Consider the following 57300-nt stretch of genomic DNA (forward strand, 5'->3'; position numbering starts at 1 on the left):
GGGGCGCGCGTGCTGGCGGTGGTGAGCGACGAGCGCAAGCAGGAGGTGGCGAAGCGCGCGGGCGCGGACGTCGTCCTTCTATTGAAGGACTTCCAGAACGGCGTGCGCGAGGCCACGGACGGCCGGGGCGCGGACGTGGTGCTGGACCCCGTGGGCGGCGACGTCTTCGACAAGAGCCTCAAGGTGCTGGCGCCGGAGGGGCGGCTCCTGGTGGTGGGCTTCGCCAGCGGCCAGATTCCCTCCGTCACGGTGAACCGGCTGCTCCTGCGCAACATCAGCGTGGTGGGCGTGGCGTGGGGCGCCTTCCTGATGCAGGCGCCGGAGCTGCCGGGCGAGATCGCCAGGGATTTGGAGGCGCTCGCGGCGAAGGGCTTCGTCAACCCGGTGGTGGGCCGCGTCTTCTCCTTTGAAGAGGGCGCGAACGCGCTGCGCGAGCTGGAGTCCCGCCAGGCCGTGGGCAAGGTCGTCCTGAAGGTGAAGGCCGGCTGACGTCACTCCTCGAGATGAGGCAGGGGCGTGGGCGTCCCCGCCTCGCGCTCCAGGACGTCCGCGGCGCGGGCGTCCCGGGGCAGGCCGAAGCGGGCGCGCGAGCACATGAGGAGCTGGCCCGCGAAGACGCTGTCCGCCAGCGCGTCCGAATAGAGGCCATGGGCCTCGCACAGGCGGGCCCGCTCATCCACCAGCCGGGCGAGGATGCGCGCCTGCTCCGGGTGGGCGAAGAGCCCGACGACGGAGCGCGCGTCGAAGCGGGTGAGCGTGTCGTACTCCATGCCCAGCGTCGTGACGCACACCTCGCGGATCCGCTCCAGGCACGCATCCCAGGAGTCGCGCGATCGGGCGATGTCGGGCACCGAGCGGCCAAGCTCGCGGACGGCGTTGAGCAGGAAGGCGTGTCGTAGCGAAGGCATCCGGTCCTTCACTACAGCCCAGCCTTCTTGAATCATCCAGCGCGTCAGGGGGTGCAGGCCCACCCCGATGGATCAGGCCGCACCCACCTATCGAGGGCTCGCGCGCGGCGGTGGCACACCCCCACGGGAAAAAGACAGACATCGTCACCCTGATGTGGACTGACGCGCCCGCGGCATTCCAAAGATATATCCAGACAGGAATGGCATACACCGCGTGCAGGCGTCCTCCGTCGGAGACGGGGGCACGGATGACCCGAGCGTGTGTGTCGCAATCAAGACTCCGCGTGTATCACCACGCGGTTCCTACTTATTGCGCGGACGCTGACAGTCTTTAGACTTTTCAGACGCGAAACACCCCCGCGTGAGTCACCACATCCAAGGAATGCACCATGGCCCCCCCGTCCACGCTGCGTCTTCCCCCGACCGCGGAAATCTCCTTCGGGTCCACGGTGCTGAGGCAGCCGGAGCTGTTGCGCCGGGCGGCCCGGGTGGCGCGGCGGCTGCGGGACGAGTGGGACGTGCGGCCGGGAGACCGCGTGGGGTTGATGGTGGTGCCCGGGCCGGAGGTCATCCCGGCCATCCTGGGCATCTGGATGGCGGGCGCGGCCTACGTGCCGTTGGATCCCTTCCTCCCTGACGAGCGGCTCCTGCGCATCCTGCGCGACGCGGACCTGCGCGGCGTCGTCACGCAGCGCATGCACCGCGTCTCCGTGGGGCTCCTGGAGACGTGGCTGGGGACTCCCCTGCCCTTCCTGGAGGCGGATGCGGCGGTGGTGGATGACGTGGAGGACGGCGAGGTCCCGGACACCATCGACGCGCCGCCGGACCGGCCCGCCTACCTCATCTACACCTCTGGCAGCACGGGTGAGCCCAAGGGCGTGGTGTGCACGTTCCGGGGGCTGGTGAACCTGGTGCACGGCGTGGGGCCGCTGTTGGGCCTGGGGCCGGACACGCGGCACCTCCAGTTCGCCAGCATCAACTTCGACGCGTCCGTCTGGGAGGTGTTCCCCACGCTGTTCGCGGGCGGCGCCGTGGTGCAGGGCACGCGCGAGGACCTGCTGCCCGGCCGGCGCATGGCGGACTACCTGCGCCAGCAGCGCGTGACACACCTGTGCCTGCCGCCGTCCGTGCTGGGGCAGTTGGGGCCGCACGTGGACACGCTGCCAGACGTGGCGTGCGTGGTGATGGCGGGCGAGCGCTGCCCGGCGCCGCTCGCGGAGCGGTGGCATGCGTCCGGCCGCCGCGTCTTCAACGCGTATGGCCCCACGGAGGGGACGGTCTGCGCGACCGCGTACCGGGTGAAGGGCGGCGAGTCGCCCGTGCCCATCGGCCAGGCGCTGCCGGGCGTGCGCCTGCGCGTGGTGGGGCCGGACGGCCAGGACGCCGCGGTGGGCGCGACGGGCGAGGTGTGGATTGGCGGCGAGGGCGTGGCGGAGGGCTACCGCAACCAGCCCGAGCGCACGCGGGAGCGCTTCCCCACGGACGCCCAGGGCGCCCGGTGGTACCGCACCGGGGACGAGGCCGTGCGCCGCGCGGATGGGGCCCTGGTGTTCCTGGGCCGGATGGATCAGCAGGTGAAGCTGCGCGGCTTCCGCATCGAGTTGGAGGCCATCGAGCAGGCGCTGTACGCGTACCCGGGCGTCGCGCAGGCGGCGGTGACGGTGTTCGAGCACACGGACGCGCAGGGCCAGACGACGGGCCTGCTGGTGGCGTACCACAGCGTGCAGGAGGGCCACACGGTGTCGCTGGACGCGCTGCGCGCGCACCTGGGCGTCGTGCTGCCGGACTACATGGTGCCGCACCGCTTCGTGGAGCTGCCGCGCCTGCCGCTCATGCCCCACCTGGGCAAGGTGGACCGCGCGGCGCTGCCGCCCCCGGCGGACTGGGTGGGCGCCACCGCGTCCGACTCCCGTGCCGCTCCCGCGACACCCGCCACGCCCATCGAAAGACTGTGCCGCGCCTTCGAGCGGGGCCTGCGCGCGGCCCCGGGCACCGTCACGGCGAACACGCACTTCTTCCAGGCGGGCGGCGACTCGCTGGGCGTGGCGCACGTGCTGGCGCAGGTGGAGGAGGACTTCGGCGTGTCGCTGCCGTCGCGCCGCGTGTACTCGCACCCCACGCCCCAGTTGCTCCTGCCCTTCTGCGAGGCAGGCGCGGCCCCGGCCGAGGCGGACCCCAGGGTGTGCGCGCCACGCTGCTGACCGACGCGCGCTCCGCTGGACTGCCCCGCCTCACGGCCCCCGTGCCCGTCACGCAGCCGCCGCGCACGCTGCTGCTCACGGGAGCAACGGGGTTCCTGGGCATCCACCTGCTGGCCGCGCTGGCGTCCCGCGTGGAGCGCATCCACTGCCTCGTGCGGGCTCGCGACGACGCGGAGGCGGGCGCGCGGCTTCGCGCCACCGCTCGCAAGTACGGCGTGCACCTGCCCTGGCGCGATGGGCGCATCCAGGCGGTGGCGGGCGACATCACCCGGACGCGGCTGGGGCTGGAGGCGTCCGTGTATGACGCCCTGGCGCTCCAGTGCGACGCGGTGGTGCACTCGGCCGCGAGCATCAGCTACATCCTGCCGTACGCGGACGCAGGCCGGCCCAACGTCGCCGGCACGCAGCAGGTGCTGGCCTTCTGCGCGCACGGCCGAGCCAAGCCCCTGCACCACGTGTCCTCGCTCAGCGTCCACGGCGCGGTGGGCACGCTCCTGGGCCTGGAGGAGGTGGACGAGGACTTCGCGCTGGAGCGCTCGCTGGACCTGATGGTCTACGAGAACGGCTACACGCGGGCCAAGTGGGTGGCGGAGCGGCTCGCCGTGGACGCGCGCGACAGCGGTCTGCCGGTCAGCGTCTACCGGCCGGGCTTCATCCAGGGCCACAGCCGCACGGGCATCGGCAACGCGGACGACATGCTGTGCCGGCTCCTGGTGGGCAACGCGCAGCTGGGCATGTCGCCGGACCTGCCGGACAAGTACTGGCTGCCGGTGCCGGTGGACTACGTGGCCAGCGCCACCGCGCACCTGGTGCTCACCCAGGCGCCGGGCGGCACGTACAACCTGGCGCCGGAGCGCGAACAGGAGCCGTCCCACAACGCCCTCTTCGACATGCTGGGCGAGCACGGGCACCCGGTGCGCCGCGTGGCGCCGGCGGTGTGGCTGCGCGAGCTGGGACGCGTGGGGCCGGACAACGCCCTCTTCCCGCTGGTCGCGTTCCTGCGGGAGAAGGTCTACCACGGCACCCGCACGGTGCTGGAGCTGCACCACCGCACGCCGCGCGTGCGCACGGACCACGCCCGCGCCGCGCTGGCGGGCACGGACATCCAGTGCCCGGACATCGACTCGGCCCTGCTGCGCCGCTACGTGAAGGACCTCTTCGCGCGCCACCGCTCCGCGGCCCTCGCCGCGTAGCGAGGGCCGGGACGTCAGTGGTGCGGCGGGAACTTCGCCTGTCCGTCACCGAAGCGGTAGTGGGCCACCACCGGCTGGTGGTCCGAGGACTCGGTGGAGCGGTCCACCTCGAAGAGGACCGGAATCAGCGAGCGCGTCGCATAGAAGTTGTCGAAGCGCTTGCCGGTGGCGTGCACCACGCCGTGGCTGTCCGGGTGCGAGGTGAGCGTGGCGCAGTCCGCGATGTCCTGCAGGCGCCACCACGCGGGGCTGTGCTTGGGAATCTGGCCGGAGCTCAGCTCCTGACGGGCATGGTGCGGCGTCGTCAGCGAGTGGTCCGCCAGCCGCACGCGCACCGTCGTCGCGTGGCACACCGTCTCCGGTAGCTCCTGCTCCAGCATGTGCAGCTCGTGGCGCAGGCGCGGATCCGCGATGTTGCCCACGCCGCGGTCTCCCACCGTGACGTTGTGCATGTCGTCGCCGTAGCGCTGACGGAACTCCTCGATGGTGTCCGTGTCGTTGTCCTGCTTCGGGTGCAGCAGGTGCGCCACCAGCCAGGAGCCGCCCCGCTTGATGGCGGTGTTGGCGTTGAAGTCGCCCAGCACGACGGCGGGGACGTCCTCGCGGCGGCGCAGCAGCGCGTTGAGCTGGCGCAGGTTGAGGGCGTTGATGGCCGAGTCGCCCAGCGCGTGGTGCAGGTTGTAGAGGTAGAGCGGGCGACCCTCCACCTGGAGCTTCAGCCACAGCACGCCCCGGTCCTCCACCAGCTCTCCCGCGTAGCCCTGGCGCGCGATGGCGTCATTGCGCTCGGCGTCGGTGAGGACGTAGGTGAAGTGCGCGGCGTCCACGATGGGGTGGCGGCTCAACCAGGCCTTGCCGTTCACCAGCCGGGTGCCGTCGTCGCCGTCGCTGCCCTGGTACGCCAGGTGGAAGCCGAAGCGGGACGCGAGCAGCACCGACATGGGCACGCCCGCCTCCTGCAGGCCGATGACATCCGGCATGCGGTCCTGGGCCTCCAACTGGGTGAAGTACTCCAGCAGCGCCTCCTGGCGCTCGCCGCCCATGAGGATGTTGTAGCTCATCACCGTGAGGCCCGGCCCGCGGGGCGCGCGCGGCGAGGGGTGGTGCACGATGAAGGTGCGGCCGTCTCCCAGCCGGCGCTCGCTCGAAGGCAGCGGCACGGCCTGGAAGTCCGGCAGGGTCAGGGTGGGGTCACGCTTCGGCAAGATGTCCTCCTGCCCGCCCGGCTTGCGTCCGAGCAGGTGTCCGACGGCGGGCAGGTGCTCCAGCACTTCGGGCATCTTCATGCCGCCCTCCCCTTGCTGGAGCGCCAGGCCCGCGGGGTGCCATGAGCAAAGGGGAAGCGATGTCGGGCGTCATGCCGTCGCGCTGTGGATTCCACCGAGCCTCCATCCAGAAGTCCTCCGCTCAAGTTCGTGTTGGCAGGCCTTGTCCGCCAGCGTCATGCAGGGGACGGGCGGTCGGCCGGACGGTTGCCCTGCGTGCGCCGGGCATGAAACGGGGCGTCGGACGGTGCACATCCGTCCGTGGCGGAATCGGCCCGGGCATGGGGCGCGGATGGTTAGATGGGTGGGCGATGAAGGAACTCGATGACCTGCTGCGGGCATGCGGACGTGCCTCCGGTCCGGTGGTGTTGGCGACGGTGGTGGCGGTGTCCGGTTCGTCGTACCGGCGCCCGGGCGCGCGCATGTTGATGGGCGCGGATGGCTGGCTCGCGGGCGGGGTGAGCGGCGGGTGTCTGGAGGGGGACCTCGTGCGCAAGGCCTTCTTCTGGACGTCGGACGGGCCGCGTGTGCTGCGCTACGACACCACCGGCGACGCAGCGGAGGACGAGGGCGGCCTGTCGTTCGCGCTCGGGTGCAACGGCGTGGTGGACATCCTGCTGGAGCGCTGGGCGCCCGGCCCGGGTGACGCGCTCGGCTTCGCGGCCGAGGCGCGCAAGCAGTCGCTGCGCGCGGTGGTGGCCACCGTGTACCGGGGTCCCGCGGACGCGGTGGGTGCGCGGCTGATGCTGCGCGAGGACGGCGTGTCCGAAGGGAACCTCACGGGCGCATTGCTCGATCCGGTGCGCGCGGCGGCGACGGAGGCACTGGTGCGCGGCGTGCCCTGGAGTGGAGCGTGCGGAGGCGCGGAGGTGCTGGTGGAGGTGGTGGAGCCGGCGCCGCCGGTGGTGGTGTTCGGCAGCGGCTTCGACGTCGCGCCGGTGGTGGCGCGTGCGCAGGGGTTGGGGTGGCACCTCACGGTGGTGGCGGACCGGCCCGTGGAGATGCTGCGCCGCAGGTTCCCGGGGGCCCAGGCGCATGTCGCGTCGCGGGCGAGCGAGGTGCTGGAGAAGGTGCCGCTGTCCGCGCGCAGCGTGGTGCTGGTGATGACGCACAGCCTGCCGCAGGACCGGGAGCTGCTGGAGCGGCTGGTGCCGCTGCCGGTGCGTTACCTGGGAGTGCTCGGGCCTCGAGCGAGGACGGAGCGCATCCTGAAGGAGCTGGCGCGTCCGCCCACCGCCTCGCAATTGGAGAAGCTGCACGCCCCCATGGGACTGGACCTGGGCGCGGAGGGCGCGGACGAGATTGCCCTCTCCATCATCGCGGAGGTGCAGGCGGTGCTGGCCGGACGCGACGGAGGACGGCTGCGCGAGCGGCAGGCCCCCATCCACGCGGATGCCATCGCGCCGGAGCGCAAGTCGGCGTGATGACCGTCGCCATCGTGCTGCTCGCCGCGGGTGGCTCTTCGCGGCTGGGGCAACCCAAGCAGCTCCTTCACCACGAAGGCATGTCGCTGGTGCGGCGCGCGGCGGAGCGGGCCCTGGCCGCGAGCCCGGTGGTGGCCGTGGTGCTTGGCGCGCGGCGTGACGACGTCGCAGCGGAGCTGGACGGGCTCTCCGTGCGGTGCGTGGACAATCCGGACTGGGCGCTGGGTCAGGGCTCGTCTCTGCACGCGGGTCTGCGGGCGCTTCCTCCAGACGTGGACGGCGCCCTCTTGATGCTGTGCGACCAGCTTCGCGTGGATGCGGCCCACCTGCGCTCGCTCATCGCCACCTTCGAGCGCACGCGCGCGCCCATCGTCGCATCCGCCTACGCAGGCACCCGGGGCGTGCCCGCACTCTTCTCCCGCGCCCTCTTCCCCGAACTGGAGGCCCTTCCCCCCACGGGCGGCGCGCGTGGGCTCATCGCCCGCGACCCTTCGCGCGTCGTGGAGGTGCCTCTGCCCGGCGGGGAGGAAGACGTAGACACCGCCGAGGACGCCCTGCGCCTTACGCGCCCCGGACGCGGTGGGTGATTCCCTCCGACCCGGCCACCAGCAGGTCGGTGGTCAGGTTCAGGAACAGGCCGTGCGCCATCACCCCGGCGCGTGACTCCAGCTTCGCGGCCAGTGCCGCCGGGTCGCTGATGGGACCGAAGTCACAGTCCAGCACCACGTTGCCCTGATCCGTGTGGAACGGCGCCCCGTCCAGCGCGAGCCGCGCCACCACGCGCGCTCCCAGCGACTCCAGGAACAGCGCCTGCGAGCGCCAACCGAAGGGCAGCACCTCCACCGGCACCGGCCACTTCGTGCCCAGCCGGGGTGACAGCTTGGCCGCGTCCACCACGATGATTTCCCGGCGGCTGGCCTGCGCCACCACCTTCTCGCGCAGGAGCGCCCCACCCCCGCCCTTGATGAGCGACAGGTCCGGCGCCACCTCGTCCGCGCCGTCGATGGTGAGGTCCACCACCGGATGCACGTCCAGCGTGGTGAGCGGCACGCCCAGCGACACGGCCAGGGCCTCGGTCGCGTGCGACGTGGGGATGCCCACCACGTCCTTCAACGTCCCGGCGGAGAGCAGCGCGCCCAGCCGCCGCACCGCGTACGCGGCCGTGCTGCCCGTGCCCAGCCCCACCACCATTCCCGGCTGGATGAAGTCCACCGCGCGCTCCGCCGCCGCGCGCTTGAAGGAAGCCGAAACACTCTCATCGGAAGTCATCGCGGGCTCTGGGAAGGAGACGGCTTCAGTGCGGCGTCCCAGGATGCCCGGAGTCGGCCGGGGGTGCACGCCGCGCTTCACTTCGCGGCGGCGCGAGTGGACCCGCCAACAGTGCCTCGTCCGCGTTCCCCAGCCCGGAGGGCAGGGCCGCCGCCTGGCGCCGTTCACGCTTCCACATCTTGCGCCGCTCGCGCTGCACCTCCGTGAGCAACACCTGCCCCGCCGCCGCCGCCGGCACCGCGAGGATGACGCCCAGCAGCCCCGCGACGGAGCCGCCCACCAGCGCCACCAGCGAGATGAGCAGCGGGTTCATCTTGATGGCGCGCCGCTGCACCAGGGGGCTGAGCAGGTGGGCCTCGAACTGCTGGTAGATCATGAACAGCGCCAGCGCGAGCAGCGCCCGCTTCGAGCCCACCGACGCCAGTGTGGTCACGCTCACCAGCAGCGCGGTGATGACGCTGCCGATATACGGGATGAGCCCCAACACCATCGCCACCAGGCCGAGCGGCAGGAAGAACGGCACGCCCAGCGCCAGGGCCATGCCCGCCGTGAAGGCGCCGCCTACGCTGACGATGAGCAGCGTGCCGACGAGGTAGTTGCCCACCGCCTCGCGCATCCGGCCCACCACGCGGCGCACGCGGGGACGGCTGCGCGGGCGCACCCAGCCCAGGATGCTCGCGTAGAGGTCGTGTCCGAAGAGCAGGCCGAACACGGCCAGCGCCAGCACGGTGATGCCCGCACCCAGCAACTCCACCGTGGACGACAGCACGGTGATGAGCGGCTTGGCCAGGATGCCGGGCTCCACGTTGAACGCGTCCTGTGGACGCGACAGCACGCCGAAGTGCTCGTCCAGCTTCCGCACCCACGGGGTCTGGGTCAGCTCCGCGAAGAAGACCGGCGCCGCCTCCACCAGGTGCTGGAGCTGATCCACGAGCAGCGGCACCAACGTGAGGATGAGCAGGCCGATGATTCCCAACAGCGTCAGCGCGATGAGCGCCACGCCCAGCCCCCGGCGCAGGCCCCACGACTGCAACCGGCGGACGACAGGCTCCGCCGCCAGTCCCAGCAGCAGCGCCGCCGCCAGCAGCGTGAGCACGGGCCCCAGGCTCTGCATCGCCGTGCCCAGCAACACGAGCAGCACCACCTGGGCACCGACCGACCACACCGTCCGGGGCGGCACGTAGACCGGGAGCCCCTTGCGCGAAGACCTCATGCCCCCAAGGTAGGGAGTGCACCCAAGGCAGGCGACGGGCCTTCGCATGCCCTTCCGGGTCGACTCAACGTGAGGATGGCCCCCGGTTGCCGGGCAGGCAGGCAGCCAGCCAGTGGCTACCAGGAGTCGCTGCCGCCGCCTCCACCAGAGTCTCCGCCGCCTCCGCCCCAGTCCGAGGACGCGCTGGACGAGTCGCTGCTGGAGGACGATGAGGAGTCGTAGCTCGAAGACCCGGCGCCAACACTCCAGTCCGACGACGCGCCACCGCCTCCCGAACCGGAGGCGCCCCAGATCCCGTGGCTACCCGGGTACCACATCCGCCGGAAGAGAAGGACCGCCAGGATGCTGACCATCACGGCCACGGGAAACGCGAAGAGGGAGCCGAACACCATCCAGAAGAGGAAGCCCGTCAGGTCGAGGAGGTCGTCGTGCTTCATCCATTGGCTCTGGGCGAGCAGCAACATGGGCGAGAGGAGCAGCACCAGCCCCCAGACCGAGGTCTTGAACCGCTGGAACAGCCTCCATCCCCAGAAGAACATCCCCATCAGCACGCCATACGCGACGACGATGAACAGCGGGGACCTGGGCCCGGACCACCCGACGGAGACGAGCGCCGCCGCCGGCAGCACCACCAGCAGCGCCGCCATCGTGAGCATCCTCGAGCCCCGGAAGCCCGCGATGTGGACCTGGAGCAGCAGTCGCGCCATCACGCACGCCGTGAGGAACAGCGCCACGAGGAACCCGGCCGACTCCCCGGACGTCCAGGGCGGTGCCGTGGCGCTGCCTCCCTCGAAGGTCCCCGCCAGCACCTGCGCGTCCACGCCCGCGATGATGGCGAGCAGCGCGGACTCGAACCGGCCTTCGCGCAGGAGCGGCCCCTGCGTGTGCAGCAGGGCCGTCGCCTCGCCATCCGTCAGCGATGCCTCCAGGCCGTAGCCCACCTCCAACCGCGAGCGGCGGTCCGCGCGCGCGATGACGAGCAGCAGGCCATTGTTTCGTGCCGCCTCACCGCCCTTCCATCGCCGGAAGACCGAGGCCGAATAGTCCTCGATGGGCTGCCCCTCCGTGGTGTCCACGAGCAGCACCGCCATGTGGACCTGCTTCGCGGCGCGCAGGTCCACCAGGGCCTTGGAGACCGTCTCCGTCTCGCGCGAGGTCAGAATGCCCTGTGGATCCGTCACCGGCCGCAGGATGGCGGGGACCTCGGCCAGGGCCAGCACGGGCAACAGCAACGTCAGCAGGACGGTCTTCACCATGAGGAGACCTCCGAGGACAGCGGCAGCGAGGAGGGCAGCCCGCTCAGGCGGACCACCCAGCTCGTGGGAAAGGAGGCGGCGGAGGCGTTGTACGCGGCGGCGCGTTCGTCATAGCGGCGCTGCTCCACCGCCACGCGGTTGTCCGCGCCCGCCACCTCCGCGTCGCGGTTCAAACCAGGCGTGAGCTGCTCCAGGCGCGCATGCAGGGCCTCTCGGCGCTCCAACACGTTGCGCACCTGGGCCCGCTTCTGCGCCACCTCCGCCAGCGTGGTGGTGAGCCCATTGCGCACCACGAGCCCCGACACGGCCAGCACGCCCGCGAGCGCCACTGCCACCCACGCTCCCTGCTTGAGCCTCGCGCGGCGCAGTCGCGACAGACGCTCACGGGCCTGGGCCTCGCGGGCCTGCTCCTCGCGGCGCCGGGCCAGCGCCTCCAGCGCCTGGTCCACGTAGCGCGAGGGGATGTCCAGCTCCTCGCCGATGCGCCGCAGGTCGTCCGGGGTGAGCGTGTCCGGCGCGGCGTCCTTCTGCATCAGCCGGGTGGCGGTGGCGATGAGCTCGTTGACGTCGTCATGGGCCACGGCTCCGGGAGCCGGCCGCGTCTGAGTCCCGTCACCCATGACACTGTCCCCTTGTCGCTTCGGCCCGGTCCCACCCGGATCCGTGCCCGACGATACGTCAGTTCCGTCCCGGGTCCGATAATGGCCCTGCGTGTGCGTGGCGCCCGTCCATCGCTCCGGGCAGACTGCCGCGCCCATGGACAAGCCCCAGACAATGCGGTCGTTCGTGAAGCTGCTGGTGTCGGATGCGCAAGCGTCCGTGCGCTTCTATGAGGGCCTCGGCTTCGAACGCATCGCGTCGGACCCTCCCATCCTCCGCCTCCAGTGGGGCGGCGAGTCGGACGTGTACCTCGTGAGCCCTCCTTCAAGCCTGAAGCTGGAGGGACGAAAGGGCATGGGCGTGCTCGTGGGCTTCCGCGCGGGCTCGGACGGCGTGGACGCGGTGGCCACGAAGGCGGCGGCGCTGGGCGCGCACGTGGAGGGCCCCACGGTGCAGCCCTGGTACACCCGCGAAGTCGTCGTCACGGACCCGGACGGCTACCGGCTCAACTTCATCGAACCGGCCTGAGGCTTGGGCCTCCACTTTCGCTCCGCGCCCCGTCCCCTTAAGGGGCGTGGAACGAACGATGGAATCCACGCCGTTGCGCGGACCCGGGGACGCCGCCCCGACACTTGATTGCCCCAGCGGCTTGCGCCAGCCTGTCACGGCCTCCGTGAGCCTGCCCCGCTACTTCGTTCCCCACGCCGCCAGCCCGGTCGAACCGGTGCCGTGCGATGCCTCGGAGGTCGTCCACGTCCTGGACGCCTTCCGGCTGGAGCCCGCGTACCTGGGCGAGCCCGAGTGGTTCGTCTGCACCGACGTCGTGGGCCAGCTCCAGCTCATCCCCGGCAGCGAGCGCGCGCGGCTGCCCGCGTCCGTGCAGGCGCAGCTCGCGCACCATGAGGTCGCCTCCGGCAAGCCTCCGCGCCGCCTGGCCGCGACGGAGCTGTTCTTCTTCGCCCCGGAGGTGGTGGAGCACCCCTCCAACACGGACGGCTTCAACGACCCCGTCTATCTCTACGGCACGCTCACGGGCCCGTGGCCGGGCAACGCCGTCACGCGCGTGAACGGGCAGCTCACCGTCACCCGGGGCGACGTGCTCGCGGGCTTCGCGCACGGCGCGCAGGACGCCTTCCACTACGTGAAGGACGCGGAGAGCCGCGACGTGCCCCGCGCCTACCACGCGCTGTTGCCGGGCGACCGCGCGGATCAGCTCGCGCAGGGGCGCGGGCTCGTCCTCACCTACCCAGCGGTGCCCGCGGAGTTGCAGACCCACCACGCCGCCAACGGCGCGCAGGTCGCGAACGTGCTGCACGCGGTGCTCTCCCAGCTCCAGGACGACGCGCACACGAACCAGGGCCCCCAGGCCATCGCTTCGCTGGAGCTGCCCGTGCCGAGCCGCGCGATGGCCATCGCGGACCTGGAGCTGCGCGGCTACGAGGTGAAGGGCGACATCGCGACGCCGCGTCCTACGAAGGGCGGGCTGGTGGGGAAGCTCGCCGGCTGGCTCCAGGACGAGACCGTGCGCGTGCCTCGCGAAGCCCCGCCGCCGGAGTTCCTGGAGCTTGCGCGCCGCGTGCTGCCGCTCCTGCCGGGCTGGCCCACGGAGACGGAGCGCACGCTGCGCGCCCACGTGCACGCGGGCACGCTGTCCCCGGGCACGCCGATGATGCGCCCCTCGGTGCCTCGCGCGCCCACGCCGCCCGCGTCCATCCCGCCGCGCCTGCCCACGCCTCCGGTGCGCTCCAGCGAGTGGATGCAGGACTTCATCGGCGCGCACAACAAGCCGGACGGCGCGAAGCCGCGCCTCACGCAGCTGCAACCGAAGCCCGCGCCCCGGCCACCTCCCGCGAAGCCTTCATCCCCGGCCTCATGGCAGGCGGACTTCGCTCCGGCTCCGGCTCCGGCCGCGCCCGCCCGTCCGGCCAGCAAGCAGCAGGAGAAGGCGCCCGCCCCGCCCGGCAAGAAGCCGGACTGGATGAGCGACTTTGATGAATGACCCCGTCCGTTTGCGGTGCTCGCACTCCGGGCGATAGCGTTTTCAACCTCCAGAAAGGCAGACCATGGGACACGAGAAGCCGATCGAGCCGTTTTCGGACCTGCACCGCGAAGGGGACCACGTGCGCGCGGTGCTGCTGCACGACCCCACGGTGGAGGGCCTGGACATGGCCATCTACATGGACGCGTCCGGCAGCATGCGCGAGGAGTACGCCTACAAGGCGCAGCAGCGCACCTTCCTGGAGTGGCTGCGCGGCGCTCCGATGAAGGAAGCCTCCAACGACGTGGAGCCGCAGGTCCGGTGGATGCTGGAGTATCTGGCCACCAAGGACCGCAACGGTCTGCTCCGCGTGGCCTACTGGGCCTGTGGCACCAACGGCCGCCAGGTGGAGCCCGTGGGTGAGCTCAAGGGCACCGACGTGAAGCAGTACAAGTTCCCCGGCGCCAAGCAGCTGGGCGGCTACACGTACCTGGAGCCCGCGCTGCGCGACTACGTGAAGTACCTGGAGGAGCAGGTGAAGGTGGGCGCCAAGCGCGGCTGCGCCATCATCGTCACCGACGGCCGCCTCCATGACGCCGAAGCGGTGGAGAAGTTCTCCGCGGAGGTGGCGAAGAAGATCGCCTCCGGCCGCCTGCCGCGCATCAACTTCGTGCTGGTGGGCGTGGGCGACGACATCGACGAGGAGCAGCTGGAGCACATCGCCCACGCGGAGTTCCCGGGCGTGGGACACCTCTGGTGCCACCGCATCGCGAAGGAGATCACCCAGGTCGCGGAGCTGGTCGCCGTGCTGGTGGACGAGACCATGACGGTCGCCGCCGGCGGCACCATCTACGACGACAAGGGCAAGATCCTGAAGACGTACGAAGGCCGCCTGCCCGCGGTGCTGGAGTTCGAGGTGCCCGAGGACGCCAAGAGCTTCACGCTGGAGGTGAACGGCCAGCGCTACACGCAGCCGCTGCCTGACGAAGACCACGAAGAGGACGAGGACCACCACTGATGGCCGGCCACGAAGTCATCAACCGCCCCTTCTCCGACGTCCACCGGATGGGCAACAAGGTCGTCGCGACGCTGCTGCACGACCCCACCGTGGAGGGCCTGGACGTGGCCCTCTACATGGACGGCTCCGCGAGCATGGAGAACGCGTACGGGCCGCGCGGCATCCTGGCGAAGCTCGCCCCGGTGAAGAACCAGGTCGAGCCGCAGATGCAGTGGATGCTGGAGTACCTGGCCAACAAGGACCGGGACGGCAAGGTGCGCGTCACCTACTGGGCCTGCGGCGACGGCACCCAGCTGGAGATGGTGGGCGACCTCACGGGCCCGCAGGCCAAGGGCTACCGCTTCCCCGGGCCGAAGTCCTACGGCAAGGCCACGGTGATGCTGCCGGTGCTGCGCGACTTCGTGGCGCACATCAAGCAGCAGGTGGGCGAAGGCGCCAAGCGGGGCCTGGCGGTCATCATCACGGACTCGCAGATCAACGACGCCCATGACGTGACGGCCTACGCCACGCAGGTGGCCAAGGAGATCGCCTCCGGCCGCCTGCCGCGCATCAACTTCGTCTTCATGGGCGTGGGCGAGCACGTGGACGAGGAGCAGATGGAGGAGATCTCCCATACGACCTACCCGGGCGTGGGACACCTCTGGTGCCACCGCCACGCGGACCGCATGGAGGAGATGGCGGAGCTCGTGGCCGTGCTCGTGGACGAGACGATGACCGTCGCCGCGGGCGGCACCGTCTACGACGAGCAGGGCAAGGTGCTGAAGACGTACGAGGGCCGCCTGCCCGCGGTGCTGGAGTTCGACATTCCCCCGACGTGCAAGCAGTTCACGCTGGAGGTCGCCGGCCAGCGCTTCGACCAGCCCGTCCCGGAAGAGCACGAGGACGAGGACCACCACGACGAGGATGAGGACGAGAAGCCCCAGGCGGCACCGCCTCCGGCCGCCGCGCCCTCGCACTCACGCCGCGGACACCGCCACTAGGGCGACAGGAAGAGCCAAGCCATGTCGGAGCAGAAGAAGAGCGGTTCGCGGTTCGGTTCGTTGAACATCAAGGGCCTCAAGGAAGCACAGCCCGGCGGCAACGCCGTGCAGCGCCACGTCCACGGCCCTGGGTGCAACCACGACCACGGTCATGAAGGCCATGATCACCACGGTCATGCGCATCACGACCCCGACGAAGCGGACGGCTTGACCCACGTCCACTCGGCTTCCTGCTCCCATGGCCACGACCACGGGCATGACCACCACGGGCATGCCCACTCCCAGCGCGTCATCCGTCCGCCGGCCCACCGTCCGGCGGAAGGAGGAGGCTCGGCGCTCCAGTTGGATCTGGAGGGCACGCTGCCGGGAGAGACGGACGACCAGGGCCGCTTCGCGCGGCTGGAGGCGGCCCTGGAGTCGCAGCACGGCATCACCGACGTGCACCTGCGCCGCGACGCGGGCCACGCGGAGGTGTGCATCCACTACCAGCCGTCGCTGGTCAGTGTGTCCAAGCTGGTGACGCTCGCGCAGAAGACGGGCGCGCAGGTGGCCGCGCGGTATCTGCATCACACCTGGTTCGTGCGCGGGATGGACTCCGCGGACGCGGCCCAGGTCATCGAGCACGCGGTCTCCAGGATGAAGGGCGTGCTCACCGCCAGCGTCGCGTACGCCAGCGAGCGCCTGGTCATCGAATACGACAAGGAGGAATTGAAGCTTCCGGACGTGGAGGCCCGGGTGAAGTCGCTCGGGTACGGGCTGGAAGTGCCCATGGCGGGCCACGCCTGTTCGCACCACGCGCACGGTGGCGGCCTGGCGCCGCTCCTGGAGCTGCCCCTGGTGGTCATCTCCGGCGTGCTGCTCGCCGCGGGCTTCGTGGTGGACCACTTCGCGCTGGCGCCGCCCCTGGTGGCCACGGTGCTCTGGGCGCTGTCCATGGCGAGCGGCGGCTTCTTCGCCATTCGCGGCTCGGTGCAGTCCATCGCGCAGCTGCGCATCGACATCGAAACGATGATGGTGGTGGCGGCGCTGGGCGCGGCGGTGCTCGGCGCGTGGTTCGAGGGCGCGTTCCTGCTCTTCCTCTTCAGCGCGGGCCACGCGCTGGAGCACCGGGCCATGGAGAAGGCACGCCGCTCCATCGAAGCGCTGGGCCAGCTGCGTCCGGAGGTGGCGCGCGTGCGCCGGGGCTCCGACGTCGTGGAGGTCCCGGTGGCGGACGTGAAGCGCGGTGAGCGCATCGTCGTGCGCCCGGGCGACCGCGTCCCGCTGGACGGCGTCATCCTGGAGGGCAAGAGCTCCCTGGACCAGGCGGCCATCACCGGCGAGTCCATGCCGGTGGCGCGCAAGCCGGGCGACGAGGTGTTCTCCGGCACCATCAACTGCGAGGCGGCGCTGGAGGTGGAGGTCACGCGCCTGTCGTCGGAGTCCGTGCTGGCGCGCGTGGTGGACATGGTGGCGCAGGCGGAGGCGCAGAAGGGCAAGCGGCAGCGCTTCGCCCAGCGCCTGGAGCGCACGGTGGCGCCGCTCGTGATGGCGTCCGCGATTGTGTTCCCGGTGGTGCTGGTGCTGACGGGCACGCCGATGAAGGAGGCAGTGCTGCGCGCGGTGGGGCTGCTGGTGGCCGCGTCTCCGTGCGCGCTCGCCATCTCCACGCCGTCCGCAGTGCTCTCCGCGGTGGCTTCGGCCGCGCGCGGCGGCGTGCTGATCAAGGGCGGCATCTACCTGGAGCTGTTGAGCGGCATCCGCGCCATCGCCTTCGACAAGACGGGCACGCTCACCGTGGGCCGCCCCCGGCTGCTCACCACGTGGGCCGCGCCGGGCGTGACGCGGGAGGAGCTCCTGGGTACCGCCGCGGGCGTGGAGGCACTGTCCGCGCACCCGCTGGCCAAGGCGGTGGTGGACGGCGCCGCCGAGGCGCGCATCGCCGTGCCCGCGGGCCGCGACCTGGAGGCCATCCACGGCCAGGGCATCCGCGCGAAGGTGGGCGACGACGCGGTGGAGGTGGGCAGCACGGCCCTCTTCGCGGGCGAGGCGATTCCCCCCGAGGTCACCGCAGAGGTGGCGCGGCTGGAGGCGGCGGGCCAGACGACCATGGTGGTGCGCCGCGCGGGCCGCTACCTGGGCGTGCTGGGCGTGGCGGACACGCTGCGCGGCGGAGCCCGGCAGGTGGTGCAGGCGCTGAAGGCGGGCGGCATCGAGCGCACGGTGATGCTGTCCGGCGACAACGCGCTCGTGGCGCGCTCCATCGCGCAGCAGGTGGACCTGGACGAGGCGAAGGCGCCGCTGATGCCCGTGGACAAGGTGACGGCGGTGAAGGAGCTGGGCCGCACGCACGCGGTGGCCATGGTGGGCGATGGCGTCAACGACGCGCCCGCGCTCGCCGCCGCGGCGGTCGGCGTGGCCATGGGCGGCGCCGGCAGCGACGCGGCGCTGGAGACGGCGGACGTGGTGCTGATGAGCGACGACCTGGCGAAGCTGCCCTTCGCGCTGGAGCTGTCCAAGCGCGCCACGGCCGTGATGAAGCAGAACCTGGTCATCGCGCTGGGCGTGAGCGCGGTGCTCGTGGTGGCCGCCGTGCTGGGCATTACGCGCATCAGCCAGGCCGTGGTGCTCCACGAGGGCAGCACGCTGCTCGTCGTCTTCAACGGCTTGCGCCTGCTCGCCTTCCGGCCGAAGGCGCCCGCCTCGCCGCCGCAGCCCGCCACGGGCCCGCAGCCCGCCGCCGGTTAGCCCGTACGCGTCATGCTTGGCATGGCAACTTCCCCTACGCCCGGAGGAGCGGGCGCACGCGGGACGTGTTGCCTTCCAGGCTGCATGACTTGAAGTGGATGCATGCAGCGCGTCGTGAGCGGGGTGTCACAGGCGGCGCGTGTTGAACGTGGCATGGTGGGAATCGCCATGCCTGTCAGCGTCTTCGACCTCTTCAAGATTGGAATTGGACCCTCCAGCTCGCACACCGTGGGGCCCATGCGCGCGGCCCGCACGTTCGTGGTGGGGCTGTCGGACGCGGGGCTCCTGGAGCGCGTGACGCGGCTCAAGGTGGAGCTGTTCGGTTCGCTGGGAGCGACGGGCAAGGGGCACGGCAGCGACAAGGCGGTGCTCCTGGGCCTGCGCGGCGACACGCCCGAGGACGTGGACGTGGAGCTGGTGCCGTCCATCGTCGCGCACTGGCGCGCGGAGGGGCGCGTGTCGCTGCTCCAGCGGCTGGTGCTCCCCTTCCGCGACGGCGAGCACCTGGTGATGCACAAGCGCAAGGTGCTGCCCTACCACCCCAACGGCATGCGCTTCACCGCGTTCGGCGAGGGTGGGGAGACGCTGGCCTGCCGCATCTACTACTCGGTGGGCGGAGGCTTCGTGGTGGATGAGCACGCGGCGGCGGGCGCGGATCCGCTGCGCGCGGAGCAAGCGTCGGTGCCGCTGCCGTTCAAGTCCGCGGAGGAGCTGCTCCGGCACTGTGAGCGGGAGAAGCTGCCCATCAGCTCGGTGATGCTGCGCAACGAGCTGACGTCGCGGAGCGAGGAGGACATCCGCGCGGGGCTGCTGCGCATCTGGGCGGTGATGCAGGCGTGCGTGACGCGAGGGTGCACCACGGGGGGCATTCTACCCGGCGGGTTGAAGGTGGAGCGGCGCGCGGCGGCGATGTACCAGCGGCTCATCAGCCGGCCGGAGGCGGGGCTCACCAATCCATTGACGGTGCTGGACTGGGTGAACCTGTACGCGCTCGCGGTGAACGAGGAGAACGCGGCGGGCGGGCGCGTCGTCACGGCGCCCACCAACGGCGCGGCGGGCATCATCCCGGCGGTGCTGCACTACTACTGGCGCTTCGTGCCAGGGGCGAACGCGGACGGCGTGGTGCGCTTCCTCCTCACGGCGGGGGCCATTGGAGCGCTCTACAAGGAAAACGCATCCATCAGCGGCGCGGAGGTGGGCTGCCAGGGTGAGGTGGGCAGCGCGTGCTCCATGGCGGCGGGAGGGCTCGCGGAGGTGCTGGGCGGCACGCCGCTGCAGGTGGAGAACGCGGCGGAGATCGCCATGGAGCACAACCTGGGGCTCACCTGCGACCCGATTGGCGGACTGGTACAGGTGCCCTGCATCGAGCGCAACGCGATGGCCTCCGTGAAGGCCATCAACGCGGTGCGCATGGCGCTGTCCGGCGACGGGAAGCACTTCGTCAGCCTGGACAAGGTCATCAAGACGATGCGCGACACCGGCCGCGACATGAAGGACAAGTACAAGGAGACCGCGCGCGGAGGCCTCGCGGTCAATGTCCTGGAAGTCGCGAACCTCAGCGTCGGCCTGCCGGAGTGCTGAGTCCTCTGGCGGCTTGAAGTCCAACCGTCCAGCAAGGCCCACCTCCCTGCCCGACGTGGCCTGAACCTGTCCGACAGTCGGACAGGTTTCCCGGCCCCCGGCCTCCAAACCTGTCCGACCGCGGAACTGGATTCCGCGTCGCCGACGGAGCAGCAGCCCTCGACCACGGCGGTCTGAACCTGTCCGACTGTCGGACAAGTTCGCGAGCCGCACCGCCGGAGGCGAAGGCCCCACTGGGCCCCCTCCTCGGACTCACCTCGGCCCAAAGGCCTACCGCCGACGCTTGCCGCCGCGCCCGGCGGACACGGGCACCGCCTTCGCCACTGGCGCGGGACGGGCGGAGAGCCACGCTTCGACCTCCTTCGACTGCGCGGTGCGCCCCGCGGACCTGAAGCGCGCGAGCGCCTGTGTCGCCGCGTCTCGCGCCTCCGGCTCCTCGCCCTCCTTCCACAGCGCCTGCGCCAGCGCGAAGCCGGACTCGCCCAGCGAGTCCTCCTGCACGTCCTTGAAGGTCAGCGCCTGCTTCAGCGAGGCAATCGCGTCGCGCGTGCGGCCCAGGCCCAGCTGCGCCTGCCCCACGCCGTCCAGCGAGTAGTAGACCAGCTCGTCCTCTGGCCCCAGCTTCGACTCCTTCACCTTCCGCGCTTCCTCGTAGTCCCGCAGCGCGTCCTCGTAGCGTTTGAGCGCGAGCAGGCTCATGCCCTCCTCGTCCAGCGCCTCCGCCAGCTTCACGCTCTCGTTGCCCAGCAGCGTGCGGTGCAACGCCACCGACACCCGCGCGTGCTCCAGCGCCCCGGTGAAGTCCCGCTGCTCGCGCAGCGCCATGGACAGCGCCTGGTGCCGGCGCGCCGTGTCCAGGTGGACGGGCCCCATCGCCTTCTCCGTCTGCGCCAGCGCGTCCTTCAGCACCTTCACCGCCTGCGCGCTCTTGCCCGTCTCCAGCAGCGTGCGCCCCAGCGTGAACGCCACCCGCGCCCGCTTGGGGTGCCCCTCCGGCAATGCCGTCGCCAGCAGCCCCGACGCCTGCTCCAGCAGCTTCAGCGCGTCGTCCGGGTGGTCCTGCATCAGCGCGAGGTTGGCCGCGTTCACCTTCAGGTCGCTCTCCAGCACCGCGTCGCCACCCACGCGCTTGAGCGTTGCCTCCCCCAGCCGGCCCCAGCGCTGCGCGAGCGCGAACTGCTCCTGCTCGCCGTCCACGAAGAGCAGCTTGTTCATCACCGCCACCGCGAGCCGGTCCGCCCTGCCGGCTTCCGCGTCGTAGACGGCCTGCTCCAGCACCGCGCCACCCGCGGCCTTGTCACCCAGCACCGCCTGCGCCCAGCCCAGGTGGAACCGCAGCTCCGCCATCAGCGGCAGATAGCCCGTGGCCATCACGCGCGCCTCCGCGGCCTTCGCCAGCTCCAGCGCCTTGGGCATCCGGCTCAGGTCCACGCGGGCCTTCACGTCCGCCAGCGTCCCCTCCAGCGCCTCCAGCTCCGCGCGCTTCGCGGGATCCGCCGGCCGGGGCTGCAGCTCCGTCAGCGACTCCACGTCCGCGCAGTCACCCGGCGAGGGCAGCGCGTACGCCGCGTCCAGCGACTTGTCCACCAGCGCCACGTCCGCCGTCTGCAGCGTGGCCACCAGCGCACCCAGGTCCTTGCGCCGCCGCTCCAGGCACACGAAGCGCTGGGACAGCAGCTCCTCCGTCTGCACCTCGCGCACGCGCGTGTCCTCGCACGCCGCCGTGTGCTGCTTCGCCCACTCCGCGCCGTAGCCGTCCAGCACCGCGCCCACCCGGCGCGCCATGTCCTGCGCCACCGGGCTCTTCGTCGCGAGGAACGACTGCGTCACCTTCTCGCGCGCGTCCGGCCCCCAGCGCTCCGCCACCAGGGCCGGCGCCCCCTCGCACACCTGGGAGCGAGACCACGCCACCCCGCCCGCCACGCCCAGCACCACCGTGGCCGCCACCGCCGCTCCCGCGCGGCGCTGGAGCAGGGCCCGCCGCTCCCGCTGGCCCAGCACCGTCAACAGCTCCGCCATGGAGCGGAACCGGTCGCGAGGCTCCAGCGACAACCCCTTCATCAGCGCGCGGCGCACCCACGCCGGCACCTTCGAGTCGCGCGGCGGCTCCAGGATGGGCGACGGCGGCAGCACCTGCACCGCCGCGGCCCTTGTCACGCCGGGCTCGTCCTCCGCGCCGCCCTGGGGCCGCAGCTGGGACGCCACCCGCGACAGCTCGTCCGGGTCGAACGGGCGGATGCCATACAGCGCGCGGTACAGCGCCGCGCAGAAGCTGAACTGATCCGACCGCGAGTCCAAGAGCTCCCCCCGGAACTGCTCCGGGGACATGTACGCGGGCGTGCCCATCACCAGGCCCGCCTGCGTGAGCTGCGAGTTCAACGGCGAGTCGTCCCCCACCGGACGCGTGCGCTCGCCGTCCTCGTCGTCGTCCTCCGCCTCGCCCATGGGCCGCGCCAGCCCGAAGTCCGTGACGTAGACGCGCCCGTCCTTGCCCACCAGCACGTTGGCCGGCTTGAAGTCCCGGTGCACCAGCCCCGCCGCGTGCGCCGCCTCCAGGCCCCGCCCCGCCGCCAGGTACTTGTCCAACAGCTCCTGCCACGTCCGGGGCTTCGCCTTCGTCCAGTCGCGCAGCGTGCCGCCGTCCACCAGCGCCATCGCCACGTAGACCTGCGAATCCCACTGCCCCACCTCGAAGACGGGGATGACGTTGGGATGGGAGATGCGCGCCATGGCCTGGGCCTCGCGCAGCAGCCGCGCCCGCCCCTGCTCCAGGTCCTCGTGGCCGCCCTTCACCCGCAGGAGCTTCAGCGCCACCTTGCGGTCCAGGTCCGGATCATAGGCGGCGTACACCACCCCCATGCCCCCCTGCCCCAGCACCTTCAGCGGGACGAACCGGCCCACCTGCCGCGAGGACAGCCGCTGCGACTCACCGCCCGCGGTCCCCCGCGAGGGCACCGAGGCCTCCGCCCCACCCCGCCCCGTCGCGGGCGCGCTGGCTCTACCCGTACCGTAGGTTTCTCGCGACGTCGAAACGCGCGGCGCGGAGCCAGGCGCGGAAGGTCCGTCGTCCCTGTCATGCCGGTTCGCCATGGGTCCAGTGTACCCCTCATTCCAGGATTCCATGGTTCTTCGGCCCGGACGCCTGCCCGGTTGCGTCTGAAATCGCGCGCTTCCGTCAAAAGCCGTGATCCGGAAGCAACCTCCAAAGTCCTACGCGGATAATGGGGGAGGAAAAAGACCCGGTAGCGACAGGAGACGCCTTATGGCCCTCGGTATTGGCTCCAAGCTCGATTCGGTCATGGCCCGCATCCGCCAGGCCGCGGCGGAACGCGCGGCGGCCGCCCAGTCCGTGAAGGAGCCCCTGCCGGACGCCCCTGACGCCAAGGCGCTGAACCCCGCGGAAGGCCGCTACCTGGACTCCTTCGAGGAGGAGCGCGCCAAGAAGATGGGCCTGCCCTCCCTGGCCGCCCCCCCGCCCCCGGGCACGGACCCGGCGACGGTCAGCGCGGTCCCCACCAACGAGGCGACGCAGGCCCAGAAGGAGCAGGGCTGGAACGCGCCCCAGACGACCGTCGCGCAGACGAGCAAGAAGGGCTGCGCGGAGGCCACCCTCACCTACCTGGAGCAGTCCAGCGCCGAGGAGGCCGTCCCGCTGACGCAGCAGGAGGCCCGCGAGAAGGTGCGCAACAAGGCGGACACGCTGAGCACGTCCGTGCGCGACCGCGTGAACGTGAACCTGGATGACGGCGCGACCCCGGACGAGATGGGCGCCATGCTCGGCTCCATGGGCATCAAGGTCACCAACGGCTTCGACGAGTGCAACACGGACGCGCTGAGCGGCGCGCTGAAGCACGGGCAGATGGCCCTGGCGATGGTGGACTCCAACGCGCTGCTCAACATGACGTTGGCGGAGGATGAGCAGCTGCCGGAGACCGGCGAGCTGCACTGGCTCACCATCGACGGCGTGAACCCGGGCCTGAGCAAGAGCACGGACGACGACCTCTACCGCGTGCGCGACCCCATCAACGGCGCCTACTGGGTGCCGGCCAGCGACCTGAAGAAGAGCATCGAACAGGCCCAGGCGAAGCACGGCAGCGGCGGCGTGATGACGGTGCAGAAGGACGGCACCGCGAAGACGAAGGAGCAGCGCGAGGCCCTGGCCCAGTCCAACCTGGAGCGCACTCAGCCCCTGGGCAAGGGCAACGGCGGCGCCAGCCGGCGCATGAGCGTGGGCGAGTCCAGCTAGGCCCCGCGCATCTCCCCGTGTCGTCCCAACGCCTTCCCCAGCCTGTGAGCAGGGGAAGGCGTTTTTGCGGGCACCTCATCGAGGAGATCCGCCGGAGGCGCAGTGGTAGCGGCTGAATCCATGCTTCCAAAAAAGCCGTCCGCGGATGACATCGCCTGGGGACTGAGCATGGAGCCGCTAGCGCGGCATGGATGAGCACCTGCGCATCGCGAGAGTGACGCTCCCGGATCCAAAGAAGTAGAGCGTCAGGGGCAACACCGAGACCCGTTTACGGCTTCCGAAGGGCCCGTAACTCGCGCATCAGTCGGCGATAGTCATGGGGATCGTTGCGGTTACGTACTTCGCGAGCAAGCTCACGCCGGGTCCAGTGGAAGTGGTCCCAATCCCAGGATGTCGGACCAAGACCTTCGTAGCGCGTTGGTTGGAAGAGGCACTTCCCATCGGAATGGTCGGCTGCTCGCTTCCCGCAGTTGAAGCACCTCAAGAAGTCCTGCAGCCGACGCGGTGTAGACATGAGCGGCCTTTGAGGAAGGGGGCAACGGTGGAGAGGCACCAGTATGGCGCTCAGTATCCAAGGGATGTGGCGCCTGAGAATGGGCGAGTCCAGCGAGGACCCGCGCGCATCCCCTGCTTCACCCCAACGCCTTCCCCCGCCTCGCGCAGGGGAAGGCGTTTCCATATCCGGAGGACTACAGCGGCTCGCCCACCACCAGCGTGACGGGACCGATGCTCTGGACGATGTACTGGTTGCGCGTGCCCACCTGGATGACGCTCTTCAGCCGCGCCTCCGGCCACTGCGCGTATCCCAGCTCGTACAGCCACCGGTAGTCCTTCGGCGGACCCTCGGAGGCCTGGGGCGAGGCGCGCTCGCCCAGGATGAAGGCCGCGTAGCGCGTGTATGCCTTGTGGATGCTGCCGCCGCCCGTGCCCGCGTAGTCCCAGAAGCCCGGCCGCGCGTAGTTCACCTCCGCATTGCGCGCGACGAGCGACATGGCCCACAGGTGGAACAGCGAGTAGCCGATGGGCGGGTCGCGGAGGATCTTCTCCTCGTAGACGCGGCCCTCGTTGGCGGTGCCCGTGCCGGACTCGATGGCGCGGTTGATGACGTCCTTGATGAAGGACGGGTTCGCGTACGCGCCGTTGCGGCGGTCCGTCCACGACGTGCCATCCAGCACGTAGCCCGCGAGCGCGCTGTCTCCCAGCGCCACGGACGCGGCCAGCAGGCCCGCCAGTCCCCAGGAGAGGTGGTTGTCCGAGCGGTAGCGGGTGAAGGCGCTGGAGCTGGGGTGCGTGTCCGCCCAGCGCGTCCAGGCCTGGAAGCTGGAGTTGACCGCCTCCGCCGACTTGCGCAGCCACTCGCGCACGGCGGCGTCATCCGCGGCCGGGAGCGGATAGCCGTTGCGCTTGAGCAGCACGTACGCGTCGCTGGCGTTGATCAGGCCATACGCCTGGAACAGGCCGTCCAGCGCGAAGTTCCACGGGCGGTCGGAGCAGTAGTCCGTCGTCTGGCCATCCAGCTTCGCCGCCGCGTAGTCCACGTGCAGGTCATGCATGTTCACGGGCGTGTGCTGCGAAGCCCACGTCTTCAGGAACAGCGCCGCGCGAGCCGCGTACTTCGTGTCCCCGCCGACGGCGTACTGGAGCGCCAGCGTGCGCATCTTGTCCCCGTCGTCCGTGAACTTGCTCGTCGCGTCCGCCAGCGAGTTGTCCACGCCGTCCGTGTCCGGCGAGCACCAGTGGTAGGTGATGGTGGAGATGTTCGTCATCCGGAACGGCCTGGGCGTCGCGGTCAGCGCCCCATCCGCGCGGCCCTTCAGGATGCGCGCGTTCTCCGCGTAGGGCTCCGTCGTGGCGGTGGCCCGCGTCCGTGCGCGGGTGAGCTCCGCCGCCGTGATGAAGATGCCGCCGCCCGCCGTGGGCAGCGCCGTGGCCCCGGCCTCCGCCTGAGCCAGCTCCATCGCGTCTTCCGGTCCGCAGGCCATGCCGCTCATCACCACGCCCACCACCAGCGTCCGCAGCCACCGTGTATTCAAGATCATGTCGTCGTTCCTTTCGGTCGCGGGTGCGAGGGGCTCAGGTGCCGTCGATGAGGCGGTTCGCCAGGTCCGGGCTGAACTGTCCGGCGGGCGTGCCCGGGGCGATGCCGCACTGTCCATCCGAGTCCCCCGGCGTCTTCACCCACAGGAGCAGCTCCGCGCCGCCGCCCGTCTGCGACGTCACGCCCAGCTTGCGGCCCGCGGGGTTGCACCACTCGCCGTTGGAGCCGTTGCCGTTGCGGCTGGTGTCGATGACGTACTGCCGCGTGTAGCCGTAGCGGCTGTTGAGCGCGGCGTTCACCGCGTTGCCGTACGTGGTGGACTGAGCGGTGGGGTAGAAGTTGGAGACGTTGAGGGAGAAGCCGCGCACGTTGCGCACGCCCGCAGACTCCAGGCGCTGCGCCATGGTGTCGGCGGCGATCCAGCTCGCGTTACCGCCGTCCAGGTACGTCCAGGTGTTGGGCGCGCGGTCGCGCAGCTGCTCGGAGGCGTAGCGGATGAGGCTCAGCCGCGTGGCGCGCTCCGTGTCGTTGGGGAGGCAGTCGAGCTGCGCGACGCCATCCGGCTCCACGATGACCACCGCCGGCCGGTTGCCGATGGCCGTCGCGAAGGCGGAGATCCAGGTGCGGTACGCGTCCGCGCTGCCCGCCCCTCCGCCGGAGTGGCTGCCGCAGTCACGGCCGGGGATGTTGTAGGCCACCAGCACGGGCAGCTTGTCCGCCGCGTCCGCCGCGGCCACGAAGTTGGACACATCCTGGGAGATGTTGCTGTTCCAGTTGCCGAACCAGCGCGCCATCGGCTTCGAGGCAATGGACGCGTTGATGCGCGACGCGCGGCCATCCCCGCCGTTGTTGCGCACCCACACCGCGGGGTTGGAGTTGGGGTCCACGTAGAAGCCGCTGGTCATCTCCACCGGGCCGGAGCCGGTGCCGCTCTCCGTGGTGAGCGAGATGTCATCCAGCCGCACGGTGACGGCGTTCGCGCGGCCACCCAGTTGGAACGTCACCTGCCCCTGGCCGGACGAGAACGACGACGTGAAGGGGAACGAGAACCGGCGCGACGTGCCATCCAGCGTGAAGGACCGCGTGAGCGTGGACGTGTACGGCGCCACCTCCTGCTGCACGGTGGTCTGCGCGGTGATGGTCGCCGTGGCGGTGGCGGTGAACGCGAGCGTGTACGTCTTCCCGGCGGTGAGCGTCAGGCCGCTCTGTCCCACGATGGCGTCCCAAGGGTTCGCCGTGTTCGCCGCCACGTCCACGCGCCAACGGCCGCTCTCCACATAAGACGCAGTGGCGGTGTTGTTCCACCACGGAGCCACCGTGCCGGAGCTGAAGGAGCCATTGGTGAGCATCTCGGTGAGCGCGGCCTCCTGAGCCGTCAGCGCCGGAGCTTCAGGAGCAACAGGCTCGGCCGGACCACAGGCCGCGAGCGCGAACAGCGGCACGAACGACAGCGACAACCGACGCACGGAACGAGGGGTACGCATGAAGGGAACTCCTCACCACGGGGGAGCTCCCTTCTTGCGGCGGCCTGGTCCTGAATACAAGACTAACAGCTCCTAACAAATGCCAGGACAGAGGCGGCGGAGGAGCATGACGCAGCAGCCGAGGACGAGAAAACCAAAGTGGACGTCGTCTCTGCGCTCGTCACGGACGCGAAGCCGGCGCAGCTGGTTCTTCCAGGCCAGCGTGCGCTCCACGACCCAGCGGTAGCGCCCCAGGCGCTCTTTGGATTCCACGCCTGGACGGGCGATGCGCGGAGCAATGCCGCGCAGACGCAGGCCGAGGCGGTTCTTCCTGGAGGCATAGGCTTTGTCGCCGTGGACCTTCGCAGGACGGAAGCGTCGCTGCCCTGAAGGCATCCTCACCGCAGGCACGGAATCGACGAGGGGGAAGAGCTCGTGCGTGTCGTGCACGTTGGCTGCCGTCACCGACTCCGTGAGAGGCAGCCCATGGGCCTCTACGAGAAGATGATGCTTGCTACCCGCCTTCGCTCTATCCGTCGGGCTTGGGCCCGTGAGGGCCCCCTTTTTGACGCCCGTACGGACGAGGAATCGATGGAGGCGCGCGAGAAGTCCACCTTGCCTCGCAGTCCCAACTCGTCCAGCAGCTGCGCCTGAAGCTGCTCCCACACGCCTGCGCGGGTCCATTCCTCCAACCTGCGCCAGGCCGTCATGCCCGACAGGCCGAACTGCTTGCGAGGCAGCATCTCCCACGGGATGCCGCTTCGAAGCACGAAGACGATGGCCTCCAGTGCCGCCCGGTCATCCGCCCGAGGACGCCCCAGCTTCTTCTTGGGCCGAGGCGGAGGCAGCAGCGGCGCCACGCGCTGCCAGAAGGCGTCAGGGACGAGTTCGCGGACCATGTCCCTCAAGCTGAGGATGCCCCTTGCCAACGGCCACCCCAGCCCTGACTTTCGTTAGGTGCTGTAAGCAGCTATTTCAGCTCTTGGCGGAATATTGCTGAACCATTCACGCCAAGGAGCCAGTCACGGTCCCTGCGGGCCGGGGCTGGCGTTGCCGCCGTCCGTGACGTAGCGCCACTGACCGTCGGCCTGCCGACGCCAGACGGTGAGGTACTTCACGTGGTCCACTTCGGGCTGGCCCTTATCGTCCTTGCCCGTGGCGATGGCGCGGCCCACCGTGTACGCGAGGTCGCCGGAGCCCGCCGCGTCGCCCAGCACGGGCTCCCAGCGCAGATCGATGGCCTCCAGCGTGAACGGCGCATACGCCTTCGCGACGGCCTCATGGCCGAAGATGCCTGCGGATCCGAGCGGCATCACCGCGTCCTCCGCGGCCCAGGCGGTGAACGCCTTGCCCATGCCCTCGGTGGTGGACATGGCGGAGAACGCGCTGTCCGCCGCCTTCGCCTCCTCCAGCACCTTCGCGGGCGCCAGCGCGCGCGGCTCCGGCGCCGGCAGCGTGGAGGAAGGCGCGAAGCCCGCGGGCGGCGTCATCGGCGTCTTGGCGGCGTTGAGCACCGCCACCGCCACGCGCCACTGCCCGTCCGGCTGGCGCTTCCACGCGGTGATGTAGCGCGCGGTCGGCCGCACCGACGTGCCCCCCGACTCCACGGACACGTTGCCCACCGCGTACCCCAGCGTCCCGTCCGCGCTGACGTCCCAGCGCACGGGCGCCCAGCGCACCTTGCCCTCCGCCTCCAGCGGATGCGCGGCCAGCCACGCGCGGATGGCCTCCTTGCCCTTCTGCGCGTAGACGCCGTCCACCAGCAGCACCGCGTCGTCCGCGACGAAGTCCGAGAACGCCTGCGCCGAACCGGCCTTCTGCGCCGCGTCCGACATCGCCTGGTCCGCCGCACGCAACCCCGCGCGTTGGTCCTCCAACGACTGCCGCGCCGCCACGGCCTCCGCCCCCGGCCCGGAGGCCTTCGCCCCACCACACCCCAGGGTCCCCAACGCCGCGACGACGAGCGCGCCCGCGAACATCCGTTTCATGTGCTGGTTTCCTTTCGTGAAACACCGGGCCCGCGCGCCTTGTCCGGCACCCCGGGCTCCCAGGCCGCAGCCATACACCCGAACACGCCCCGCCGCTCGCCCCGCGTCCCGGTCCTCCCTCACTCCCCGTCCGGAACGCCGCCAGCGGATGTCGACTGAAACATCCTCGCGGGTTCCCTCCCCAGCGCGTCCTGTCGAGCCGGGGCGATCCAGGAATGATGCGTTTCTACAATTAGAAGGGAATTTCTCCTCACCGTGAAAGGAATCCCTCGAATGGATGGACGTAACGGAAGGACCGGCGGCGCCCGGCTGCTGCCGCTGACGGCGCTGTTGCTTGCCACCGGGTGTGAGCCGCGCACCGCGACGCCTCCGGCGCCGGAAGGCCCCACCCCGTCGGTGAAGAAGCTGGGGGCGGGCAGCCTCTCCGCCACCGTGCGCAGGACGGCGCACGGCATCCCCCACGTGCTGGCGGACGACTTCGCCGGCGTGGGCTACGGCTACGGCTACGCGTTCGCGCAGGACAACTTCTGCGCGCTGATGGACGCGCTGGTGACGGTGAACGCGGAACGCTCGCGCTACTTCGGGCCGGACGGCACGTACCTGGCCGCGCTGGGCAGCCAGTACAACAACCTGAAGAGCGACTTCTTCTACCAGGCCATCAACGACGACGGCACGGTGGAGGCGCTGCTGGCGAAGCCGCCGCCCCTGGGCCCGTCCCAGGACGTGCGCGAGCTGGTGCGCGGCTACACGGCGGGCATCAACCGCTACCTGGCGGACACCGGCGTGGACGGGCTGACGGACCCGCGCTGCAAGGGCGCGGCCTGGGTGCGCCCCATCACCGAGCGCGACCTGTACCGGCGCTACTACCAGCTCAGCCTCTTCGCCAGCTCGCTGTTCTTCCTGGACGCGCTGGTGGACGCGAAGCCCCCGTCCCTGCTGCCGGACGGCACGCTGCCCCTGCCGCTGCCCGCGCCCGCCACGCTGGACCGCAAGGTGTTCCCCAGCTCGGAGACGCTGGGCCTGGGCAGCAACGCCTTCGGCCTGGGCTCCGAGGCCACGCGCAACGGCAAGGGCATGCTGCTGGCCAACCCGCACTTCCCCTGGGAGGGCTCGGAGCGCTTCTACGAGGCCCACCTCACGGTGCCGGGCAAGCTCAACGTCTCCGGCGTGAGCCTCTTGGGCGTGCCCGCCATCCTCATCGGCCACAACGAGACGCTGGCCTGGAGCCACACCGTCTCCACCGCGTACCGCTTCACCCCCTTCGAGCTGAAGCTCATCCCGGGCTTCCCCACGAAGTACCTGTACGACGGCCAGATTCGCGACATGACCACCCGCACCGTCACGGTGCAGGCGAAGGCGGCGGACGGGTCGCTCACGGCGCGCCAGCACACCTTCTACCGTTCACACCTGGGCCCGATGCTGGAGTACCCGTCAGGCCTGATGACGTGGAACGGCCTCACCGCCTACGCGTTCCATGACGCCAACGCGTCCAACCTGCGCCTCCTGGACGCCTTCTTCGCCATGGACCGCGCGGCGAACGTGGACGAGCTGCGCACGGCGCAGAACACCTGGCAGGGCATCCCGTGGGTGAACACCATCGCCACGGACGCGCAGGGCCGCGCGTACTACGCGGACATGAGCGTGGTGCCGCACGTCACCGACGCGAAGCTCGCGCGCTGCGTGCTGTCCCCCATCCCGCTGCTGGTGCTCGCGAGCGCGGGGCTGCCGGTGCTGGACGGCTCGCGCTCCGACTGCGCGCTGGGCAGCGACGCGGACGCGGTGGAGCCGGGCATCTTCGGCCCGGGCAGCCTGCCGCGCCTCACCCGCGCCGACTACGTCACCAACTCCAACGACAGCTACTGGCTGCCCAACCCCGCCCAGCCGCTCACCGGCTTCCCGCGCATCCTCGGCGGTGAGAAGAACGTGCGCAGCCTGCGCACGCGCCTGGGCCTGAAGATGGTGCAGGGCCGCATCGCCGGCACGGACGGCCTGGAGGGCCAGGGCTTCACGCTGGACCAACTCCAGACGGTGATGTTCAACAACCGCAACTACTCCGGCGAGCTGCTGCGCGACGCCGCGGTGGCGCTGTGCCGCCGCACGCCCTTCGTGCTGATGCCGGACCTCACCTTCGAGGACCTGCGCCCCGCCTGCCCCGTGCTGGCCGCGTGGGACCTGAAGGGCGACCTGGACAGCCGGGGCGAGCTGCTCTGGCGCGTGTTCCTCTTCACCGCGGTGGGGGTCACGGGCGGGCCGTACGTGGTGCCCTTCAACGCGAATGACCCCGTCAACACGCCGCGCACGCTCAACACGCTGAACCCGCAGGTGGCCCAGGCGCTGGGCACCGCCATCCGCACGCTGCGCGAGCGCGGCATCGCCCTGGATGCGACGACGGGCTCCGTGCAGGGCAAGCGCAAGAACGGCATCTTCTACCCGGTGCACGGCTGCGCCCACGACGAGGGCTGCTTCAACCAAATCGCCAACCAGTTGGCGCCGGACGGCACGTATGAGCCCGTCCTGGGCTCCAGCTTCGTCATGGCCGTGTCCTTCACGGACGCGGGCCCCGTGGCGAAGTCCGTGCTCACCTACTCCCAGTCCACCAACCCGGCCTCGCCCTGGTTCGCGGACCAGACGGCCATGTTCTCCCAGAAGCAGTGGGTGGACCGCCGCTACACGGAGGCGGAGATCGCCGCCGACCCGGCGCTGACCGTCACGGAGCTCCACGAGTAGGCAAAGCCAGACAGCATTTCCCGGCGGCCCGGTGTCCCTCACGCAGAGGGGCGCCGGGCCGCGGTGTTTGGGGCTCTGCCTTTGATAACGTTTGTCAGGCCAACCCCCGGGAGGCAGACTTCACTGCGGGTGAAAGGAGCCCCCATGAAGATGCTTCGTTGGAGTGCGGCGGCGCTGGCGCTGTTCGTCGTGGGTTGCGGGAGCGTGGAAGAGGCGGCGCTGGAGCCGCTGGCGGCGCTGGAGTCGGAGCTGCGGGCCTGTTCGACGTTTCTCGACTGCGTGTCGGGATGTACCTGCAGTGGCGGGCTGTGTATTCCTGGCCCCGGGCCGACGCCTCCCGCGGGCTACTGCGATCAGGCGCCCGTGCGCGCCTGCACCACTGCGTCGGACTGCGCCTCCGGCTGCAACTGCACGAGCAACGTCTGCGTCGCCAGCGCGTCCAGCCCTACCGCCAACTGCCTGGTGGCGCCCCTGGACGGGTACGAGAGCGACAACACGCACACCTCCGCTTCGTCGTACATGGGCACGCCGCAAACCAACCACACGTTCCACAACCGGCTCGACATCGACTGGGTGCTCGTCGCCACGCCGGCGAACCAGGTGCTGACGGTGGAGGCGTACAACCTGCGAAACAACGTCATCGCCCAGTTGGACATCTACGCGTACGACTACGCCACGCGCACGCGGGGCGCCCTGCTGGACACCACCCAGTCCAAGGTCTGCACGGATTTCACCTCCGCGTGCCAGCGGTACCGGGTGACGGCCAACGTGGTGGCGGGCGGCGTCTACGCGGTGCGACTGGTGGACCGCGCCGACACCCCGGCGGGCAGCGACTGGCGCCCCACGCCGACGTACGACCTGAAGATGTACTGAGCCCCAGGGCCTTCAGTCGCGGGACGGCAGGTCGTCCGCCGTCCCGTCGATGACGCGCTTCGCGATGGCGAAGGAGAAGCCCGCGCGGGCGAGCGCCGCCAGGTCCTTCTTGCGGTTCTCCTCGCGCGTGCTCGGGTCGCGCCGGAAGGGACCCAGCCGCTTCTTGCGCGCCCAGATGCGGGCGGCGGCGTCCTCCGGCACGTCCTGGGTGGCCTCCGCCAGCTTCTCCTGCACCAGCTCCGGCGCCACGCCCTTCATGCGCAGCTTCTGGGTGATGACGCGCGCGCTGCGGCCGGACGCGCGCAGCGAGTGCACGCGTGTCTCCGCGTAGGTCCGGTCATTGATGAGGCCGTTGCGGATGAGCTTCTCCGCCAGCGCGTCCACCCAGCCCACGGCCTCCGCGCGGTCAGTGCCATGGAACTTCACGGAGCGGTCCACCCGGCGCATCAGCACGCGCTTGAGCTGGCTCACCGTGGCAGCGTACCGCTTGAGGTAGTGCAGCGCCGCGTTCTCCAGGTAGCGCGGCGAGACCTTGCGGGGCGGCTTCGGCTTGCGAGGTTCCCGGCGGCGCTCCGGGTCCCTGTCGGTGGGATCATCCATGGCGGGACAGCTCTACCACCGGGGTCCGACTCGTGGGGACGCGTCCGCCACGCCTCCGGGGAGAGCGCCCGGGGCCCGTCCGTCCGGCTGGCCTCCATGAAGGCCTGTCATGACACCGCCTGCTCCCGCGCGTAGTGCGTGGGGGGCAGTCCGACGTGGCGGGTGAAGGCCACGCTGAAGGTGCTCGCGGAGCTGTAGCCGACTTGCTCCGCGACCTCGGCGACGGTGACCTCCTTCTTGCGCAGCAGCAGGTCCTTCGCCTTGGCCATGCGCCAGCCGAGCAGGTACTCCATCGGGGCCATGCCCACCGCGCGGCTGAAGCGCTCGAAGAACGCGGAGCGGGACAGCGCGGCCTCCTTCGCCAGCTGCGCCACGGTCCACGCCTGGGTCGGATGCTCGTGCATCCGGCGGATGGCCACGGACAGGCGCTCATCGGAGAGCCCACGCAGGAGGCCCGGTGACGCCGCGAGGCCCGCGGTGGAGCGGAGCGCCTCGATGAGGAGCACCTCCATGAGACGGGCGAGGATGACCTCGCGCGCGGGCCGCCGTTCACGCGACTCCTCCCTCAACAGCTCCACCAGGGTGGTGAGCCGCTGCTCGCCGCGGACGTGCACGAACTGGGGAAGGAGCGAGACGAGCAGGCTCGCGTCCGGGGAGGCGAAGGTGCAGTACCCCACCATCATCCGGACATCGGGCGGGCCATGGTGGACGCCGTTCCGGATTTCCCCATCGGGCAACACGATGCGCGGCGTCTCATGCTTTCCCTTGGGCGGCTCGATGCTCGTCGTCGTGAAGTCGAACGCCGCGGGAATCAGGACGAAGTCCCCCTTCTCGAGGATGACCGGCTCGCGCCCGTCGATGGCGAGGCGGCTCTTCCCCATGAGGACCGCGCAATAGAAGGGCCGCCCATTCTCCGCGCGCCGGACCCGCCACTTGCCCGCGCCACTGACGAGCTTCGAGAACGGGGCGCCTGGCTGGAGCAGCGAGACCACCTCCGCGAGTGGATCGACCATGGCTGGACTCCCGCGAATGAAATCTGGACTCCCTGTTGTAGCAGGTCCGGTTCCGGCTCCGTATATCCGTCACCGAAGCCACCCTGCCAGGAGACGCCATGAAGACGATTTTGATCACCGGATGCTCGTCCGGATTCGGCCTCGACACCGCCCGCCACTTCCTCGAACACGGCTGGAAGGTCATCGCCACGATGCGCAAGCCCCGCGAGGACGTGCTGCCCCGCTCCGAGCACCTGCGCGTGCTCCCGCTCGACGTCACCGACCCGGCGAGCATCCGCGAGCTGGCGCAGGCCGCGGGGCCCATCGACGTGCTGGTCAACAACGCGGGCGTAGGCCTCATGGGTGTCTTCGAGGGCACGTCCATGGAGACGGTCCGCAACACCTTCGAGACGAACACCTTCGGAGCGATGACCGTGACCCAGGCGTTCCTGCCTCACTTCAGGCAGCAGAAGTCGGGGGTCATCGTGAACGTCTCGTCGGGAACGACGCTGAAGCCACTTCCACTGCTCGCCGTCTACAGCGCGAGCAAGGCGGCGCTCAACGCGTTCACCGAATCGCTCGCGCTGGAGCTCCAGCCCTTCGGCGTGCGGGTGAGCCTGGTGATTCCGGGTCGCTCGCCGGAGACGCCCTTCGCCCAGAACGCCCAGTCCCGAGGGCAAGACCAGGGCGTCACCGTCCCCGAGGCCTACGCCGGCTTCGTGCGGAGCATCTTCGAGCAGCGGACGGCGCACGCCTCGGGACCGGTCACCCGGTCGATTGACGTGGTGGAGGCCATCTGGCGCGCGGTGAACGACCCCTCGAGCCCGGTCCGCCTGCCCGCGGGTGCGGACGCCGTGGAGATGGCCAGGACACGCCCCTAGGATGGGGGCATGCGCTCTTTGCTCTGCGGTCTCACGATGATGCTCCTGGGCGGGTCTTCCGCCTGGGCCAAGGACGACCTGCGTCCCGCCCACCAGCGGTTCACCAAACCGGAGCAGGTGCGCGAGTGGCAGCAGTTCTGCCGCAAGACGTCGGACTTCGACCTCAAGGCCGGCCCCGACGCGCTCAACAACTACCTGGTCTCCCTGGGCAAGGAAGGCTGGGAGCTGGTGCTGGTGGACACCCAGGTGGGCATGGTGTGCTTCAAGCGCCCCGCCTCCTGAGGTCCCCATGCCCATGACGGTCCTGAGCCCACGCGCCCTGCTTCTTGGAACCACGCTGCTGCTCTCGCTGAGCGCCGTGGGCCGCGTCCAGGCCCAGCCTGCGCCGGAGTCCACCCGGACGACCGTCGCGCAAGGCAAGCAGGTCCCCGCTGTCCTCCAGGAGTGGCGGAAGTACAAGGCCTGGCTGCGGCGCAACGTTCCGGCGTACCACGCGCAGCTCAACGGCCCCGCCACCCTCGCGCAGATCCAGGCACTGGAGGCCGAGCTGGGCGTCAAGCTGCCCGAGGACTTCAAGCAGCTCTACCTGGAGAACAACGGTCAGCAGGACCCCTTCGGCGACGAAGGAAGCATGCTGGGACACTCCTTCCTCTCCCTCCAGCAGATCTCCTTCTTCTGGAAGCGGGACGTGCTCCCCGGAATCGAGGGGCTCGCGGACGCGGACTCGCAGACCCGTTCCTTCAAACCGGGAACGGTCCAGGACCACTTCCTCGTCCGCCAGTGGATTCCCCTCTTCACCGACACCCAGGGGGACTACCTCGGCTACGACTTCGCGCCCGGGCCGAAGGGACAGAAGGGGCAGATCATCAACTTCGGCACCCGCGAATACGTGCACCATGTCATCGCCAGGGACCTGACGGACTTCCTCCGGCGCATCAACGCGCAGCTGGCGAAGACGGACGTCAAGAAGGCCGTCTTCACGGACGAGAAGGGCACCCGGCTCATCTCCGGCTTCAGCTTTGAAGGACACCTGACGGATGACCTGGTGGCGCTGCAGACCCGGGGAGTTACCCGCGATGTGATCGACGGGCCGGCCCAGTTCATCGTCCTGCCCACGAAGCAACCCGGCGCCCCCGCCGTGAAACAACAACTGCCCCAGGGCCTGCCCCCGCCGCAGTCGGAAATCCACGTCCGCTACCCCAAGCAGTGACCCTTCGCCGGTCAGCCGGGCGGATGCAGGAGTCCTGAAGTCCCGTGTCGATCCGCCGCACGACCGTTCGTCCTGGGGATGTAGGTCACATCGGCCATTCCCACGTCAGGAGTCCCCCGCATGCGCTTCATGCTCATCCCCCGCCCGTCCACCATCGAGCCCACGCACTCGGACGCGCCCTTCGACGAGGCCGTCTTCATCGCGCAGATGAAGTTCAACGAGGAGATGCACAAGGCCGGCGTGCTCGTCGCCTCCGAGGGCCTCAGCCCTTCCCCGGGCGCGCACGTCGTCTTCAAGGACGGCAAGTCCACCGTGAAGGATGGCCCCTACGCGGAGACGAAGGAGCTCATCGGCGGCTTCTACGTGCTGGAGGTGAAGTCGAAGGAGGAGGCCATCGAGTGGGCCCGCCGCTATCCGGGCGGCATGGGCAACGACGACGTGATGGAGGTCCGCCCCCTCACCGGCACCGGAGACATCCCGCCGGAGCTGGTGAAGCTCATCGAGAAGGTGGCGCCCACCTGGAGCCAGACCTTCAAGTCGCGGTGATGAACGGCGACTAGAGTCCGCTCCATGACCTCCGCCACGCCGTCACTGGCCTCGTCCGCCCCGTGGGTCCAACGTGCGCTGAGGCTCTTCGTTCCGGTGGTGGGGATCCTCGGGCTGCTGTCGCTGGTCACCTACTACCGGATGCACCCGGACCTGCCGTTCATCCGGTCAGACGGCTACGGCTACCACCTCTACCTCACGGCCGCCTTCGTCCAGCACGACCTGTCCTTCCGCACCGAGGCCGCCGAGTGGGGCGCGGACCTGGACTACAACATGGGTCTCACGCGGGACGAGACCACCGGCCGCTACCTGAACCGCTTCCCTCCGGGTCAGGCCCTGCTGATGCTGCCCGCCTTCCTGGCCGCGCACTTCAGCGCGCCGCTCCTGGGGTTCCGCCAGGACGGCTTCTCGCTGCCCTACCACTTCGCGGCGGCGCTCAGCGGACTGTGCGCGCTGCTCATCGGGCTGACGCTGCTGAAGCGGGCCCTGGAAGCGCTCTTCCCCGCGGGGGTGGTGCTGGCGACGCTGACCGTCGTCACCTTCGGCACCAACCTGTTCCACTACGGCACCGCGGACGCCATCTTCAGCCACGTCTACTCCTTCGCCCTCTACGCCGCACTGCTCCTCCTGGTGCCCGCGTGGTACCGGGCGCCCACGGTGCGCACGTCGCTGCTCTTGGGCGCGGTGGCGGGCTACATCGTGCTGGTGCGTCCCCCCAACGGTCTGGCGCTCGTGCTGGTGCCGCTGTACGGCGTCCGTGACGGCCTGACGCAGCGGGAGCGGCTGGCGTTCGTCTGGAAGCACAAGGGCCGCGTCGCGCTGGCGCTGCTGGCGATGGGCGCGGTGCTGAGCATCCTGTTCGGCTACTGGCACTACGCCACCGGCAGATGGGTGATGTACTCCTACCGGGGCCAGGGCTTCGAGTTCACCCAACCCCAGCTCGCCGCCGTCCTCTTCAGCCTCCGCAAGGGGCTCTTCTTCTGGACGCCGGTGTGGCTCTTCGCGGTGGTGGGCTTCGCGCGCGACCGGGAGCACCTGCGCGACTACCTGCTGCCGGTGCTGCTCTTCTTCATCTTCCAGGTCTACCTCACCGCCGCCTGGTGGCACTGGCCCTATGGCCTGAGCTTCGGCCACCGCGCCTTCACGGAAGGCAGCGCCTTCTTCGCGCTGGGGCTCGCGGGCTTCCTCGCGCACCTGGAGCGCCCCACGGTCCGCAAGGCCGTGGGCGCGGTGCTGGCGTTGCTCGTCGCGTATGAGAGCTTCCTGATGGCGCGCTACTGGCAGGGCCGGCTGCCGGGAGACCGGACCACGTGGGCCCAGTACCGCAGCCTCTTCACGCTCCCGTAGCAAGCCTCCCCGCCCGCCCTGCATGGGAGGAGGTGGCCCACCGGACCCTCCCCGTCCCACACACGTCTATACTGCGGCGCGCATGTCCACCCTGCCCGCCCCCGCCCTCGAAGCGTCCGCAGCCCCGGCGTCCGTGCGCTTCCAGGGGCTGTGGCTCTTCTCGCCCCGGGCGGACCTGAGCATCCTGCTGCTGCCCACGCTGGTGATGCTCACCTCCATGTGGCTCGCGAGCCTCACCGGCGAGGACTCGCAGGGGTTCGCCCAGACCATTGGCCGGTGGACGTCGCAGTACGTCTTCTTCAACGGCACGCACGTCATCCTCACCTTCCTGCTGGTGGGCACGCGGCGCGAACTGCTGCACACCACGCCCAACCAATCCCGGCTGCTCGTGGGCGGCGCGTCGGCGGTGTTCGTGCTCACCACCGGGCTGCTCTGGTACGGGGACGCGCACGCGCCGCTCCTCGCGCTGCTGCTGGGCGGGAGCATCCACGTCCTCGCCGCGCATCACACGCTGTCGCAGGTGAAGGGGCTGTGGGCCCTGCACGGCCTCCGGGCCCGCGCCGCGGGCGCCCCGCCCCTCTCCGAAGCCGAGCGCACGCTCCAGCGCCAGTTCGTCCCCATCGCGCTGACCTTGATGATGATCCGCTCGCTGGCCCTGCCCCTCACCAGCACCCTGGGCTCGCGGCCGATGATCAACATCGGCCAGGCGGAGAGTGGCTCGCTGCCGCACGGCCTCACCTGGATGCTGCTCGCGGTCTGGGGCGTCTTCGCCGTGAAGCTGCTGCTCGCGCTGCGCGGCCCTTCAGGACAGAGCGGGCCCCGGTGCGTGTACATCCTGGCGCACGTGGCGGTGGTGGCGGTGTACCTCGTGTGGCCGCGGTGGGGCTCCATCCTGACCGCGGGCATCCACGGCCTGGAGTACTTCTTCCTCACCGGCCGCATGCTTCAGCCCACGGCCTCGGAGACCACGACCGGCCTGCGCGGCCCGCGCGTGTGGGCGGCGATGCTGGCCGTGATGACCCCCAGCATCCTGGTGGGCGTGGCCAACAGCCCCTTCGTCACCCTGGTGGACGGCGTCACGCAGGGCGCGGCCACGGCCTTCTTCCTGAGCCAGCAGCCGCTGTGGTCGCTGGGGCTCATCGCCACCAACGGGGTGGTGCTGGCGCACTACTTCGCGGACGCGTTCCTCTACCGCTTCCGCATCCCCCGCGTGCGCGAGGTGACGCTCCCCCGCCTGGGCCTGGGCTGAAGCCTCCCCGCCCGCCCTCCAGGCATCGCGTGAGCCGCGCCTTTCCCCCAGCCGCCCGGGAGGGTAAGCACCAGGGCGTGAAGAATCCGGCCGTCGAGAACCTCCCGCCCCCGTCCGACACCGACACGGCCCCGCCGCCCGACGTCTCCGTGGAGGACGTGCGCCGCGCCACGGCGCTCCTGAGCACGCTCGCCGAGCACCGCGTGCTCCTGCACCACCTGCCCCAGGAGGACCACCACGCGCTGATGGCCGCCGCGGGCCGGCTCATCCACCCGGACAAGGCCACGAAGTCGCGGATGGTGAACGCGCTCCGCAAGGAGAAGAAGGACGTGCTGCGCGCCAACGACCGCGCCGTGCGCTCCAGCACGGAGATCCGCGTGCTGCGCAAGGCGCCGGTGCTCTCCCTGCCCGCGCTGCCCCCGCCGCCTCCGGAGGCCACGCCGGAGCGCCTGCTGGAGGTGCCGCGCAAGTGCTACGTGTGCAAGGTGGAGTTCCGCAAGGTCCACTTCTTCTACGACGCCATGTGCATCCCGTGCGGGGACCTGAACTACGCCCGGCGCACGCAGCGCGCGGACCTCACCGGCCACGTGGCGCTCATCACCGGCGCGCGGGTGAAGATTGGCTTCCAGGCGTCGCTGATGCTGCTGCGCTCGGGCGCGACCGTCATCGCCACCACGCGCTTCCCCCAGGACGCGGTGCACCGCTACGCGCGCGAGCCGGACTTCGCGGACTGGGCCCACCGGCTCCAGGTGCACGGCCTGGACCTGCGGCACGCGCCCAGCGTGGAGCTGTTCGCGCGCCACATCGAACAGACGCACGAGCGGCTGGACATCCTCATCAACAACGCCGCGCAGACCGTGCGCCGGCCGCCGGGCTTCTACCAGCACCTGCTGGACGGCGAGCTGCGAGACGTGGACCCACGGCTGCGCCCGCTGCTCGCGGGCCACGAGGCCTGCGTCGCCGCGCTCCGTCCCGCGCTGGGCCCCGGTGACCTGGGCAACACGTCACTGCCCGTGGCCAACTGGCGCAGCAGCGACCCGGCGCTGGGCATCCACTCGTCCGCCGCGCTGTCACTGCTCCCCTACGCCATGGAGCAGGAGGGCGACACGCAAGCCCTCTTCCCGCAGGGAAGGCTGGACGCGGACCTCCAGCAGGTGGACCTGCGGGCCACGAACTCCTGGCGCCTGAAGCTGTCGGAGGTGCGCACCGCGGAGATGCTGGAGGTGCACCTGGTGAACGCGGTGGCCCCCTTCATCCTGTGCGGCAAGCTGAAGCCGCTGATGCTCAAGGACCGCTCGCGGCCGGGCCACATCGTCAACGTGTCGGCCATGGAGGGCAGCTTCTCCCGCTGGACGAAGACGGACCGGCACCCGCACACCAACATGGCCAAGGCCGCGCTGAACATGATGACGCTGACCTCCGCGCCGGACTACGCGCGGGACAACATCTTCATGAACGCGGCGGACACCGGCTGGGTGACGGATGAAGACCCCGCCCGCTTCGCCGAGCGCAAGACGCAGGAGCTGGACTTCCAGCCCCCGCTGGACATCGTGGACGGGGCCGCGCGCGTGGTGGACCCCATCATCACCGCCGTGAACACCGGCGAATACGTCTGGGGCAACTTCTTCAAGGACTACCGCCCCACGGACTGGTGACGCGGCTTCAGCGCAGCGCGCCCCAGTTGTAGGTCGCGTTGCTCCCGCCGGTCAGCACGCGCCAGTACGTGCTGTAATACCCATACGTGTCCTTGATGGCCTTGTAGCCGCTGGACACGTTCCAGTCGTTGGGGCTCGTGGTGCCCAGGTTGTAGACGAGCGAGTCGCCCCAGATGGAGTAGATGGCCCACGGCCGCGCGTCCAACTCGGACACCGTGCCGTAACGGCTGTCACCCCAGCGCACCGGCAGCTTGTCCGTCTCCGCCAGCATGCGCGGTTTGTTGTAGCCCCCAAGCCCCGTATAGAACTGCGCCGGGAAGTACGGATTGCCGTGGTAGATGTCCACGGCCACCACGTCCACGCGGTCGTTGCCCGGGTAGTAGTTCCACGGGTCCCCGCCGTAGGTGCCGTCCCACTCGTACGGCGACCAGACGAAGATGAGGTTCTTCAAACCGCGCGTCTTCACCAGATAGTCGTGCGTGATGTTCCAGAGCTGCTTGTACTGGGCAGGGTCCTGGTTCGCCCACCAGAACGGCGACGCGCTCCCCTTCTTGTTCATCTCGTGGAAGGGGCGGTACAGCACCGGCACGCCCTGCTGCTGGAGGTACGCGAGCTTGTCCGCCGCGAAGGACAAGTCCCTCAGCAGCGCCTGGTACTCCGCCGTATTGGCCTGCCAGTTGATGACCCGGCCGAACCAGTTGGAGTCCATCCACGACTGCCGGAAGTTGTTCGGCCAGCTCTTCACGGACGCGCCCGGATAGGACATGTGGAAGCTGAACCCCACGATGCCCTCGCCGTAGATGAAGCGGTCGCGAGCGAAGCCCACCGCGTAGTCCACATAGGCTTCCGCGTAGGTGTTGCGGGAGTTGCCCGGCCCGAAGTCGAACTCCACGAAGCCCGGGCGGCGGCCGGAGATGTCCCCCACCTTCACCCAGTACTCGCCCGCGTAGGCCTCCTTCTGGGCCTCGCAGTGCTGGCCCATGATGGTCTGCTTCGTCCCGCCGTTGCGGCTGTTGTTCTCCAGGTCCGTCAGCAGGTTGTAGACCTTCTGCGCCTGCGCGGTGGGGCCGGGCGTGCTCAGCGTCCGGGACACCTGGGCGCTCGCGCTGCCTGCGCCCAGGCACAGCACCAGCGCCGCCAAGAGGAAGGAGAGGGACGGCTTCGGGGGAACGTGCGTCACGCGGGGACCTCCAGTGGCTGCCCGGGGAGCGGCCAGGGTGCCACCTCCTGCGCACGAATTACATGGATTTCGGCTTAGGCGAATCTGTCCACCGGCGTGCGGGCGGGTTCGCAAGGCCCTGGATTCACTGCCAAAGGGCCGGGCCGGTGGTATCAAGCACGCCACCATGCCTGAAACGCCTTCGCCCCTGTTCAACGCGGTCCCCGTGGAGATGGACTTCCCGGCCGAGGAGCGCCGCATCCTGGCCTTCTGGAAGGAGCGCGGCATCTTCGAGAAATCGCTCAAGGCGAACGAAGGCAAGCCCTCCTTCGTCTTCTACGAAGGCCCGCCCACCGCGAACGGCCTGCCCCACAACGGCCACGTCCTCACGCGCGTCATCAAGGACCTGTTCCCGCGCTACCAGACCATGCGGGGCCACTACGTGCCGCGCAAGGCGGGCTGGGACACGCACGGCCTGCCGGTGGAGGTGGAGGTGGAGAAGGAGCTCCGCATCCACGGCAAGGCGGAGATCGAGAAGTACGGCGTGGAGCCCTTCACGGAGCGCTGCATCGAGTCCGTGTTCCGCTACACGTCCGAGTGGGAGCGGCTGACCCAGCGCATCGGCTTCTGGGTGGACCTCAACGAGGCCTACGTCACCTATCACCGCGGCTTCGTGCAGAGCGTGTGGTGGGCGCTCTCCGAGCTCTACAAGAAGGGCCTGCTGTACCAGGGCCACAAGGTGGTCTGGTGGTGGCCGCGCGGTGGCACCGCGCTGTCCGCGGCCGAAGTGGACCTGGGCTACAAGACGGTGGACGACCCCAGCGTCTACGTGGCCTTCCCGCTGCGCGACGCGCCGGACACGTCGCTGCTCATCTGGACGACGACGCCCTGGACGCTGCCGTCCAACATGTACGCGGCCGTCAACCCGAACGTGGACTACGTCACGGTGGACGCGGGCGACCGCAAGCTCATCCTCGCCGCCGCGCTGCGCGAAGAGCTGGCCAAGAAGCTGAAGAAGGACCTGCCCGTGCTGTCCACGCAGAAGGGCAGCGACCTGGTCGGCAAGCGCTACACGCCGCCCTTCGACACGTACTTCGCGAAGGATGCGGACGCCACGCTGCCCCTGAAGGACGGCGGACAGGACACGGTGGGCTGGCGCGTGATTCCGGCGGACTTCGTCACGCTGGACAGCGGCACGGGCATCGTCCACACGGCCCCTGCCTTCGGCGAGGACGACTACCGGGCCTACCGCAAGGACGCCACGCGCTTCCAGGATCCGGACGCGCTGGGCATGCGCTGCGCGGTGAAGCCGGACGGCACGTTCTCCGAAGAGGTGCCGCTCGTCACCGGCAAGTTCGTGAAGGACGCGGACAAGGACCTGCAGCGCAACCTGAAGGAGCGCGGGCTGCTCATCCACACGGAGCAGTACCGCCACGAGTACCCCTTCTGCTGGCGCGCGGACGAAGACCCGCTCATCCAGTACGCCCGCCCCGCCTGGTACATCCGCACCACCTCCGTCATCGAGCAGGCCAAGGCGAACAACCAGCAGGTCAACTGGGTCCCGGAGAACATCAAGGACGGCCGCTTCGGCGACTTCCTGGCCAACAACGTGGACTGGGCCCTGTCGCGCGAGCGCTACTGGGGCACGCCGCTGCCCTTGTGGATCCACTCCGAAACGGGTGAGACGGAGGCGGTCTCCTCCATCGCGGAGCTGCGCCAGAAGCCGGGCAACAACGTGGCCGCCGTGGAGGCGGAGCTGAAGGCGTTCCTCGCCGGCAAGCCCCACGAGGCCAACGCGGAGCACCTGCTGGTCCACAAGCCGTGGATCGACAAGGTCACCTACGAGAAGGCGGGTGCCGGCGGGAAGTTCCAGCGCGTCCCGGAAGTGGTGGACGTGTGGTTCGACTCCGGCTGCATGCCCTTCGCGCAGTGGGGCTTCCCGCACGCGGAAGGCAGCAAGGAGATTTTCAACCGCGCGTTCCCGGCGGACTTCATCTCCGAGGCCATCGACCAGACGCGCGGCTGGTTCTACTCGCTGCTGATGGTGAGCACGCTCCTCTTCGACGAGGAGACGCAGAAGCGCATGGGCCTGACGCCCAAGCGTGAGTGGCCCATGCCGTACAAGAGCTGCATCGTCCTGGGCCACGTCTCCGACAAGGAGGGCAAGAAGGAGTCCAAGTCCAAGGGCAACTACACCCCGCCGGAGATCATCCTGGACGAGGTGCGCATGGACTTCGCGGTGCTCACCGCCACGGAGGCCGGCGTCCCGGCGGAGCCCGGCGTGGCGCTCATCGCGCGCGAGGACCTGGAGGGCCTGGACACGCAGGAGGGCGCCAAGGTGCAGCTCTTCCGCCCGGACCGGCCGGAGAAGCCCGTCACGGTGACGGTGAAGGTCCATAAGAAGCTCAAGCGCCGCGTGGTGCTGCTGGCGCCGCAGGAGCTCCAGCAGTTGGACGTGAAGCCCTCCGCGCGCGGCGTGGACGTGATGCCGGTGGAGGTGCCCCGGCTGGCGGCCACCGAGCGCGTGGTGCTCAAGGACCCCGCCACCAAGGCGCCGGGCGCGGACGCGTTCCGGTGGTTCTTCTACGCGGCCAGCCCCACCTGGTCGAACACGCGCCACTCGCTGGCGAACGTGCGGCTGTTGCAGAAGGACTTCCAGGTCAAGCTGCGCAACGTCTACTCGTTCTTCACCATCTACGCGAACATCGACGGGTTCAACCCGGCGAAGGGCACCGCCAGCAGCACGGAGGCCCCGTGGCTGGCCATCCGCAAGAGCCAGGGCTGGCGCGAGGTGAAGGCCCGGCCCGTGCTGGACCGGTGGATCCTCTCCGAGGTGCAGCTCACCCTGCGCGACGTGGCCAAGGCGCTGGACACCTACCAGGTCTACGACGCGGCCCAGCGGATGGTGGCGCTGGTGGACGCGCTGTCCAACTGGTACCTGCGCCGCAGCCGCGAGCGCTTCTGGGCGCCGGGCTTCGAGCAGGACAAGCAGGACGCGTACTTCACGCTCTACGAGGCGCTGACGACCATCACCGCCATGTCCGCCCCGTTCATCCCGTTCTTCGCGGACGAGATGTGGGGCAACCTGGTGGGCAAGCCGTGGGGCGCGTCGCAGCCGGAGAGCGTGCACCTGGCGAGCTTCCCGGACGTGGACGCGAGCCTCATCGACGAGGGGCTGGCCGCGGAGATGGGCGCCGTGCGCGAGCTGGTGTCGCTGGGCCTCAAGGTCCGCACGGACAACCGGCTCAAGGTGCGCCAGCCGCTGTCGCGCGCGGACGTCATCCTGTCGCGCCGCGAGCTGACGGAGCGCGTGGCCGTGTACCAGGCGCTCATCAGCGACGAGCTGAACGTGCACACCGTGAAGCTGGTGGAGCCGGGCAGCCCGGAGGCGGACGTGGTGCGCTACCGCGTGCGTCCCAACCTGCGCGCCATGGGCAGCCGGCTGGGCCCCAAGCTCGCGCCGGTGCGCAAGGCGTTCGACGCTGGCGATGGCCGCGCCCTGCACCAGGAGCTGCTCACCACGGGCAAGGTGGCCCTGAACGTGGGCGGCGAGGACATGGTCTTCCCCGCCGAGGAGCTGGAGACCCTGGTGGAGGCGCAGCCGGGCTACGCCGCCGCGGGCGGAGCCGTGGGCGTGGTGGTGATGCACACGCAGCTCACCGAGGCCCTGGTGGACGAGGGCCTGGTGCGCGAGCTGCTGGCGCGCGTGCAGGGTTCCCGCAAGGACATGAACCTGGGCTACACCGACCGCATCCGCCTGTGGGTGGACGGCGATGACCGCGTGAAGCGCGTCGTCGACGCCGCCCGCGAGGAGATTGCCCGCGAGACGCTCGCCTCCGAGATCCACGTGGGCCCCGAGGGGCTCACCGGCTCGGAGGAGGAGGCCAGCCTCAACGGCCTCCCCGCGAAGCTTCGCGTCGAGCGCGCCTGAACCCCAGGTGTGACGCGGCGAGGACCGGGAGGGCGTGGGCGACTCCCGGCTTGCCGCCTCAGGGGGCGGGTGTTACGAGACGGGCGTCCCCCTGATTTCGCAAATCATTCTCAACATGCCCACTTCGTTCCGTAGCCGTCCGCGCCTCGTCCCGGGGGCGCTGCTTGGCGCCTCCTTCGCCCTCCTCGCCTCCCCTGCCCTGGCGCAGGAGCCCGTCGCGCCCCAGGAGGCTCCGGCCCCGGAGTCCCCGGCGCCCGACGCCGCGCCCATGGACGACGGCGTCTACGACCTGCCCACGGTGGTCGTGGAGAGCGAGCGCGCCAACGGCCCGGTGCAGGGCTACACCGCGCGCCGCAGCGGCAGCGGCACGAAGACGGACACCGCGATTGGGGACACGCCGCAGTCGGTGTCGGTGGTGGGCCGGGCGCAGATGGACGCGCAGCAGGTGCAGTCCGTGACGGAGGCCACGCGCTACACGCCGGGCGTGCGCTCGGACACGTTCGGCGCGGACCCTCGCAACGACTGGTTCCTGATTCGCGGCTTCACGTCCCAGGAGGGCGGCTACTTCCTGGACGGGCTCCAGCTGTACTCCAGCAGCTTCGCCACCTGGAAGCTGGAGACCTTCGGCCTGGAGCGCGTGGAGACCGTGCGCGGTCCCTCCTCCGTGCTGTACGGCGGCACGTCTCCGGGCGGCCTGCTCAACATGGTGGGCAAGCGTCCGCCGGTGGAGGGGCACATCCGGCACGTGGAGCTGGGCGTCAATGAGTTCGCCAACGGCTACGCAGGCGTGGACTTCGGCGGCACCATCGACTCGGGCAACCACTGGCGCTACCGGGTGACGGCGCTGGCGCGCGGCGGCGGCACGCAGGTGGAGGAGACGGACAACAACCGGCTCTTCATCGCCCCGGCCCTCACCTGGGCACCGACGGAGAACACGGCGCTGACGGTGCACGGCAGCTTCCTGGCGGACCGCACGCAGGGGCAGAACTTCCTGCCGTACGTGGGCACCGTGGTGGACGCGCCCTATGGCCGCATCCCCACCGACCTCTTCACCAGCGACAAGAGCCTGGACCACTTCCAGCGCAACCAGTCCTGGGCGGGCTACGAGTTCTCCCACCGCTTCAACGACACCTTCACGCTGCGGCAGAACCTGCGCTACGCGCACCTGGACCTGGACTTCCAGACGCTCTACGGCGTGGGCTACGTGGGTGAGCCGGCGGACGCGCAGCTGTCGCGCGGCAACTTCGTCACCCGGCCGACCGCGAACCTCTTCACGGTGGACACGCAGGGCGACGTGCGCTTCAGCACCGGCCCCGTGCGCCACCTGGTGCTGGCGGGCGTGGACTTCAAGAACTACGTGCTGAACGACGAGCAGGGCTACGAAGCGGGCGCGCCGCTGGACCTGCTCAACCCCGTGCGCGGCGACTACACGCCCACGGAGTCGCGCTACACGCTGAACCAGTCCACGCAGAACCAGCTGGGCGTCTACCTCCAGGACCAGCTGCGCATCGGCGACCGGCTGAGCCTGACGCTGAGCGGGCGTCATGACTGGGTGGGCATGGACGTGGACAACGAGCTCGCGCCCACGTCGAGCTACGACGGCAGCGAGAGCGCCTTCAGCGGCCGGGCGGGCCTGCTCTACCGCTTCGACGTCGGCGTCGCGCCGTACGTCAGCGTCTCCAAGTCGTTCAACCCTGTGGCCGGGACGAAGTCGGACGGCTCGCTCTTCGAGCCGGAGAAGGGCCAGCAGTTGGAGGCGGGCGTGAAGTACCAGCCGGATGCGTTCCCGGTGCTGGTGGGCCTGTCGGTGTTCGAGCTGAAGCGGCAGAACTTCGTGACGACGGACGGGGCCTTCAACCAGCTGCAGATTGGCGAGGTCCGCTCGCGAGGCTTCGAGGTGGAGGCCAACGCCACGCTGTTGCGAGGCCTGAGCCTGATTGGCTCCGCGTCGCTGTACTCGCTGGAGATCACGGAAGGCGCGGACCTGGAGCTGGGCAAGCGTCCGGTGGGTGTGCCGGAGGTGCTGGCGTCGCTGTGGCTGGACTACACGTTCCAGGACGGAGCGCTGCGAGGCTTCGGAGCGGCGGCGGGCGTGCGCGGAGTGGGCAGCTCCTACGCGGACCGAGAGAACACGCTGGAAGTGCCAGGCTTCACGCTGGTGGACGCGAGCGTGCACTACGAGCGAGGCCCGTGGCGCGCGGCCATCAACGCCTCCAACGTGGCGGACAAGACCTACGTGTCCTCCTGCAGCTCCGCGTCGGCCTGCTTCTACGGCGAGCGCCGCCGCGCGTCCGCCACGGTCGGCTACACCTGGTAGCCGTCACGCGCTGACGTCTCAATAGGGCCCTTGCCTGGCACGTCTCCGCCAGCAAGGGCCTTGTCCCCACGGGTGAGAAGGTGAGAACCCTACGGGGACGTCCCGTCGGCGGCGCGCCGGAAAAACCTGTCCGACTGTCGGACAGGTTTGAATGACCGCGGCGAACCTCCTCGCGCGGACGAACTTCCTGACGGTCCCCATCGAACGGGTTTCGCCTTCCGCCCGTTGCTCGGGGCACGCCGCGCCGGCCGGGCAACCGAAACCTGTCCGACTGTCGGACCAGTTTGGAAGTCGCGCCAGCGGAAGGCCCCCCGGTCCGCCCGAGCAGCACGAACTTGTCCGACTGTCCGACAGGTTTGGAACTCGGTGGCTCGGGTTCCGCCCGGGCAGCGAGAACCTGTCCGACTGTCGGACAGGTTTTGAGAGTCCGTGCTACGCAAGAGCCCTTGCTCGGTCCAAGCATCAGGGACCTGTCCGACAGGTCTGGAACTCGGTGGCCCGGGTTTCCGCCCGGACAGCGAGAACTTGTCCGACTGTCGGACAGGTTTTGAGGTCAGCAGCGCCAGCGAGGGTCGCTCCACCTGGCGGCACGAACCTGTCCGACGGCCGGACAGGTTTTGGAGGTGCGCTGCGCTGGGACAGCCATCTCCCTTCGCGGCACGAACCTGTCCGACTGTCGGACAGGTTTTGGAAGACCGCGCCCGGGGCGGCGCCTCGGATGTGAGGTGGACCGCATGGGCGCTTCGGGCCTGGCGCACATCGTGCACTTCAGGCCTCACGACCGCGCAGCTGGGAAGTCTCCCTGGCGCCCACCGTGCTTCGCGGCTGCTCGGGCCTCACGCCTTGACGAGGGGCCCTTCGGGCGCGGCGCTACCGGACACGGGCACCGCCGTCTTGCGTTTGCGCAGGCCCCACGCGAGCCCGCCGCAACCCAGTGCCATCGCGGCCAGGAACGCCTCCGCCATGAACACCGGGGGCAGACCGCGCGACAGCGCCGTGAACAGGTTCGCGTCCTGCGTCAGGACGTCGCCCACCACCACCGCGCCGAACAGGACCGCCGCCACGGCGCACAGCACGCTGCCCACCGTGCGCGACGACCCGCGTGGCACGAGCGCGATGATGACTCCGAGCGCCCACGCGCCCAGGAACAGGCCGAACTCCCAGTCCGCTCGCCGTGCCATGGCCCACGGCAGCACCCGGTTCGCGGCGCAGTACACCGCCGTGCCGAACGTGAGCCCCGCGGACACTCCCACGGTCAGCCGCTCCAGCACGCGGTTGCCCCTGCGCGTGCGCAGCGGGTCCCGACGCTCCAGCCAGATGAGGTTTCCCGTCACGAGCACCGCGCACATCGCCAGCGCGAGCAGCGCGTAGAGCGGCTTCATCAGCGCCTCCGCGAACCGGCCCGCGTGCAGATCGAAGAGCAGCCGCTCGAAGGTGAAGTTCGGCGTGCGGGACTCCACGCTCGACCCGAACGTCTCACCGGTCACGCTGTCCACATGCGCGAAGTGGTCCGGTCCCAGTGGGGACAACTGGAAGTACACGCCCGCCCAGCCGCGCGCATCGCCGTGGTCGTGAAGCTCCACGTAGCGGGGCGTGCCCTCCGCTCCAGGCACCGACGCTCGCGCCCGCTCCACCACCGTGTCCAGCGACAGCATGGGCGCGTCCTTCCCCGCAGACTCCCTCACCGGCACGCTGTAGCCGCGCAGCTTCGTCACCCGGTCCGCCTGCCCCCGGTACACCGTGCTCCCGAAGCCCTGCGCCGCCAGCCCCGCCAGACACAGCACCGCCCCCGTCCACGCCAGCATCGCGGTGAACGGCAGCCCGAAGACGCCTAGCACCTTGTGCGCGTCCGACGCGGAGAAGCGAGGCTTCGCCGTGGGCCGGAAGCGCCACCACTGCGCGCGCAGGTCCTTCAGGTGGATCCACAGGCCGCTGACCAGCGCCATCAGCAGCGCCACCGACACCAGCCCCGAGAACTCCATCCCCCAGGGCACCCGGTAGAAGAAGTGCATCCAGTACAGCTCGCTCGCCAGCCGGCTGCGCTCCGGCAACGCGGTGCCGGTGAGTGGATCCAGCCACACCACGCGCAGCCCCGCGGGCTCGAAGAGGTACGCGGTGATGAACCGCGTCTCCTCGTGCGTGAGCATCCCCACGTGCGCGCCTCGCGGCAGCGGCCCCTGCTCCCGCACCCGCTCGAGCATCAGGTCGAACGACGGCGGCGACTCCGAGGGCGGCGCGACGTGGAGCGCGGGCTCCTGCCACACCTCCAGCTCCTCACGGAACATCGCGAAGACGCCACAGAAGAAGATGACGAACAGGAACAGGCTGGCGATGACGCCCGCCCACGCGTGCAGGTCGAACTGGATGCGGAACGTCCGGGGCGACAGCTTCATCGCGGCCCCCGCACGAGCAGCGCGACGGCCACCGGCGCCACCACCGCCAGACACACGCCCCACGCCACCCGGCCATTGCGCGCCAGCGGCAGCACACACGCGAGCCCCACCCACACCGGAAGCACCACGTGGAAGCCCAGCGCGAAGGCCCATGGCCCCGACACCGGCAGGAACGCCATCACCGCCGCGCCCACCGCGAACGCCGCGAGCGGAGCCCCCAGCACCGTCGCCAGCGTCCGCGCGACGGAGTGGTTCGCCGCCTTGTCACCGCGACCCGCGCTCATCGGCCCACGCCCATCAGCACCACCGGCACCAGGCCCGCCACGCCACTCACCCAAGCGAACGCGCGCGCACGCGAAGGCCGGGGCGAGAGCACCAGCACCAGCGCCGAGGCCGCCGTCATCGCCAGCACCAGCAGCACCAGCAGCCCCGCCACCCACCCGAAGTCGCCCACGCAGCACCCCAGCGACGCAAGCCCTGGCACGGCCGCGAGCCACCGCGCGCGGCCCCCCACGCCCATCCACGACACCGCCGACACGCAGAAGCACAGCGCGGCGAGGCTCAACATCGCGTCCACCGCGCGACCCCGTCTCTTGGTTCCAAGTTGATAATGATTTGCATCCTCACGACTGCCTCCAGGCCTGTCAAGGCAGGCGGAAGGCACCCGTGCTCACGGTGCGAGCGTCGACGCACGAACACCGTGCGCGCACCGCGCTTCCAGGCAATGCGGCGCTCCGGATGATGGCGGAATGAGCGAAGCCGGGACCTTGAAGGGAAGCTGTCACTGCGGCGCGACGCGGTTCGAAGTGACCGCGCCGCCGAAGGACGTCACCCGCTGCAATTGCACGTTCTGCTCCAAGCGCGGCGTGCTCTGGGCCTACTACGCACCCGAGCAGGTGACGTTCACATGCCGCGACCAGGTGGCCACCTACGCGCGCAACGAGCCCGTGGCGCACCACCACTGCCAGCAGTGCGGCTGCGGCACGTGGACGGACACGCCCGTGTGGGAGGACAACGCGCCCGTGCCCGGCAGGTTCAAGGTCGGCCTCAACGCGCGCTTGTTCGACGACTTCAACCTGGACGCGGTGCGCGTGAAGTTCGTGGACGGCCGCAACCTCTGGTAGCCATCACAGGCGCGGAGCCGGGCCTCGGGCCTCCGGGAAGTCGGTGGACAGCGACAGGTCCTTCCACTTCTGGTCCTGGGCCTTGAGCGCGTCCAGCTTCTCCTGGGTCAGCTCGAACGCGTCGCTGCCCAGCACCAGGTGCAGCGGCGGCGACTCCATGGCGGCCACCTGGAGCAGCACCTGGGCCGCGCGGTCCGGGTCTCCCGGCTCCTTGCCCGTTCGCGCCCGCATGTGCTGGGCCACCACGCCCACCGTGGGCGCGTACTCCGGCCGGAAGTCCGGGATGGTCATGGACGCGCCCGCCCAGTCCGTGCGGAAGCCGCCCGGCTCCAGCACCGTCACCTTCACGCCGAAGGGCGCCACCTCCTTGGCCAGCACCTCGGAGAAGCCCCCCACCGCCCACTTCGCGGCCTGGTACGCGCCCAGCCCCGGCGTGGCCAGGCGGCCTCCGACGGACGACACCTGGATGATGTGCCCGGAGCGCTGCTCGCGGAGCACCGGCAGCGCGGCCCTCGTGACGTTCATGACGCCGAAGAGGTTGGTGTCCAGCTGCGAGCGGAAGTCCTCGTCCGTCACCTGCTCGACGGGCGCGAGGCTGCCGTAGCCCGCGTTGTTCACCACCACGTCCAGGCGGCCGAACGCCTCGACCGCGGTCCGCACCGCCGCTTTCGCCTGCTCAGGGTTCGTCACGTCCAGGGCCACCGCGCGGACCCGTTCCCCATAGCGCTCCACCAACGACGACAGCTGCTCCGGCTTGCGCGCCGTGGCCACCAGCCGGTGCCCGGCCGCCAGCACGGCCTCCGCGAAGCTCCGGCCCAGGCCTCGGGAAGAGCCGGTGATGAGCCAGACACGGGACGTCTCAGGGGATGCACTCATGGCGGGGAATCCTTTCAACTAACCAGTTGGTTACATGGATATATTGGGCCCCTGGACAAGGTGCAACCCGGAATGGGCTGGGGCATGGTGGGCGGGCATGGCTGGAGACGCGCAGAAGACCCGGCAGCGCCTGTTGGAGGCGGCCGCGGCGGAGTTCTCGGAGAAGGGCATCGCGGGCGCGCGCGTGGACCGCATCGCGGCGGCGGCCGGCTGCAACAAGGCGCTCATCTATTCGTACTTCGGCAGCAAGGAGCAGCTGTTCGACGCGGTCTTCGAAGCGCACGTGGCGGAAGTGGCGCGCGAGACGCCCATCGACGCGGCGGACCTGCCCGCCTACGCGGGGCGGCTGTTCGACGGCTTCCAGGCCCGGCCACAGGTGCTGCGCCTGGCCACCTGGTACGAGCTGGAGCACGGCCCCTCCGTGGACATCCCGGAGCCTGTCGCGCGCAACAACCAGCACAAGGCGGCCGCCATCGCCAAGGCCCAGAAGGAGGGGCAGGTGTCGAAGCACTTCGCGGCGGACGAGTTGCTGGCGCTGGTGCTGGCGCTGTCCAAGACGTGGGCCTTCCCGCTGTCGTTCTGCGGCTCGGATACCCCGCCCACGCCCGCGGAGATCCGCCGGCGGCGCCGCTCCGTAGTGGAGGCCGTCCGGCTGCTGGTGTCGCCCGTCAGCTCCACTTCGTGAACCACGTCAGGGCGCGGGCTTGAACATGAACTTCCGCCTTCCCTCGAACGCTGGCTACGACCTGCTGGAAGGGAAGGTCCGAAAGGCCATGTCCCTGGACGGAGAACCCTGCCTCCTCCTGGAGCTGCGCATCACCGGAACCGGCTTCCGCAGGGACGTCCACCCCATCACCGGCGAGGTCGTGGACGACTTCGCCATCCGGTTGCCGCAGGTCGTGGTGCTGCGCGCCCACTTCGACGCCCTGCGGCGGGCGCTCCGGCAGTGGCAGTCCACGCAGGAGCCGTTCAGCCTGGACCTGGACACCGGACGCGACATCACCTGCACCGTCGAGGTCCGTCCCCGCTCGGACTCCGCCATCGACCGGTGGAAGCCGGACTTCCTCCTCGTCCACGCGAGCGGGACGGCGCGCATCGAAGTCTCCTTCGAGGTGGACGCCTCCTGCCTGCTGGAGTGGTCCGAGGGCCTGGAGCAGGCCGTGGCCGTTCCCCACTGAGGGCCGCCGGAGGACGCACGCCTCCAGCGGCCGGGGGACGCAAAAGAAGCCGCGCCTCAGTTCACGGTGAACGTCGTGTCGTTGCGGTACAGCAGCGTCTGCGACCAGTCCGCCGTGTAGACGAGCGTGTCCACGCGGTAGGTGCCCGCGCTCAGCGACGTGGGGAGGGTGAACGCGGACGTGTAGCTTCGCGTCTGGCCGGCCGTGAACGCCTGGTTGGTGTACTGCGCGGACGTCGCCAGCGCGGAGCCGTTCGCGTTGCGGATCTCATACTTCACCACCAGCGTGCGCGCGGTGGAGGACGTCACGGTGCCCGTCACATTGAAGGACTGGCCGCGCGTCACCGTCGCCGGGCTCACCGTGGCCTTCGTGGTGGAGAGCTGCGCGGGCTGCGGGTTCCGGTTCGCGTAGAAGGCCTTGAAGGCCGCCGCGGCGTTGGGGAACTCGGTGACGAAGGTGTTGCCGCCGTTGGCGTCCGCGCTGGACAACTGATGGTGGCCGTCCGGCGCCTGGATGTCGAAGTAGGAGTGGTAGCCCACGTTGTTCGCCGGGTCGAAGATGAACGCCAGCATCTGCTGCACGTAGTACGTGTCATCCCCGCCGCCGTTCGTGGCCGCGTCGTTGACGCCCCACTCCGGCACGGACAGCCGCTTGTTGTGGGATTGGGCGAAGCTCTTGAACTTCGTCAGCGCCGGACCGAACTGCGCGTTCCACACCGACTGCCACCGCGTGAGCGCGCACGACCCCGTGCAGCCCGCCGGAATCGGATAGGCGCCGTTCCAGCCCTGGTCGTACATGTCCAGGCCGATGTAATCGACATACGCGTCGCCCGGGTACGTGGCGCTCAGGTCCGCCGCGGAGATGTCGTAGTTCGGGTTCCAGTCGAACTCGAAGCCCGCGTTCGGCTGCTGCGTGCGCATGGCCGTCACGATGCGGCGGAAGCACCCGGCGAAGTTCGCCTGGTTGCCATTGCCGGAGTACCAGGGCATCCAGTTGCCGCTGAACTCCCAGCCCAGCCGGATGATGGTGCCCTGGAGCTCATAGGCCACCAGGTTGGTCGCCAGGTTCTTGAAGCGCTGGTCATACGCACCCGCCGCGCACGACGCGAGCGTCCCCTGTCCGCTGGGGAACATCGCCACCGAGTAGTTGAAGCGCCGGCCCGCCTTGGCCTTCACCCACGTGCGCCACGCACCCAGCTGCCAGCCCGGGTTCTCGATGTTGCCCCAGGAGTCCTTCGCCTGGTGCCCCTGGCCCATCTTCACGTCGAAGCCCAGCCAGGTGGAGTACGCGTTCACCGCGTTCGGCTGCGAATACACCTCGCCCCGGTACACGCCCGTCAGCGGATCCGCCGAAGCAGTCATTCCGGCACACAGCGTGGACACCACGGCCAGGGAAGAGGTGACGGAGAAGAACAAGCGATGGAGCCGCGGATGCATGGGAGACACTCCTGGAGGGGGAAATGAGACCTTCCAGATTATGCAGGATTTCCAGCCAACAACTCCAGACTCCACTCTCCGTCAGGGGCTGTCAGGACACCCTGACAGACGCGGTGCTGACGTGCTGCGACACATTGCACGGAATATTGAGACCCATCGCGAAGCGGTTTAGCTTCGCAATGACTCTCAACCCGGAGGACACATGCGCGGAATTGTTTCAGCGTTGATGTTTGGGCTGCTCGTTGGTTGTGGTGGCGGCATGGAGCCCGAGTCCGTGGATGACACGACGAACCCGCCGGCGTCCGACGTCAACGCCTCGGTGTTGCTCGAGTGCGACGTGTTGGATGGCATGTCCTGTCCCTCGACCGGGGCCAACCCGCGCACGTGTATCCGCCCCGGGGGCGTGGGCCATGCCTTCTGCTATTGCGACGGGGAAGGGTACGATTACTGGCGCTGCTATTACTGAAACCGAGCTTCGCCGGTTTCACGGTCCGTGGGCGTACGCCGATACGCCCCGGGCCCCACGCCCCAGCGGCGCTTGAAGGCCTTGCTGAACGCGGGCCCGCTTTCGTAGCCGGCGCGCTCGGCGATGGTGTCCAGGCTGTCGTTGGATTCACGCAGCCAGCGCGCGGCGCGGATCATCCGCCAGTTGGCCAGGTAGTGGAGCGGCGTCTCTCCCACCAGCGCATGGAAGCGCGCGGCGAACCCGGAGCGTGACACGCCCACGGCCCGGGCCAGTTGCTCCAGCGTCCATGGAGTGCCGGGCTGTTCGTGCATCAATGCGAGCGCGTTCCCGACCGCGGGATCCGCCAGTGCCTTCCATCCCGCCTGGCCCCCTTCCCCGAGCGCCGTCTGGGACCGCAGCGCGTGGACGAGCAGCACGTCCGCCAGCCGGCCCAGCACCAGTGAGCTGCCCGGCCCCGGCTGGGCGGTCTCCGCGGTGATGAGCTGCACGCTCGCTGCGAGTGATGGCGTCCCCTGCCCCTCCTGCGTGGACAGGCGGATGATGGAGGGAAAGGCCCTCAGCAGCGGATGCGAGGGGTCCGCGCCGAACTGGAAGCAGCCGGTGATGAGCGTGGTGATTGGCCCGGTTCCACCCAACCGCGTGGCGGGGGGACGGAGCATCTGCGGCGGGACGAAGTCGCTCGCGGCGGGGGCGCGGCGGCCGCCGTCATCCAGCACGTGCGCGGGCGCTCGGGGCAGCAGCACCACGTCTCCGGCGGACAGGAACACCGGCTTCGCCGTGTCCTCCACCTGGAGGCGCAGGCTCCCGCGCGCCACCACGTAGAAGGACGCGTTGGCCTTGCGGGGCATGCGCACCGCCCAGGGCGCGCCCAGCTCGAAGCGGCCGAAGAGCAGCGTCTTGAACCGCAGCGTCTCCAGCACGTCGGAGACCACGTCGGTCTTTCCGTCCGGAGGCATTGGACTTGGAGACAGTTCTTTTGGACGCAGTGACAT

At 70.1% G+C, this 57300-nt stretch carries 47 protein-coding genes (1 of these 47 only partly in view); 27 read left to right on the top strand and 20 right to left on the bottom strand.

Annotated elements, in window-relative coordinates; all coding sequences use genetic code 11:
* On the top strand, positions 1 to 489 hold the 3' portion of the coding sequence (locus tag ACX114_RS33160; RefSeq protein WP_459291285.1) for an NADPH:quinone oxidoreductase family protein. The gene continues 486 nt to the left of window position 1, outside the view; 489 of the gene's 975 nt are visible here — the last part of the coding sequence; its start codon lies beyond the left edge, outside the window; the stop codon is at positions 487 to 489.
* A gap of 2 nt (positions 490 to 491) precedes the next feature.
* Here the strand turns inward: ACX114_RS33160 and ACX114_RS33165 are convergent, their stop codons facing one another.
* Positions 492 to 908, bottom strand: a complete 417-nt coding sequence (locus ACX114_RS33165) for a hypothetical protein (RefSeq protein ID WP_459291287.1) — start codon at positions 906 to 908, stop codon at positions 492 to 494.
* A 389-nt stretch (positions 909 to 1297) separates the two neighbouring features.
* Between ACX114_RS33165 and ACX114_RS33170 the strand changes: the two genes are divergently transcribed.
* Positions 1298 to 3109, top strand: coding sequence for a non-ribosomal peptide synthetase (locus ACX114_RS33170; RefSeq protein ID WP_459291289.1), 1812 nt, complete (start codon positions 1298 to 1300; stop codon positions 3107 to 3109).
* Positions 3091 to 4302 carry a thioester reductase domain-containing protein gene (locus ACX114_RS33175; RefSeq protein WP_459291291.1) on the top strand — a complete coding sequence of 404 codons (1212 nt, stop codon included), beginning with the start codon at positions 3091 to 3093 and terminating at the stop codon, positions 4300 to 4302. Before ACX114_RS33170 ends, ACX114_RS33175 begins: the two co-directional genes overlap by 19 nt.
* Before the next feature lie 14 nt (positions 4303 to 4316).
* On the opposite strand, the gene ACX114_RS33180 is transcribed toward ACX114_RS33175, so the two are convergent.
* A complete protein-coding gene (locus ACX114_RS33180) occupies positions 4317 to 5588 on the bottom strand; it encodes an endonuclease/exonuclease/phosphatase family protein (RefSeq protein ID WP_459291293.1) in 1272 nt (423 codons plus the stop codon).
* A gap of 290 nt (positions 5589 to 5878) precedes the next feature.
* Here ACX114_RS33180 and ACX114_RS33185 point away from each other — a divergent pair, with 290 nt between their 5' ends.
* Both ACX114_RS33185 and ACX114_RS33190 read left to right on the top strand, forming a co-directional pair.
* Positions 5879 to 6991, top strand: coding sequence for an XdhC family protein (locus ACX114_RS33185; protein ID WP_459291295.1), 1113 nt, complete (start codon positions 5879 to 5881; stop codon positions 6989 to 6991).
* The gene (locus tag ACX114_RS33190) at positions 6991 to 7578 is read left to right on the top strand and encodes a nucleotidyltransferase family protein (RefSeq protein WP_459300339.1); all 588 of its coding nucleotides are present in this window, start codon (positions 6991 to 6993) and stop codon (positions 7576 to 7578) included. Before ACX114_RS33185 ends, ACX114_RS33190 begins: the two co-directional genes overlap by 1 nt.
* Here the strand turns inward: ACX114_RS33190 and rpiA are convergent.
* The 4 genes from rpiA to ACX114_RS33210 all read right to left on the bottom strand — a co-directional run bounded on the left by rpiA (position 7553) and on the right by ACX114_RS33210 (position 11349).
* Positions 7553 to 8260, bottom strand: coding sequence for a ribose-5-phosphate isomerase RpiA (gene rpiA, locus ACX114_RS33195; RefSeq protein ID WP_459291297.1), 708 nt, complete (start codon positions 8258 to 8260; stop codon positions 7553 to 7555). The genes ACX114_RS33190 and rpiA overlap by 26 nt on opposite strands.
* 25 nt (positions 8261 to 8285) lie before the next feature.
* Positions 8286 to 9473 (bottom strand): AI-2E family transporter, encoded by a 1188-nt coding sequence (locus ACX114_RS33200; RefSeq protein WP_459291299.1) that lies wholly within the window; start codon positions 9471 to 9473, stop codon positions 8286 to 8288.
* 116 nt (positions 9474 to 9589) lie between these two features.
* The gene (locus ACX114_RS33205; protein ID WP_459291301.1) at positions 9590 to 10729 is read right to left on the bottom strand and encodes a TPM domain-containing protein; all 1140 of its coding nucleotides are present in this window, start codon (positions 10727 to 10729) and stop codon (positions 9590 to 9592) included.
* Entirely contained in the window at positions 10723 to 11349 is a 627-nt protein-coding gene (locus tag ACX114_RS33210; protein ID WP_459291303.1) for a hypothetical protein, read from the bottom strand. The genes ACX114_RS33205 and ACX114_RS33210 overlap by 7 nt, the downstream gene beginning before the upstream one ends.
* A gap of 154 nt (positions 11350 to 11503) precedes the next feature.
* Here ACX114_RS33210 and ACX114_RS33215 point away from each other — a divergent pair, with 154 nt between their 5' ends.
* The 6 genes from ACX114_RS33215 (at position 11504) to ACX114_RS33240 (ending at position 19613) form a co-directional block, all read left to right on the top strand.
* Positions 11504 to 11857, top strand: coding sequence for a VOC family protein (locus ACX114_RS33215; protein ID WP_459291305.1), 354 nt, complete (start codon positions 11504 to 11506; stop codon positions 11855 to 11857).
* A gap of 121 nt (positions 11858 to 11978) precedes the next feature.
* Complete coding sequence (locus tag ACX114_RS33220) at positions 11979 to 13328, top strand: hypothetical protein (RefSeq protein WP_459291307.1); 1350 nt, start codon at positions 11979 to 11981, stop codon at positions 13326 to 13328.
* A gap of 64 nt (positions 13329 to 13392) precedes the next feature.
* Positions 13393 to 14325, top strand: a complete 933-nt coding sequence (locus ACX114_RS33225) for a vWA domain-containing protein (RefSeq protein WP_459291309.1) — start codon at positions 13393 to 13395, stop codon at positions 14323 to 14325.
* Complete coding sequence (locus ACX114_RS33230; RefSeq protein WP_459291311.1) at positions 14325 to 15305, top strand: vWA domain-containing protein; 981 nt, start codon at positions 14325 to 14327, stop codon at positions 15303 to 15305. The genes ACX114_RS33225 and ACX114_RS33230 overlap by 1 nt, the downstream gene beginning before the upstream one ends.
* 21 nt (positions 15306 to 15326) lie before the next feature.
* Positions 15327 to 18032, top strand: a complete 2706-nt coding sequence (locus tag ACX114_RS33235) for a heavy metal translocating P-type ATPase (protein ID WP_459291313.1) — start codon at positions 15327 to 15329, stop codon at positions 18030 to 18032.
* A gap of 168 nt (positions 18033 to 18200) precedes the next feature.
* On the top strand, positions 18201 to 19613 hold the full coding sequence (locus ACX114_RS33240) for an L-serine ammonia-lyase (protein WP_459291315.1): 1413 nt from the start codon (positions 18201 to 18203) through the stop codon (positions 19611 to 19613).
* Positions 19614 to 19883: 270 nt separating this feature from the next.
* Here ACX114_RS33240 and ACX114_RS33245 read toward each other — a convergent pair whose 3' ends face one another.
* Positions 19884 to 22703, bottom strand: coding sequence for a protein kinase domain-containing protein (locus ACX114_RS33245; protein ID WP_459291317.1), 2820 nt, complete (start codon positions 22701 to 22703; stop codon positions 19884 to 19886).
* A gap of 172 nt (positions 22704 to 22875) precedes the next feature.
* Between ACX114_RS33245 and ACX114_RS33250 the strand changes: the two genes are divergently transcribed.
* On the top strand, positions 22876 to 23859 hold the full coding sequence (locus tag ACX114_RS33250; RefSeq protein ID WP_459291319.1) for a hypothetical protein: 984 nt from the start codon (positions 22876 to 22878) through the stop codon (positions 23857 to 23859).
* A gap of 689 nt (positions 23860 to 24548) precedes the next feature.
* Here ACX114_RS33250 and ACX114_RS33255 read toward each other — a convergent pair.
* The 4 genes from ACX114_RS33255 to ACX114_RS33270 all read right to left on the bottom strand — a co-directional run bounded on the left by ACX114_RS33255 (position 24549) and on the right by ACX114_RS33270 (position 29348).
* On the bottom strand, positions 24549 to 25898 hold the full coding sequence (locus ACX114_RS33255) for an alginate lyase family protein (protein WP_459291321.1): 1350 nt from the start codon (positions 25896 to 25898) through the stop codon (positions 24549 to 24551).
* 34 nt (positions 25899 to 25932) lie between these two features.
* On the bottom strand, positions 25933 to 27381 hold the full coding sequence (locus ACX114_RS33260) for a glycoside hydrolase family 6 protein (protein ID WP_459291323.1): 1449 nt from the start codon (positions 27379 to 27381) through the stop codon (positions 25933 to 25935).
* A gap of 72 nt (positions 27382 to 27453) precedes the next feature.
* A protein-coding gene (locus ACX114_RS33265; RefSeq protein ID WP_459291325.1) for an IS5 family transposase occupies positions 27454 to 28259 on the bottom strand; the annotation gives its coding sequence in 2 pieces (ribosomal slippage) (positions 27454 to 27914 and positions 27914 to 28259; 807 coding nt in all).
* Positions 28260 to 28382: 123 nt separating this feature from the next.
* Positions 28383 to 29348, bottom strand: coding sequence for a YybH family protein (locus ACX114_RS33270; RefSeq protein WP_459291327.1), 966 nt, complete (start codon positions 29346 to 29348; stop codon positions 28383 to 28385).
* Positions 29349 to 29621: 273 nt separating this feature from the next.
* Between ACX114_RS33270 and ACX114_RS33275 the strand changes: the two genes are divergently transcribed.
* Positions 29622 to 32075, top strand: a complete 2454-nt coding sequence (locus tag ACX114_RS33275) for an acylase (protein ID WP_459291329.1) — start codon at positions 29622 to 29624, stop codon at positions 32073 to 32075.
* Between the two features lie 144 nt (positions 32076 to 32219).
* The gene (locus tag ACX114_RS33280) at positions 32220 to 32948 is read left to right on the top strand and encodes a hypothetical protein (RefSeq protein WP_459291331.1); all 729 of its coding nucleotides are present in this window, start codon (positions 32220 to 32222) and stop codon (positions 32946 to 32948) included.
* Positions 32949 to 32960: 12 nt separating this feature from the next.
* Here the strand turns inward: ACX114_RS33280 and ACX114_RS33285 are convergent, their stop codons facing one another.
* Both ACX114_RS33285 and ACX114_RS33290 read right to left on the bottom strand, forming a co-directional pair.
* The gene (locus ACX114_RS33285; RefSeq protein WP_459291333.1) at positions 32961 to 33548 is read right to left on the bottom strand and encodes a regulatory protein RecX; all 588 of its coding nucleotides are present in this window, start codon (positions 33546 to 33548) and stop codon (positions 32961 to 32963) included.
* Positions 33549 to 33655: 107 nt separating this feature from the next.
* A complete protein-coding gene (locus tag ACX114_RS33290) occupies positions 33656 to 34561 on the bottom strand; it encodes an AraC family transcriptional regulator (protein ID WP_459291335.1) in 906 nt (301 codons plus the stop codon).
* Between the two features lie 98 nt (positions 34562 to 34659).
* Between ACX114_RS33290 and ACX114_RS33295 the strand changes: the two genes are divergently transcribed.
* The 7 genes from ACX114_RS33295 to ACX114_RS33325 all read left to right on the top strand — a co-directional run bounded on the left by ACX114_RS33295 (position 34660) and on the right by ACX114_RS33325 (position 41428).
* Positions 34660 to 35421: an SDR family oxidoreductase gene (locus ACX114_RS33295; protein WP_459291337.1), complete on the top strand. Its 762-nt coding sequence runs from the start codon at positions 34660 to 34662 to the stop codon at positions 35419 to 35421.
* A gap of 9 nt (positions 35422 to 35430) precedes the next feature.
* Positions 35431 to 35703 carry a hypothetical protein gene (locus ACX114_RS33300; RefSeq protein ID WP_459291339.1) on the top strand — a complete coding sequence of 91 codons (273 nt, stop codon included), beginning with the start codon at positions 35431 to 35433 and terminating at the stop codon, positions 35701 to 35703.
* Positions 35704 to 35710: 7 nt separating this feature from the next.
* Positions 35711 to 36631, top strand: a complete 921-nt coding sequence (locus ACX114_RS33305) for an SMI1/KNR4 family protein (RefSeq protein ID WP_459291341.1) — start codon at positions 35711 to 35713, stop codon at positions 36629 to 36631.
* A gap of 120 nt (positions 36632 to 36751) precedes the next feature.
* Positions 36752 to 37177: a YciI family protein gene (locus tag ACX114_RS33310; RefSeq protein ID WP_459291343.1), complete on the top strand. Its 426-nt coding sequence runs from the start codon at positions 36752 to 36754 to the stop codon at positions 37175 to 37177.
* Between the two features lie 24 nt (positions 37178 to 37201).
* Positions 37202 to 38524, top strand: a complete 1323-nt coding sequence (locus ACX114_RS33315) for a hypothetical protein (RefSeq protein ID WP_459291345.1) — start codon at positions 37202 to 37204, stop codon at positions 38522 to 38524.
* An 82-nt stretch (positions 38525 to 38606) separates the two neighbouring features.
* Complete coding sequence (locus ACX114_RS33320; protein ID WP_459291347.1) at positions 38607 to 39773, top strand: hypothetical protein; 1167 nt, start codon at positions 38607 to 38609, stop codon at positions 39771 to 39773.
* 77 nt (positions 39774 to 39850) lie between these two features.
* Positions 39851 to 41428, top strand: coding sequence for an SDR family NAD(P)-dependent oxidoreductase (locus ACX114_RS33325; protein ID WP_459291349.1), 1578 nt, complete (start codon positions 39851 to 39853; stop codon positions 41426 to 41428).
* A gap of 7 nt (positions 41429 to 41435) precedes the next feature.
* On the opposite strand, the gene ACX114_RS33330 is transcribed toward ACX114_RS33325, so the two are convergent.
* On the bottom strand, positions 41436 to 42608 hold the full coding sequence (locus tag ACX114_RS33330; RefSeq protein ID WP_459291351.1) for a glycoside hydrolase family 26 protein: 1173 nt from the start codon (positions 42606 to 42608) through the stop codon (positions 41436 to 41438).
* A gap of 166 nt (positions 42609 to 42774) precedes the next feature.
* Between ACX114_RS33330 and ileS the strand changes: the two genes are divergently transcribed.
* Positions 42775 to 46518, top strand: coding sequence for an isoleucine--tRNA ligase (gene ileS, locus ACX114_RS33335; protein WP_459291353.1), 3744 nt, complete (start codon positions 42775 to 42777; stop codon positions 46516 to 46518).
* A 115-nt stretch (positions 46519 to 46633) separates the two neighbouring features.
* Complete coding sequence (locus tag ACX114_RS33340; RefSeq protein WP_459291355.1) at positions 46634 to 48835, top strand: TonB-dependent siderophore receptor; 2202 nt, start codon at positions 46634 to 46636, stop codon at positions 48833 to 48835.
* A gap of 836 nt (positions 48836 to 49671) precedes the next feature.
* On the opposite strand, the gene ACX114_RS33345 is transcribed toward ACX114_RS33340, so the two are convergent.
* The 3 genes from ACX114_RS33345 to ACX114_RS33355 are packed head-to-tail and all read right to left on the bottom strand — an operon-like array spanning position 49672 to position 51796.
* Positions 49672 to 51228 (bottom strand): PepSY-associated TM helix domain-containing protein, encoded by a 1557-nt coding sequence (locus tag ACX114_RS33345; protein WP_459291356.1) that lies wholly within the window; start codon positions 51226 to 51228, stop codon positions 49672 to 49674.
* Positions 51225 to 51512 (bottom strand): hypothetical protein, encoded by a 288-nt coding sequence (locus ACX114_RS33350; protein WP_459291358.1) that lies wholly within the window; start codon positions 51510 to 51512, stop codon positions 51225 to 51227. Before ACX114_RS33350 ends, ACX114_RS33345 begins: the two co-directional genes overlap by 4 nt.
* Complete coding sequence (locus ACX114_RS33355; protein ID WP_459300341.1) at positions 51509 to 51796, bottom strand: hypothetical protein; 288 nt, start codon at positions 51794 to 51796, stop codon at positions 51509 to 51511. The genes ACX114_RS33350 and ACX114_RS33355 overlap by 4 nt, the downstream gene beginning before the upstream one ends.
* A 181-nt stretch (positions 51797 to 51977) precedes the next feature.
* Between ACX114_RS33355 and ACX114_RS33360 the strand changes: the two genes are divergently transcribed.
* Complete coding sequence (locus ACX114_RS33360; RefSeq protein WP_459291360.1) at positions 51978 to 52352, top strand: GFA family protein; 375 nt, start codon at positions 51978 to 51980, stop codon at positions 52350 to 52352.
* 3 nt (positions 52353 to 52355) lie between these two features.
* Here ACX114_RS33360 and ACX114_RS33365 read toward each other — a convergent pair whose 3' ends face one another.
* The gene (locus ACX114_RS33365; protein ID WP_459291361.1) at positions 52356 to 53228 is read right to left on the bottom strand and encodes an oxidoreductase; all 873 of its coding nucleotides are present in this window, start codon (positions 53226 to 53228) and stop codon (positions 52356 to 52358) included.
* A gap of 97 nt (positions 53229 to 53325) precedes the next feature.
* Here ACX114_RS33365 and ACX114_RS33370 point away from each other — a divergent pair, with 97 nt between their 5' ends.
* Together ACX114_RS33370 and ACX114_RS33375 are read left to right on the top strand one after the other, a co-directional pair.
* Complete coding sequence (locus ACX114_RS33370; RefSeq protein ID WP_459291363.1) at positions 53326 to 53913, top strand: TetR family transcriptional regulator; 588 nt, start codon at positions 53326 to 53328, stop codon at positions 53911 to 53913.
* Between the two features lie 25 nt (positions 53914 to 53938).
* Positions 53939 to 54406: a hypothetical protein gene (locus tag ACX114_RS33375; RefSeq protein ID WP_459291365.1), complete on the top strand. Its 468-nt coding sequence runs from the start codon at positions 53939 to 53941 to the stop codon at positions 54404 to 54406.
* A 56-nt stretch (positions 54407 to 54462) separates the two neighbouring features.
* Here ACX114_RS33375 and ACX114_RS33380 read toward each other — a convergent pair whose 3' ends face one another.
* Positions 54463 to 55842: a glycoside hydrolase family 26 protein gene (locus ACX114_RS33380; protein ID WP_459291367.1), complete on the bottom strand. Its 1380-nt coding sequence runs from the start codon at positions 55840 to 55842 to the stop codon at positions 54463 to 54465.
* Positions 55843 to 56101: 259 nt separating this feature from the next.
* Here ACX114_RS33380 and ACX114_RS33385 point away from each other — a divergent pair, with 259 nt between their 5' ends.
* On the top strand, positions 56102 to 56308 hold the full coding sequence (locus ACX114_RS33385; RefSeq protein ID WP_459291369.1) for a hypothetical protein: 207 nt from the start codon (positions 56102 to 56104) through the stop codon (positions 56306 to 56308).
* Here the strand turns inward: ACX114_RS33385 and ACX114_RS33390 are convergent.
* Positions 56302 to 57264: an AraC family transcriptional regulator gene (locus ACX114_RS33390; protein WP_459291371.1), complete on the bottom strand. Its 963-nt coding sequence runs from the start codon at positions 57262 to 57264 to the stop codon at positions 56302 to 56304. The two genes, ACX114_RS33385 and ACX114_RS33390, sit on opposite strands and share 7 nt — an antisense overlap.
* Positions 57265 to 57300 lie beyond the last annotated feature (36 nt).

Source organism: Corallococcus sp. M7, from assembly GCF_054512695.1.

Coding starts and splice junctions, on each gene's coding strand:
- ACX114_RS33235 (WP_459291313.1), top strand. CDS start 15,327: ATGTCGGAGCAGAAGAAGAGCGGTTCGCGGTTCGGTTCGTTGAACATC.
- ACX114_RS33295 (WP_459291337.1), top strand. CDS start 34,660: ATGAAGACGATTTTGATCACCGGATGCTCGTCCGGATTCGGCCTCGAC.
- ACX114_RS33180 (WP_459291293.1), bottom strand. CDS start 5,588: ATGAAGATGCCCGAAGTGCTGGAGCACCTGCCCGCCGTCGGACACCTG.
- ACX114_RS33315 (WP_459291345.1), top strand. CDS start 37,202: ATGACCTCCGCCACGCCGTCACTGGCCTCGTCCGCCCCGTGGGTCCAA.
- ACX114_RS33215 (WP_459291305.1), top strand. CDS start 11,504: ATGCGGTCGTTCGTGAAGCTGCTGGTGTCGGATGCGCAAGCGTCCGTG.
- ACX114_RS33230 (WP_459291311.1), top strand. CDS start 14,325: ATGGCCGGCCACGAAGTCATCAACCGCCCCTTCTCCGACGTCCACCGG.
- ACX114_RS33340 (WP_459291355.1), top strand. CDS start 46,634: ATGCCCACTTCGTTCCGTAGCCGTCCGCGCCTCGTCCCGGGGGCGCTG.
- ACX114_RS33305 (WP_459291341.1), top strand. CDS start 35,711: ATGCCCATGACGGTCCTGAGCCCACGCGCCCTGCTTCTTGGAACCACG.
- ACX114_RS33385 (WP_459291369.1), top strand. CDS start 56,102: ATGGAGCCCGAGTCCGTGGATGACACGACGAACCCGCCGGCGTCCGAC.
- ACX114_RS33185 (WP_459291295.1), top strand. CDS start 5,879: ATGAAGGAACTCGATGACCTGCTGCGGGCATGCGGACGTGCCTCCGGT.
- ACX114_RS33275 (WP_459291329.1), top strand. CDS start 29,622: ATGGATGGACGTAACGGAAGGACCGGCGGCGCCCGGCTGCTGCCGCTG.
- ACX114_RS33190 (WP_459300339.1), top strand. CDS start 6,991: ATGACCGTCGCCATCGTGCTGCTCGCCGCGGGTGGCTCTTCGCGGCTG.
- ACX114_RS33300 (WP_459291339.1), top strand. CDS start 35,431: ATGCGCTCTTTGCTCTGCGGTCTCACGATGATGCTCCTGGGCGGGTCT.
- ileS (WP_459291353.1), top strand. CDS start 42,775: ATGCCTGAAACGCCTTCGCCCCTGTTCAACGCGGTCCCCGTGGAGATG.
- ACX114_RS33380 (WP_459291367.1), bottom strand. CDS start 55,842: ATGCATCCGCGGCTCCATCGCTTGTTCTTCTCCGTCACCTCTTCCCTG.
- ACX114_RS33345 (WP_459291356.1), bottom strand. CDS start 51,228: ATGAAGCTGTCGCCCCGGACGTTCCGCATCCAGTTCGACCTGCACGCG.
- ACX114_RS33320 (WP_459291347.1), top strand. CDS start 38,607: ATGTCCACCCTGCCCGCCCCCGCCCTCGAAGCGTCCGCAGCCCCGGCG.
- ACX114_RS33290 (WP_459291335.1), bottom strand. CDS start 34,561: ATGGTCGATCCACTCGCGGAGGTGGTCTCGCTGCTCCAGCCAGGCGCC.
- ACX114_RS33205 (WP_459291301.1), bottom strand. CDS start 10,729: ATGGTGAAGACCGTCCTGCTGACGTTGCTGTTGCCCGTGCTGGCCCTG.
- ACX114_RS33270 (WP_459291327.1), bottom strand. CDS start 29,348: ATGAAACGGATGTTCGCGGGCGCGCTCGTCGTCGCGGCGTTGGGGACC.
- ACX114_RS33360 (WP_459291360.1), top strand. CDS start 51,978: ATGAGCGAAGCCGGGACCTTGAAGGGAAGCTGTCACTGCGGCGCGACG.
- ACX114_RS33165 (WP_459291287.1), bottom strand. CDS start 908: ATGCCTTCGCTACGACACGCCTTCCTGCTCAACGCCGTCCGCGAGCTT.
- ACX114_RS33245 (WP_459291317.1), bottom strand. CDS start 22,703: ATGGCGAACCGGCATGACAGGGACGACGGACCTTCCGCGCCTGGCTCC.
- ACX114_RS33240 (WP_459291315.1), top strand. CDS start 18,201: ATGCCTGTCAGCGTCTTCGACCTCTTCAAGATTGGAATTGGACCCTCC.
- ACX114_RS33375 (WP_459291365.1), top strand. CDS start 53,939: ATGAACTTCCGCCTTCCCTCGAACGCTGGCTACGACCTGCTGGAAGGG.
- ACX114_RS33225 (WP_459291309.1), top strand. CDS start 13,393: ATGGGACACGAGAAGCCGATCGAGCCGTTTTCGGACCTGCACCGCGAA.
- ACX114_RS33260 (WP_459291323.1), bottom strand. CDS start 27,381: ATGCGTACCCCTCGTTCCGTGCGTCGGTTGTCGCTGTCGTTCGTGCCG.
- ACX114_RS33200 (WP_459291299.1), bottom strand. CDS start 9,473: ATGAGGTCTTCGCGCAAGGGGCTCCCGGTCTACGTGCCGCCCCGGACG.
- ACX114_RS33255 (WP_459291321.1), bottom strand. CDS start 25,898: ATGATCTTGAATACACGGTGGCTGCGGACGCTGGTGGTGGGCGTGGTG.
- ACX114_RS33350 (WP_459291358.1), bottom strand. CDS start 51,512: ATGAGCGCGGGTCGCGGTGACAAGGCGGCGAACCACTCCGTCGCGCGG.
- ACX114_RS33285 (WP_459291333.1), bottom strand. CDS start 33,548: ATGGATGATCCCACCGACAGGGACCCGGAGCGCCGCCGGGAACCTCGC.
- ACX114_RS33365 (WP_459291361.1), bottom strand. CDS start 53,228: ATGAGTGCATCCCCTGAGACGTCCCGTGTCTGGCTCATCACCGGCTCT.
- ACX114_RS33370 (WP_459291363.1), top strand. CDS start 53,326: ATGGCTGGAGACGCGCAGAAGACCCGGCAGCGCCTGTTGGAGGCGGCC.
- ACX114_RS33390 (WP_459291371.1), bottom strand. CDS start 57,264: ATGCCTCCGGACGGAAAGACCGACGTGGTCTCCGACGTGCTGGAGACG.
- ACX114_RS33310 (WP_459291343.1), top strand. CDS start 36,752: ATGCGCTTCATGCTCATCCCCCGCCCGTCCACCATCGAGCCCACGCAC.
- ACX114_RS33250 (WP_459291319.1), top strand. CDS start 22,876: ATGGCCCTCGGTATTGGCTCCAAGCTCGATTCGGTCATGGCCCGCATC.
- rpiA (WP_459291297.1), bottom strand. CDS start 8,260: ATGACTTCCGATGAGAGTGTTTCGGCTTCCTTCAAGCGCGCGGCGGCG.
- ACX114_RS33170 (WP_459291289.1), top strand. CDS start 1,298: ATGGCCCCCCCGTCCACGCTGCGTCTTCCCCCGACCGCGGAAATCTCC.
- ACX114_RS33210 (WP_459291303.1), bottom strand. CDS start 11,349: ATGGGTGACGGGACTCAGACGCGGCCGGCTCCCGGAGCCGTGGCCCAT.
- ACX114_RS33280 (WP_459291331.1), top strand. CDS start 32,220: ATGAAGATGCTTCGTTGGAGTGCGGCGGCGCTGGCGCTGTTCGTCGTG.
- ACX114_RS33355 (WP_459300341.1), bottom strand. CDS start 51,796: ATGTTGAGCCTCGCCGCGCTGTGCTTCTGCGTGTCGGCGGTGTCGTGG.